This is a genomic window from Delftia sp. BGA-UO-ETr-SB1 (assembly GCF_059567865.1).
Window position 1 is genome coordinate 332,768 of sequence record NZ_JCAQOW010000006.1, and the last position, 54,755, is coordinate 387,522.

The 54,755-nt window shown below is 68.4% G+C and carries 53 protein-coding genes (2 of these 53 running past the window's edge); 25 read left to right on the plus strand and 28 right to left on the minus strand.

Annotated features, from left to right (window positions below; genetic code table 11):
- The 3 genes from AC57B5_RS20350 to AC57B5_RS20360 form a co-directional block, all read right to left on the minus strand.
- A protein-coding gene (locus tag AC57B5_RS20350; RefSeq protein WP_496400222.1) for an acyl-CoA dehydrogenase family protein crosses the window boundary here: on the minus strand, positions 1-474 show its beginning. The gene continues 573 nt to the left of window position 1, outside the view; the window shows 474 of its 1,047 coding nt (coding positions 1-474); its start codon is at positions 472-474; its stop codon lies off the left edge, out of view.
- A gap of 84 nt (positions 475-558) precedes the next feature.
- Positions 559-1,716: an acyl-CoA dehydrogenase family protein gene (locus AC57B5_RS20355; protein ID WP_209670445.1), complete on the minus strand. Its 1,158-nt coding sequence runs from the start codon at positions 1,714-1,716 to the stop codon at positions 559-561.
- Positions 1,717-1,804: 88 nt separating this feature from the next.
- Complete coding sequence (locus tag AC57B5_RS20360; RefSeq protein ID WP_496400223.1) at positions 1,805-3,868, minus strand: acetoacetate--CoA ligase; 2,064 nt, start codon at positions 3,866-3,868, stop codon at positions 1,805-1,807.
- A gap of 195 nt (positions 3,869-4,063) precedes the next feature.
- Between AC57B5_RS20360 and AC57B5_RS20365 the strand changes: the two genes are divergently transcribed.
- From AC57B5_RS20365 to AC57B5_RS20375, 3 genes are all read left to right on the plus strand, one after another.
- Positions 4,064-5,371, plus strand: coding sequence for a solute carrier family 23 protein (locus tag AC57B5_RS20365; RefSeq protein ID WP_496400224.1), 1,308 nt, complete (start codon positions 4,064-4,066; stop codon positions 5,369-5,371).
- 207 nt (positions 5,372-5,578) lie between these two features.
- Positions 5,579-7,093 (plus strand): succinyl-CoA:acetate CoA-transferase ScpC, encoded by a 1,515-nt coding sequence (gene scpC / locus AC57B5_RS20370; RefSeq protein WP_197944605.1) that lies wholly within the window; start codon positions 5,579-5,581, stop codon positions 7,091-7,093.
- Between the two features lie 130 nt (positions 7,094-7,223).
- Positions 7,224-7,697, plus strand: a complete 474-nt coding sequence (locus AC57B5_RS20375; RefSeq protein ID WP_012202024.1) for a hotdog fold thioesterase — start codon at positions 7,224-7,226, stop codon at positions 7,695-7,697.
- On the opposite strand, the gene AC57B5_RS20380 is transcribed toward AC57B5_RS20375, so the two are convergent.
- From AC57B5_RS20380 to AC57B5_RS20405, 6 genes are read right to left on the minus strand one after another with little or no spacing between them, the layout of a single operon-like run.
- Positions 7,698-8,411, minus strand: a complete 714-nt coding sequence (locus AC57B5_RS20380; protein WP_016447319.1) for an ABC transporter ATP-binding protein — start codon at positions 8,409-8,411, stop codon at positions 7,698-7,700. It lies immediately after the preceding gene.
- A complete protein-coding gene (locus tag AC57B5_RS20385) occupies positions 8,404-9,162 on the minus strand; it encodes an ABC transporter ATP-binding protein (protein WP_496400225.1) in 759 nt (252 codons plus the stop codon). Before AC57B5_RS20385 ends, AC57B5_RS20380 begins: the two co-directional genes overlap by 8 nt.
- Positions 9,155-10,222, minus strand: a complete 1,068-nt coding sequence (locus tag AC57B5_RS20390) for a branched-chain amino acid ABC transporter permease (protein ID WP_496400226.1) — start codon at positions 10,220-10,222, stop codon at positions 9,155-9,157. Before AC57B5_RS20390 ends, AC57B5_RS20385 begins: the two co-directional genes overlap by 8 nt.
- A 3-nt stretch (positions 10,223-10,225) precedes the next feature.
- Positions 10,226-11,098, minus strand: coding sequence for a branched-chain amino acid ABC transporter permease (locus AC57B5_RS20395; protein WP_496400227.1), 873 nt, complete (start codon positions 11,096-11,098; stop codon positions 10,226-10,228).
- A 50-nt stretch (positions 11,099-11,148) separates the two neighbouring features.
- The gene (locus AC57B5_RS20400; protein ID WP_496400228.1) at positions 11,149-12,312 is read right to left on the minus strand and encodes an ABC transporter substrate-binding protein; all 1,164 of its coding nucleotides are present in this window, start codon (positions 12,310-12,312) and stop codon (positions 11,149-11,151) included.
- 58 nt (positions 12,313-12,370) lie between these two features.
- Positions 12,371-13,927, minus strand: a complete 1,557-nt coding sequence (locus tag AC57B5_RS20405) for a benzoate-CoA ligase family protein (RefSeq protein WP_496400229.1) — start codon at positions 13,925-13,927, stop codon at positions 12,371-12,373.
- A 174-nt stretch (positions 13,928-14,101) separates the two neighbouring features.
- On the opposite strand from AC57B5_RS20405, the gene AC57B5_RS20410 reads away from it, so the two are divergent.
- The 4 genes from AC57B5_RS20410 (at position 14,102) to boxA (ending at position 19,717) form a co-directional block, all read left to right on the plus strand.
- Positions 14,102-15,016, plus strand: coding sequence for a helix-turn-helix transcriptional regulator (locus AC57B5_RS20410; protein WP_013799986.1), 915 nt, complete (start codon positions 14,102-14,104; stop codon positions 15,014-15,016).
- Between the two features lie 194 nt (positions 15,017-15,210).
- The gene (gene boxC / locus AC57B5_RS20415; RefSeq protein WP_496400230.1) at positions 15,211-16,881 is read left to right on the plus strand and encodes a 2,3-epoxybenzoyl-CoA dihydrolase; all 1,671 of its coding nucleotides are present in this window, start codon (positions 15,211-15,213) and stop codon (positions 16,879-16,881) included.
- Between the two features lie 38 nt (positions 16,882-16,919).
- Positions 16,920-18,347: a benzoyl-CoA 2,3-epoxidase subunit BoxB gene (gene boxB / locus AC57B5_RS20420; RefSeq protein WP_047217550.1), complete on the plus strand. Its 1,428-nt coding sequence runs from the start codon at positions 16,920-16,922 to the stop codon at positions 18,345-18,347.
- Between the two features lie 26 nt (positions 18,348-18,373).
- Entirely contained in the window at positions 18,374-19,717 is a 1,344-nt protein-coding gene (boxA, locus tag AC57B5_RS20425) for a benzoyl-CoA 2,3-epoxidase subunit BoxA (protein ID WP_496400231.1), read from the plus strand.
- Between the two features lie 169 nt (positions 19,718-19,886).
- Here the strand turns inward: boxA and AC57B5_RS20430 are convergent, their stop codons facing one another.
- Complete coding sequence (locus AC57B5_RS20430) at positions 19,887-20,654, minus strand: aspartate/glutamate racemase family protein (protein ID WP_123694850.1); 768 nt, start codon at positions 20,652-20,654, stop codon at positions 19,887-19,889.
- Positions 20,655-20,668: 14 nt separating this feature from the next.
- Positions 20,669-21,550: an amino acid ABC transporter substrate-binding protein gene (locus AC57B5_RS20435; RefSeq protein ID WP_012202010.1), complete on the minus strand. Its 882-nt coding sequence runs from the start codon at positions 21,548-21,550 to the stop codon at positions 20,669-20,671.
- Between the two features lie 222 nt (positions 21,551-21,772).
- Here AC57B5_RS20435 and AC57B5_RS20440 point away from each other — a divergent pair, with 222 nt between their 5' ends.
- Positions 21,773-23,008, plus strand: a complete 1,236-nt coding sequence (locus AC57B5_RS20440) for a D-amino acid dehydrogenase (RefSeq protein ID WP_496400868.1) — start codon at positions 21,773-21,775, stop codon at positions 23,006-23,008.
- Between the two features lie 19 nt (positions 23,009-23,027).
- Here AC57B5_RS20440 and AC57B5_RS20445 read toward each other — a convergent pair whose 3' ends face one another.
- The 4 genes from AC57B5_RS20445 to AC57B5_RS20460 all read right to left on the minus strand — a co-directional run bounded on the left by AC57B5_RS20445 (position 23,028) and on the right by AC57B5_RS20460 (position 26,340).
- Entirely contained in the window at positions 23,028-23,648 is a 621-nt protein-coding gene (locus tag AC57B5_RS20445) for a hypothetical protein (RefSeq protein ID WP_496400232.1), read from the minus strand.
- 49 nt (positions 23,649-23,697) lie between these two features.
- Positions 23,698-24,630, minus strand: coding sequence for a hypothetical protein (locus AC57B5_RS20450; RefSeq protein WP_496400233.1), 933 nt, complete (start codon positions 24,628-24,630; stop codon positions 23,698-23,700).
- 167 nt (positions 24,631-24,797) lie between these two features.
- Positions 24,798-25,703: a LysR substrate-binding domain-containing protein gene (locus AC57B5_RS20455; RefSeq protein WP_310637950.1), complete on the minus strand. Its 906-nt coding sequence runs from the start codon at positions 25,701-25,703 to the stop codon at positions 24,798-24,800.
- Between the two features lie 64 nt (positions 25,704-25,767).
- Positions 25,768-26,340 (minus strand): cob(I)yrinic acid a,c-diamide adenosyltransferase, encoded by a 573-nt coding sequence (locus AC57B5_RS20460; RefSeq protein ID WP_013799980.1) that lies wholly within the window; start codon positions 26,338-26,340, stop codon positions 25,768-25,770.
- Between the two features lie 181 nt (positions 26,341-26,521).
- Here AC57B5_RS20460 and AC57B5_RS20465 point away from each other — a divergent pair, with 181 nt between their 5' ends.
- Positions 26,522-26,881, plus strand: coding sequence for an EF-hand domain-containing protein (locus AC57B5_RS20465; RefSeq protein WP_096914465.1), 360 nt, complete (start codon positions 26,522-26,524; stop codon positions 26,879-26,881).
- Between the two features lie 82 nt (positions 26,882-26,963).
- On the plus strand, positions 26,964-28,388 hold the full coding sequence (locus tag AC57B5_RS20470; protein ID WP_013799978.1) for an FAD-binding oxidoreductase: 1,425 nt from the start codon (positions 26,964-26,966) through the stop codon (positions 28,386-28,388).
- On the opposite strand, the gene AC57B5_RS20475 is transcribed toward AC57B5_RS20470, so the two are convergent.
- The gene (locus AC57B5_RS20475; protein WP_353176650.1) at positions 28,378-29,283 is read right to left on the minus strand and encodes a LysR family transcriptional regulator; all 906 of its coding nucleotides are present in this window, start codon (positions 29,281-29,283) and stop codon (positions 28,378-28,380) included. The two genes, AC57B5_RS20470 and AC57B5_RS20475, sit on opposite strands and share 11 nt — an antisense overlap.
- A gap of 126 nt (positions 29,284-29,409) precedes the next feature.
- On the opposite strand from AC57B5_RS20475, the gene AC57B5_RS20480 reads away from it, so the two are divergent.
- The gene (locus tag AC57B5_RS20480; RefSeq protein WP_123694843.1) at positions 29,410-30,618 is read left to right on the plus strand and encodes a CaiB/BaiF CoA transferase family protein; all 1,209 of its coding nucleotides are present in this window, start codon (positions 29,410-29,412) and stop codon (positions 30,616-30,618) included.
- A gap of 71 nt (positions 30,619-30,689) precedes the next feature.
- Positions 30,690-31,691, plus strand: a complete 1,002-nt coding sequence (locus AC57B5_RS20485) for a Bug family tripartite tricarboxylate transporter substrate binding protein (protein WP_071953946.1) — start codon at positions 30,690-30,692, stop codon at positions 31,689-31,691.
- A 188-nt stretch (positions 31,692-31,879) separates the two neighbouring features.
- Here AC57B5_RS20485 and AC57B5_RS20490 read toward each other — a convergent pair whose 3' ends face one another.
- Together AC57B5_RS20490 and AC57B5_RS20495 are read right to left on the minus strand one after the other, a co-directional pair.
- Positions 31,880-33,169: a M20/M25/M40 family metallo-hydrolase gene (locus tag AC57B5_RS20490; protein ID WP_496400234.1), complete on the minus strand. Its 1,290-nt coding sequence runs from the start codon at positions 33,167-33,169 to the stop codon at positions 31,880-31,882.
- Between the two features lie 157 nt (positions 33,170-33,326).
- Positions 33,327-34,601: an MFS transporter gene (locus AC57B5_RS20495; RefSeq protein ID WP_496400235.1), complete on the minus strand. Its 1,275-nt coding sequence runs from the start codon at positions 34,599-34,601 to the stop codon at positions 33,327-33,329.
- A gap of 65 nt (positions 34,602-34,666) precedes the next feature.
- Between AC57B5_RS20495 and AC57B5_RS20500 the strand changes: the two genes are divergently transcribed.
- The 5 genes from AC57B5_RS20500 to sorU all read left to right on the plus strand — a co-directional run bounded on the left by AC57B5_RS20500 (position 34,667) and on the right by sorU (position 38,703).
- Positions 34,667-35,689 (plus strand): AraC family transcriptional regulator, encoded by a 1,023-nt coding sequence (locus AC57B5_RS20500; protein ID WP_202757654.1) that lies wholly within the window; start codon positions 34,667-34,669, stop codon positions 35,687-35,689.
- 98 nt (positions 35,690-35,787) lie between these two features.
- On the plus strand, positions 35,788-36,348 hold the full coding sequence (locus AC57B5_RS20505) for an RNA polymerase sigma factor (protein ID WP_496400236.1): 561 nt from the start codon (positions 35,788-35,790) through the stop codon (positions 36,346-36,348).
- An 11-nt stretch (positions 36,349-36,359) separates the two neighbouring features.
- A complete protein-coding gene (locus AC57B5_RS20510) occupies positions 36,360-36,947 on the plus strand; it encodes a hypothetical protein (RefSeq protein ID WP_012201996.1) in 588 nt (195 codons plus the stop codon).
- Positions 36,948-37,003: 56 nt separating this feature from the next.
- Positions 37,004-38,260, plus strand: coding sequence for a SorT family sulfite dehydrogenase catalytic subunit (sorT, locus tag AC57B5_RS20515; RefSeq protein ID WP_496400237.1), 1,257 nt, complete (start codon positions 37,004-37,006; stop codon positions 38,258-38,260).
- Between the two features lie 95 nt (positions 38,261-38,355).
- On the plus strand, positions 38,356-38,703 hold the full coding sequence (gene sorU / locus AC57B5_RS20520; RefSeq protein ID WP_198819833.1) for a SorU family sulfite dehydrogenase c-type cytochrome subunit: 348 nt from the start codon (positions 38,356-38,358) through the stop codon (positions 38,701-38,703).
- 13 nt (positions 38,704-38,716) lie between these two features.
- On the opposite strand, the gene AC57B5_RS20525 is transcribed toward sorU, so the two are convergent.
- The 8 genes from AC57B5_RS20525 to mnmG all read right to left on the minus strand — a co-directional run bounded on the left by AC57B5_RS20525 (position 38,717) and on the right by mnmG (position 46,601).
- A complete protein-coding gene (locus AC57B5_RS20525; protein ID WP_496400238.1) occupies positions 38,717-39,538 on the minus strand; it encodes a class I SAM-dependent methyltransferase in 822 nt (273 codons plus the stop codon).
- 173 nt (positions 39,539-39,711) lie between these two features.
- Entirely contained in the window at positions 39,712-40,746 is a 1,035-nt protein-coding gene (locus AC57B5_RS20530) for a peptidoglycan-binding domain-containing protein (RefSeq protein ID WP_013799966.1), read from the minus strand.
- A gap of 196 nt (positions 40,747-40,942) precedes the next feature.
- Positions 40,943-41,878, minus strand: a complete 936-nt coding sequence (locus tag AC57B5_RS20535) for a ParB/RepB/Spo0J family partition protein (protein WP_013799965.1) — start codon at positions 41,876-41,878, stop codon at positions 40,943-40,945.
- Between the two features lie 13 nt (positions 41,879-41,891).
- Positions 41,892-42,458, minus strand: a complete 567-nt coding sequence (locus tag AC57B5_RS20540) for an RBBP9/YdeN family alpha/beta hydrolase (protein ID WP_034397530.1) — start codon at positions 42,456-42,458, stop codon at positions 41,892-41,894.
- Between the two features lie 2 nt (positions 42,459-42,460).
- Positions 42,461-43,231 (minus strand): ParA family protein, encoded by a 771-nt coding sequence (locus AC57B5_RS20545; protein ID WP_012201989.1) that lies wholly within the window; start codon positions 43,229-43,231, stop codon positions 42,461-42,463.
- A gap of 13 nt (positions 43,232-43,244) precedes the next feature.
- Complete coding sequence (locus AC57B5_RS20550; protein WP_012201988.1) at positions 43,245-43,859, minus strand: LysE family transporter; 615 nt, start codon at positions 43,857-43,859, stop codon at positions 43,245-43,247.
- Positions 43,860-43,965: 106 nt separating this feature from the next.
- Positions 43,966-44,625 (minus strand): 16S rRNA (guanine(527)-N(7))-methyltransferase RsmG, encoded by a 660-nt coding sequence (gene rsmG, locus AC57B5_RS20555; RefSeq protein WP_496400239.1) that lies wholly within the window; start codon positions 44,623-44,625, stop codon positions 43,966-43,968.
- Positions 44,622-46,601, minus strand: a complete 1,980-nt coding sequence (mnmG, locus tag AC57B5_RS20560) for a tRNA uridine-5-carboxymethylaminomethyl(34) synthesis enzyme MnmG (protein WP_012201986.1) — start codon at positions 46,599-46,601, stop codon at positions 44,622-44,624. Before mnmG ends, rsmG begins: the two co-directional genes overlap by 4 nt.
- 300 nt (positions 46,602-46,901) lie before the next feature.
- Here mnmG and AC57B5_RS20565 point away from each other — a divergent pair, with 300 nt between their 5' ends.
- Both AC57B5_RS20565 and gstA read left to right on the plus strand, forming a co-directional pair.
- Positions 46,902-47,489 (plus strand): NADPH-dependent FMN reductase, encoded by a 588-nt coding sequence (locus AC57B5_RS20565; protein WP_016447287.1) that lies wholly within the window; start codon positions 46,902-46,904, stop codon positions 47,487-47,489.
- Positions 47,490-47,584: 95 nt separating this feature from the next.
- The gene (gene gstA / locus AC57B5_RS20570) at positions 47,585-48,193 is read left to right on the plus strand and encodes a glutathione transferase GstA (protein ID WP_013799958.1); all 609 of its coding nucleotides are present in this window, start codon (positions 47,585-47,587) and stop codon (positions 48,191-48,193) included.
- Between the two features lie 61 nt (positions 48,194-48,254).
- Here the strand turns inward: gstA and AC57B5_RS20575 are convergent, their stop codons facing one another.
- Entirely contained in the window at positions 48,255-49,028 is a 774-nt protein-coding gene (locus AC57B5_RS20575) for an IclR family transcriptional regulator (protein WP_065344964.1), read from the minus strand.
- A gap of 114 nt (positions 49,029-49,142) precedes the next feature.
- Here AC57B5_RS20575 and AC57B5_RS20580 point away from each other — a divergent pair, with 114 nt between their 5' ends.
- From AC57B5_RS20580 to AC57B5_RS20605, 6 genes are all read left to right on the plus strand, one after another.
- Positions 49,143-49,898: an SDR family NAD(P)-dependent oxidoreductase gene (locus AC57B5_RS20580; protein WP_047469596.1), complete on the plus strand. Its 756-nt coding sequence runs from the start codon at positions 49,143-49,145 to the stop codon at positions 49,896-49,898.
- Between the two features lie 13 nt (positions 49,899-49,911).
- Positions 49,912-50,298, plus strand: coding sequence for an NIPSNAP family protein (locus AC57B5_RS20585; protein WP_063327853.1), 387 nt, complete (start codon positions 49,912-49,914; stop codon positions 50,296-50,298).
- Between the two features lie 12 nt (positions 50,299-50,310).
- The gene (locus AC57B5_RS20590; RefSeq protein WP_012201980.1) at positions 50,311-50,862 is read left to right on the plus strand and encodes a VOC family protein; all 552 of its coding nucleotides are present in this window, start codon (positions 50,311-50,313) and stop codon (positions 50,860-50,862) included.
- A gap of 72 nt (positions 50,863-50,934) precedes the next feature.
- The gene (locus AC57B5_RS20595) at positions 50,935-51,909 is read left to right on the plus strand and encodes a tripartite tricarboxylate transporter substrate binding protein (RefSeq protein ID WP_448676010.1); all 975 of its coding nucleotides are present in this window, start codon (positions 50,935-50,937) and stop codon (positions 51,907-51,909) included.
- Positions 51,910-51,913: 4 nt separating this feature from the next.
- Positions 51,914-52,495, plus strand: a complete 582-nt coding sequence (locus tag AC57B5_RS20600; RefSeq protein WP_448676009.1) for an NADPH-dependent FMN reductase — start codon at positions 51,914-51,916, stop codon at positions 52,493-52,495.
- 81 nt (positions 52,496-52,576) lie between these two features.
- Positions 52,577-53,695 (plus strand): alkene reductase, encoded by a 1,119-nt coding sequence (locus tag AC57B5_RS20605; RefSeq protein ID WP_496400240.1) that lies wholly within the window; start codon positions 52,577-52,579, stop codon positions 53,693-53,695.
- A 105-nt stretch (positions 53,696-53,800) separates the two neighbouring features.
- On the opposite strand, the gene AC57B5_RS20610 is transcribed toward AC57B5_RS20605, so the two are convergent.
- Positions 53,801-54,755, minus strand: the 3' portion of a protein-coding gene (locus AC57B5_RS20610; protein ID WP_034397522.1) for a methyl-accepting chemotaxis protein. It continues 740 nt past the right edge of the window; 955 of the gene's 1,695 nt are visible here — the last part of the coding sequence; the start codon falls outside the window, past its right edge; the stop codon is at positions 53,801-53,803.

Sequence of the window (54,755 nt, forward strand, 5' to 3'; positions counted from 1 at the left end):
GTTCACGTCCAGGCAGAAGGCCGCCGGCTCGGACTGCGCCTGCGCCTGCGCCACGGGCAGCAGGCTCCAGCCCTGCGCATGCTGCACCAGCACGCTGTCCGCCACCGCGCCCAGGCGCACGGGTGCGCAGTGCAGGCTGCCATCCGGCTGGAGCAGGCCTTGCGCCAACGCGATGGCGCCTGGTGGACGCTCCGCCCCCGCGCCCGCCAGCAGCGCGCGCGCCAGCATGGTCTCGCCCAGCGGCACGGGCAGCGCATGGGCGCCGGCCTGCGACCACACATCGAACAGCTGCGCCAGCGCCAGCCCCGCGCCGCCCGCGTGCTCAGGCACCAGGGCATCGGCAAAGCCGGCCTGCTCCAGCGATTGCCACAGCGCCCGGGGCGAACTCCCGGCCTCGATGGCGCGCACCCGCGCGGGCGTGCACTCGCCCTGCAGCAGCTGGCGTGCGGCATCGGCAAACAAATCGTCTTCCATGTCTCTCTCCATTCATGACACATGACGCCAGGCCTTGGGCGTTCCGTTTGAAACTGGCGCGCCCCAACTCAAGGGGAACCTTATTCAACGCAGGCCGAGGCCACGCGCGATCATTCCGCGCAGGATGTCGCGCGTGCCGCCGCGCAGCGAGTACGAAGGCGCAACCTCCGTCACGTAGTTGAGGGTGCGCAGCAGCTCCAGCGGAACCTCGGACGCCTCGCGTGCGAACAGGTCGTCCGCGATGGCGGCGGGAATGGACTGCTCCAGCGTCGTGCCCAGCTCCTTGACCAGGGCCGCCTCGACGATGGGGCTTTCGCCGCGCACCAGCTTGTCCTGCACGGCCACCGACATGGCGCGCAGCGGGGCCAGCTCGGTGAACACGCGGCCGGCCAGGCGCAGCGCGCCTTCGCTGCGCTCGCCCGTTGCACGCAGCCAGGCCAGCCATTCGTCGAACAGCACGATGCTGGAGAACAGCCGCTCGGGCCCGCTGCGTTCGAAGGCCAGCTCGGCCGTGACCTGCTCCCAGCCCTGGCCTTCCTGGCCGATCAGGGCGTCGGGCGGCAGCTGCACGTTGTCGAAGAAGACTTCGCAGAAATGGCTGTCGCCCGAGAGGTCGGTGATGGGCCGCACGGTCACGCCCGGCAGCGACAGGTCCACGATGACCTGGGACAGCCCCTTGTGCCGGTCACCCGCCTCGCCCGAGGTGCGCACCAGGGCGATCATGTAGTGGCAGTGGTGGGCGTTGGTGGTCCAGATCTTCTGGCCGTTGAGCACGAAGCCCTTGCCGTTCGGCACGGCGCGCGTCTTCACGCTGGCCAGGTCCGAGCCCGCGCCGGGCTCGCTCATGCCGATGCAAAAGAAGGCCTCGCCCCGGCAGATGCGCGGCAGGTAGAACCGCTTTTGCGCCTCGGTGCCGTACTTGAGGATCAGCGGGCCGCTCTGGCGGTCGGCAATCCAGTGCGAGCCCACGGGCGCGCCGCAGGCCAGGTATTCCTCCACCAGCACATAGCGCGTGAAGGCGCTGCGCCCGCCGCCGCCGTACTCGCGCGGCAGGGTGACGCCTATCCAGCCCTTTTCGCCCAGTTGCCGGCTCAGTTCGGCGCTGTAGCCGCCCCAGGAGCGCGCACGCACATGGGACGGCAGGCCGCTTATGGCCTGGGCGAGGAAGGCGCGCACCTCGGCGCGCAGGGCTTCGTCCTCGGCGGGGATGCGGGTCAGGGCAAGGGAATCAAGCACGCTCATTGCAGGGCTCCATGGTTGGACCCCACTCTAGGCAGCCGGTCTGTCGCAGTCCAATATTAAAAACCGCGCCACTGATACCGTTTGAATATCAGGCAGCCTGTGCCTTGGCATGCTGCGCCGCAAAGCCCACGTACCAGTCCAGGCAGCCCGGGTTGGCCATGGCCTCCTTGTTGACCACCTTGTCCAGCGGCTGGCCCAGCATCAGCTTCTTGATGGGCAGCTCCTGCTTCTTGCCGCTGAGCGTGCGCGGGATCTCGGCCACCTGCACGATCTCGTCGGGCACGAAGCGCGGCGACAGGGCCTGGCGGATGGCGCCCTGCAGGCGCGCGCGCAGGGCGTCGTCCAGATCCACGCCCGGGCGCAGCACCACGAACAGCGGCATGTAGCTTTCGCGGCCCAGGTATTCGAGGTCCACGACCATGGAGTCCAGCACTTCGGGCAGGGCCTCGACGGCGCTGTAGATCTCGCTGGTGCCCATGCGCAGGCCGTGGCGGTTGATGGTGGCGTCGCTGCGGCCGTAGATGATGCAGCCGCCCTCCGGGAGGATGCGTATCCAGTCGCCGTGGCGCCAGACCGGGCCCATGGCGGCGGGGCCGTCGCCGCCGCCGGGCGCGCGGCCATGGCCGGCCGGGTACATGTCGAAGTAGCTGGACAGGTAGCGCTTGCCGTCCGCATCGCCCCACAGGTACAGCGGCATGGAGGGGATGGGCTGGGTGCAGACCAGCTCGCCCACCTCGTCGATGACGGGCTGGCCCTGCTCGTTCCACGCCTCGACGGCCGCGCCCAGCTGGCGGCACTGCATGATGCCCGGCTGCTGGGGCAGCTCGCGGTGGCCGCCGATGAAGGCGCCCGCAAAGTCGGTGCCCCCCGAGATGTTGTTCCACCAGATGTCAGGCCGCCCCATGCCTGCGAACTGCGCCGTGCCCCAGCTTTGCACCTCCGGCGACAGCGGCGAGCCCGTGGTGCCCAGGCTGCGGATGCGCGACAGGTCGCCGCACTGGGCCAGGTCCACGCCGGCCTTCATGCAGTTGGCGTAGAAGGCCGCGCCCGAGCCGAAGCTGGTCACGCCGGTCTCGGCCGCGAAGCGCCACAGCACGCCCCAGTCGGGCCTGTCCTTGCTGCCGCCGGGGCTGCCGTCGAAGATCACGCAGGTGGTGCCGCCCAGCAGGCCCGAGACCTGGGCATTCCACATCACCCAGCCCGTGGAGCTGTACCAGTGGTAGCGCTCACCCCAGCTGTTGGGGTGGTAGCTGCAGCCCACGTCGTTGTGCAGGGCCTTGAGCTGCAGGGCCACCAGCACCATGCCGCCATGGCCGTGGACGATGGGCTTGGGCAGGCCGGTGGTGCCACTGGAGTAGACGATCCACAGCGGGTGGTCGAAGGGCAGCCATTCGGGTTCGAAGGCCGCCGTGGCCGCGTCGTCGCGGGCCGTGACCTGCACGTAGTCGGCGGCATCGGCCAGCCTCGCCTGCAGATCCAGGTTGGGCACAAGGACCACATGCTCCACGCTGGGCAGGCCTGCGCGCAGCTCCGCCAGCACGGCCATGCGGTCGATATCGCGCCCGGCGTAGTGCACGCCATCGACGGCGATCAGCGCCTTGGGCGCGATCTGGCGAAAGCGGTCCAGCACCGCGTTGGTGCCCATGTCGGGCGCGCAAATGCTCCAGACGGCGCCCAGGCTGGCCGTGGCCAGCAGGGCGACCATGGCCTCGGGGATGTTGGGCAGGTAGGCAGCCACGCGGTCGCCGCGGCCCACGCCCTGGGCCTTCAGGTGCAGGGCCAGGGCGGCGACCTGGCGGCGCAGGTCGGGCCAGGACAGTTCGCGGTGGCGGCCCGTCTCGTTGCGGCTGACCACGGCGGGCATGCCGGCCGCATGGGCGGCACCCACATGGCGCAGCGCCTGGCGCGTGTAGTTGATCTGGGCGCCCGGAAACCACTGGGCGCCGGGCATGGTGTTGCGCTCCAGCACGGCCGTGTGCGGCGTGGGCGACTGCAGCGCGTTGTAGTCCCAGATGCTTTGCCAGAAGGCGTCCAGGTCGGTCACCGACCAACGCCACAGCGCGTCGTAGCTGTCGAACTGCAGGCCGTGGCGCTCGCGCAGCCAGTCCTGGTACAGGCGGATCTGGGGGATGAAGGCAGGGGTATGGCTCATGACCGGCCACGGTACGCGCGCGCTGGCCGCGAGCCCAGACGGGAAAGCCACTAGCCTGGCACCTGGGCGACAAAGTCTGCGGGCCGGATCGCATATCTCCGCACAAACACTGGGAAAAAATTTCCGCTCCACCCCACCTGCCAGAAAACAAATGCCTCTAATATCGCGCCAATTTTTTACAAGGAGCGATGCCACATGGGCCTTTTCCAATGGACGGAAAAATCCGCCAACCAGCTGCAACGGGGAGGCGTGATCGGCCCCGATGAGCGCCTGCCCTGGCCACAGACCGGGCTGATGGGCATACAGCACGTGATCGCCATGTTCGGCTCCACCGTGCTGGCGCCCATCCTCATGGGGTTCGACCCCAACGTGGCCGTGCTCATGAGCGGCATCGGCACGCTGATCTTCTTCCTGATCACGGGCGGCAAGGTGCCCAGCTACCTGGGTTCGTCCTTTGCCTTCATCGGCGTGGTGATCGCAGCCACGGCCTATGGCGGCAAGGGCGCCAACGGCAACATCGGCGTGGCGCTGGGCGGCATCATTGCCTGCGGCGCGGTCTATGCGCTGATCGGCCTGGTGGTGCAGATGGTGGGAACGCGCTGGATCGAGCGCTTCATGCCGCCCGTGGTCACGGGCGCCGTGGTGGCCGTGATCGGGCTGAACCTGGCGGCCATACCCGTCAAGAACATGGCGGCCAACAACTTCGAGTCGTGGATGCAGGCCCTGACCTTCGTCTGCGTGGGCCTGGTGGCCGTGTTCACGCGCGGCATGGTGCAGCGCCTGCTGATCCTGGTGGGCCTGATCGCGGCCAGCCTGCTGTACGGCCTGTTCACCAATGTGCTGGGCATGGGCAAGCCCGTGGACCTGTCGGGCGTGATCAACGCCGCCTGGTTCGGCCTGCCCCAGTTCCACGCGCCCGTGTTCAGCGGCCCGGCCATGGTGCTCATCGTGCCCGTGGTCATCATCCTGGTGGCCGAGAACCTGGGCCACATCAAGGCCGTGACCGCCATGACCGGCAAGAACCTGGACCAGTACATGGGCCGGGCCTTCATCGGCGACGGCGTGGCCACCATGGTCAGCGGCGCGGCCGGCGGTACCGGCGTGACCACCTATGCCGAGAACATCGGCGTGATGGCCGCCACGCGCATCTACTCGACGGCCGTGTTCTTCGTGGCCGCCGTCCTGGCCGTGCTGCTGGGCTTCTCGCCCAAGTTCGGCGCGCTGATCCAGTCGATCCCGCTGCCCGTGATGGGCGGCGTGTCCATCGTGGTGTTCGGCCTGATCGCCGTGGCCGGCGCCAAGATCTGGGTGGACAACCGCGTGGACTTCTCGCAGAACAAGAACCTGATCGTGGCGGCCATCACCCTGATCCTGGGCACGGGCGACTTCACGCTCAAGTTCGGCGACTTCGCGCTGGGCGGCATCGGGACCGCGACTTTCGGCGCCATCATCCTGTACGCGCTGCTGGATCACGCACGCGACGATCAGCCACTGATTCATTGAATGTGAGCACACGCAAACATTCTTTGAGCCTTTGACTGCGCGGCAGGGCCTTTACGGGGAAACCCGAGGGCCGCTGCCAGCGCTGCTACCATCGGTTTCCGGAGATATACCGCCCTTGCGTTCTTGCATGGGGCGGTTTTTTTTAGGCTTGCAAGCCAGCGCTGCGGCACCCTGCCGGCTGGCGCGAGCCGTCAGCCGGAGCCATAGATGTCCCTCGCAGACCGCGTACGTTTCCCAGAATTCCTTTCGCGCACCATGACGGCCGAGCAGGCCGCCGCCCTGATCCCCCACGGCGTCAACGTCGGCATGAGCGGATTCACGGGCGCGGGCTACCCCAAGGCCCTGCCCCAGGCCATCGCCCAGCACGCCAAGAGCGAACACGCGGCCGGCCGGCCCTACAAGATCAATGTCTGGACCGGCGCCTCCACGGCCGCCGAGATGGACGGCGCCCTGGCCGAGGCCGGCGCACTGGGCCAGCGCCTGCCCTTCAACACCGACCCGACCTGCCGCGCCAGGATCAATGCCGGCGAGATCGACTTCATCGACATGCACCTGTCCCACGTGGCCCAGCATGCGTGGTTCGGCTTCCTGGGCCCCATGAGCGTGGCCGTGGTCGAGGTGCTGGGCGTGACCGAGGACGGGCGCCTCATCCCCTCCACCGCCGTGGGCAACAACAAGACCTGGCTGGAGATCGCCGACAAGGTGATCCTGGAGGTCAACACCAAGCCGCCGGCCAAGATGGAAGGCATGCACGACATCTACTACGGCACGGCCATCCCGCCGCGCCGCGTGCCCATTGCCCTGACCCATGCCGATGACCGCATCGGCGAGCCCTATCTGCGCGTGGACCCGGCCAAGGTGGTCGCCGTGGTCGAGACCCACAAGGGCGACCGCGACAACGTCTTCGCACAGCCCGACGCCAACTCCAACCTGATCGCCGCGTCCATCATCGACTTCCTCGCGCACGAGATGAAGATGGGCCGCCTGCCCAAGGAGATGCTGCCCATCCAGTCGGGCGTGGGCAACGTGGCCAACGCCGTGCTGGCCGGCCTGCTGACGGGTCCGTTCGAGAACCTGCTGGGCTTCACCGAGGTGCTGCAGGACGGCATGCTGGACCTGCTGCGCGCAGGCAAGATGAGCAAGGCCTCGGCCACCTCGATCTCCCTGTCCGGCAGCGCCTACAGGGACTTCGAAGAGAACATCGACTTCTACCGCGAGCGCATCATCCTGCGCCCCCAGGAGATCAGCAACCACCCCGAGCTGGTGCGCCGGCTGGGCGTGATCGCCATGAACTCCATGATCGAGGCCGACATCTACGGCAACATCAACTCCACCCACGTCATGGGCACGGGGATGATGAACGGCATCGGCGGCTCGGGCGATTTCGCGCGCAACGGCTACCTGTCCTTCTTCGTCACGCCCTCGGTGGCCAAGGGCGGCAAGATCAGCTGCATCGTGCCCATGTGCTCGCACGTGGACCATACCGAGCACGACACGCAGATCATCGTCACCGAGCAGGGCCTGGCCGACCTGCGCGGCCTGTCGCCGCGCAAGCGCGCCCAGGTCATCATCGACCGCTGCGCCCATCCCGACTTCCGCCCCCAGCTGCAGGACTACTTCGACCGCGCCCAGAGCCAGGGCGCGCTGCACACGCCCCACATCCTGGGCGAAGCGCTGAGCTGGCACCAGCGCTTTGTCGAAACGGGCGACATGCGCGCCTGACCCGCGCAAGCGCGCCAGCGCGCAGTCTCCTGGGCTACAGGCAGCCATCGGCATGGCTGCCCGGACTGGCGTAGCATGCAAGGACGGCCCACGGGGCCGTCTTTTTCGTTGCACCCACAGGACTTCTCCCATGCCGATCTGGAAGCGCAGCTTCACCCTTGAAGACATCACCTCGCTGAGCGCCGACACGGCCGTCTCGCACCTGGGCATCGAGTTCACCGAGATCGGTGACGACTTCCTGCGCGGCCGCGTGCACGTGGACCAGCGCACCTGCCAGCCCTACGGCATCCTGCACGGCGGCGTGAACGTGGTGCTGGCCGAAACCCTGGGCTCGGTGGCGGCGGCCTGCTCCATCCCCGAAGGCTGGCGCAGCGTGGGCCTGAACGTCTCGGCCAACCATGTGCGCGCCGCGCGCCAGGGCTGGGTCACGGGCACGGCCCGCCCCGTGCACCTGGGCCAGACCACCCATGTCTGGGCCATCGAACTGCACGACGAAACCGGCCGCCTGACCTGCACCTGCAGCCTGACCATGGCGCTGCTGCCGCCCACGCATGCGCAGAACGTCAAGCTCGCGGCGCAGCCGCCGGTGGCGGCACAGCCCTGATCAAACCCCCAGCAACTCCGACAGGCGCTCCGGCTGCGCCAGCAGCTCCCGCGAGTCGGCCTGCAGCGCCAGCCGGCCCTTGGCCATGACCACGGCGCGGTCGGTGTGGGCCAGGACCTTTTTGTAGTCGCGGTCCACGATCAGGGTGGAGATGCCGGTGCTGCGGATGGCGGCGATCACGCGCCAGATTTCGGCGACGACCAGGGGGGCCAGGCCTTCGGTGGCTTCGTCGAGGATGAGCAGGCGCGGGTGCGTCATCAGCGCGCGGCCTATGGACAGCATCTGCTGCTCGCCGCCAGAGAGCTGGTCGCCGCCGTTGGCCAGGCGCTCCGCGAGCCGGGGGAAGGTGTCGAGCACGCGCTCCAGCGTCCAGTGGCGCTCTCCCTGCAGGCCGGGGCGGGCGCTCATGACCAGGTTCTCGCGCACGCTGAGGTTGGGGAAGATGCCGCGCCCCTCTGGCACATAGCCAATGCCCAGCCGCGCCATGCGCTCGGGCGGCGCGCCCGTGCAGTCGCGGCCATCGGCGCGCAGGCGGCCGCGGCGCGCGGGCACATAGCCCATGAGCGTGCGGATCAGCGTGGTCTTGCCCATGCCGTTGCGCCCCAGCAGGCCCACGGCCTGGCCCGCGCCCAGCGCCAGGCTCACGCCCTGCAGGATGTGGCTGTCGCCGTAGTAGGTATGCAGCTCGTCGATGGCGAACATGGGCTCAGTCATGGTCTTCTCCCAAGTAGGCTGTACGCACGACCGGATCGACACGGATCTGCGCGGGCGTGCCCGTGGCCACCACGCTGCCATTGACCATCACGGTGATGCGGTCGGCGATGCGGAACACGGCGTCCATGTCGTGCTCGACCAGCAGTACCGCATGGCCGCGCTTGAGCTCCTGCAGCAGGGCCAGCATGCGCTCGGTCTCCTCCGCGCCCATGCCGGCCAGCGGCTCGTCCAGCAGCAGCACGCGCGGGCCGGTGGCCAGGCACATGGCCACTTCCAGCTGGCGCTTGGCGCCGTGGCTCAGCGTGCCGGCCACGGCCAGCGCCTGCCCGTCCAGGCCCGCACGCTCCAGGGCCGCATGGGCCTGGCGCAGGCTGGCCGCGCAGCGCTGTGCGGACAGGCCCAGTTGCCAGGGCCTGAGCGCCATCTGCGCCTGGGCCGCGAGCCGGCAGTTCTCCAGCGCCGAGAACTCGGGAAAGATGGTGGTGCGCTGGTAGCTGCGGCCCACGCCGGCACGCGCGCGCCGGGGCTGGGGCATGCGCGTGACGTCCTGGCCCGCGAGCGCGATGCGCCCCGCGCTGGCCGCCAGCTCGCCCGAGAGCATGTTGACCAGGGTGGACTTGCCCGCGCCGTTGGTGCCGATCACGGCATGGACCTCGCCCTCGTGCAGGTCCAGGTCCACGCCGCCCACGGCCGTGAGCCCGCCGAAGCGGCGCGTGAGGCCGCGCACCGAAAGCAGTGCCGCATCAGCCATGTCCGGCCTCCTTGTGGTGGACCTCGTTGTGCACTCCAGCGCGTTGCCGTGCAAGGCCCGCCAGCCCGATCAGCCCCATCAGTCCTTTCGGCAGCAGGGCCACGAGCACGATGATGGCCAGGCCCAGGCTCAGCTGCCAGTGGTCGGCCATGGGGCCGACGATGGCATGCGTGGACAGCACCTCCTTGAGCGCGATGAAGGCCACCGTGCCCAGCACGGCGCCGCGCAGCGAGCCCAGGCCGCCGAGGATGACCATCAGCAGCACCTCGCCCGAGTGGTGCCAGGACAGCAGCTCGGGGTTGACCACGGCATCGCGCACCGCCAGCAGAAAGCCTGCCACGCCGGCCAGCATGCCGGCCAGCACGAAGGCCGCGAGCTTGTACCCGTAGGTGGTGAAGCCGGCCGCGCGCATGCGCTGTTCGTTGACGCGTATGCCCGCCAGCGCCGCGCCGAAGCGCGACTGGCGCAGCCCGGCCAGGAAGGCATAGACCAGCACCAGGGCCGCCAGCACCACGTAGTACTGCACGCGCGGGATTTCCATGTCGATGGCGCCCAGCGCGGGCCGAGCCATCAGGTAGATGCCATCGCTGCCGCCGCCGATGCCCGTGTCGTGGACCACGAAGTAGGCCATCTGTGCGAAGGCCAGCGTCACCATGATGAAGTAGATGCCGCGCGTGCGCAGGCTCAGCAGGCCCACCAGCAGCGCATAGCCGCCCGAGGCCAGCAGCGCCCAGCCCAGCATGGCCGGCAGGCTGCCGCCTTCGTTGCCTGCGGACAGCACGGCGGCATAGGCGCCCAGGCCCATGAAGGCCGCATGCCCCAGGCTCACCAGGCCCGTGCCGCCCACCAGCAGCTGCAGGCTGAGCGCGAAGATGGCCAGGATCATGGTCTTGACCACCAGGCCCGACAGATAGTCCGACCACCAGGGGCCGGCCAGCGCCAGCAGCGCCACGCAGGCCAGCGGCACGGCGCAGGCCTGCCATCGGCAGGCGCGCTGCGGCATCTCTGCGGGCTGCACGGCGGCCGCCAGCAGCGCCGGAGAAGGATTGGATACGGCCATTGTTCAGCTCCTTTGCCCCATCAGACCCTGGGGCCGCCACACCAGCACCACCGCCATCAGCAGGTAGACGCTCATGCCGCTGAGCTCCTGGAAGAACAGCTTGCCGAAGGTATCGACAAAGCCCACCAGCAGCGAGGCCAGCAGCGCGCCCGTGATCGAGCCGATGCCGCCGATCACCACCACCACGAAGCAGATGATGAGCACGTTGCCGCCCATGCCCGGATAGACCGAACTCATGGGCGCGGCGATCATGCCCGCCAGTGCCGCCAGCGCCACGCCGATGGCGAAGACGATGCGGTACAGGCGCTTCACATCGATGCCCAGGCCGCGCACCATGTCGCGGTTGCTGGCGCCCGCGCGCACCATCATTCCCAGGCGCGTGCGGTTGACCACCCAGTACAGCGCCAGCGCCACCAGCAGGCACACGCCCGAGGCGAACAGCCGGTACCACGGATAGCTCATGAGCCCGCCCAGCGAGAAGCTGCCCGACAGCCAGCCGGGCAGCGGCACGCCATGCACGTCGTTGCCCGCCAGCAGCGAGCGCAGCTCCTCGAACACCAGGATCAGCCCGAAGGTCATCAGCACCTGCTGCAGGTGCTCGCGCTCGTAGAGGTAGCTGAAGAAGGCCCACTCCAGCGCATAGCCCAGCACCACGGTCAGCGCCACGCCGGCCAGCAGCATGGTGATGAAGTGCTGGCCCAGCATCGGGGACAGCGCAAAGGCCATGTAGGCGCCGATCATGTAGAAGCTGCCATGGGCCAGGTTGATCACGCCCATGATCCCGAAGATCAGCGTCAGGCCCGAGGCCAGCAGGAACAGCAGCAGCCCGTACTGGACGGCGTTCAGGCACTGCACGAGAAAGGTGGCAAGGTCCATGGCGATGTCCGTATGCGTGCGTATTCGTCCGTATGAGTGCGCCCCGCGCCTCACATGCGGCAGCCGCGGCCCGTATCGCCCAGGGCCTTGATGGCCACGCCCATGCGCTGGTTCTCCTTGCCCACGACCTTGCGCAGGTACATGTCCTGCACGGGGTTGTGCGACTTGCTGATGGTGAAGTCGCCGCGCGGGCTGGGGATGGTGGCCTTCTCGATGGCCTGGCGGAACTCGGCCTTCTTCGCGATGTCGCCGCCCGCCGCCTTCAGGCCCACGCCCAGCATCTGGGCGGCGTCGTAGCCCTGCACGGCATACACATCGGGCATCAGCTTGTAGGCCTGGGCATAGGCGGAGCGAAAGCGCCGGTCGCGCTCCGTGCCCAGCTCGTCGGCGTAGTGCAGCGTGGTCAGCACCCCCTGGGCGGCCTCGCCCTGGGCCTCCAGCGTGCCGTCGGTCAGAAAGCCCGAGCCGTACAGCGGAATGGTCTTGTGCAGGCCGGCCGCGTGGTAGTCCTTGACGAACTTGACGGCGCCCGCGCCCGCGAAGAAGGCAAACACCGCATCGGGCCTGGCAGCCGCGATCTCGGTCAGCAGGGCCTGGAACTCCACGTTGGGAAAGGGCACGGTGAGCTGCTTGCTGACCTTGCCGCCCTCCTTCTCGAAGCCTTCCTTGAAGGCATTGGTCATCTCCTCGCCGGCCGCGTATTTCCAGGTGATGGTCATGGCGGTTTTCCTGCCCTCCTGCCTGGCGGCCACCACGCCCATGGGATAGGAGGACTGCCAGTTGGAGAAGGACGAGCGGAAGATGTTGGGCGCGCATATGGCGCCCGTGACCGCATCGGCGCCCGCATTGGGCACGATGAGCACGGTGCCGCTTTCCTTGGCCGCGCGCGCCATGGCCATGGCCACGCCCGAATGCACGGTGCCCACCAGCACATCGACCTTGTCGCGCTTGATCAGGCGGTTGACGTTGTCCGTGGCCTTGGCCGGATCGGACTCGTCATCGACCTTGAAGAACTCGATCTCGCGCCCGCCCAGCCTGCCGCCCTGCTCGTTCACGAACATGCGAAAGCCGTTCTCTATGGCCGAGCCCAGCGCCGCATAGGTGCCGCTGTAGGGCAGCATGAAGCCGACCTTGATCCTGTCCTGCGCATATGCGCCGCAGGACAGGGAGGCCGTCAGGGCGAGGACGGCCCAGTGTTTGCGATCGGTGTTCATGCGTGTCTCCTTGTGGTGGATGGGTCTTGCTTTTGTCAGGGGAATCGGAAGGGGCTGTTCAGCCGACGCTGGCTTCGCGTTCACGCAGGCGGAAACGCTGGATCTTTCCGGTGGCGGTCTTGGGAAGTTCGTCCACGAATTCGATGAAGCGCGGGTACTTGTAGGCGGCCAGGCGCTGCTTCACGAAGGCCTTGAGTTCAGCCTCGGTGGCGCTGCAGCCGTCCTTGAGCACGACGAAGGACTTGGTCTTGAGCAGGCCGTCGGCGTCGGTCTTGCCGATCACGGCGGCCTCCAGCACGGCCGGGTGCTGCATCAGCGTGGCCTCGACCTCGAAGGGCGAGACATAGATGCCGCTGACCTTGAGCATGTCGTCGCTGCGCCCGGCATAGGTGTAGTAGCCATCGGCGTCGCGCACGTACTTGTCGCCGCTCTTGAGCCAGCCGCCCTGGAAGGTCTCGCGCGTCTTGTCGCGGTTGCCCCAGTACATGAGGGCGGCGCTGGGGCCCTGGATGAACAGGTCGCCCACCTCGCCATCGGCCACGGGGCGGCCGTCCTCGCCGCGCAGCTCCACGCAATAGCCGTCCACGGGCTTGCCCGTGGTGCCGTAGCGGATGTCGTCGGGCCGGTTGGACAGGAAGATGTGCAGCATCTCGGTGGAGCCGATGCCGTCCACGATGTCGGCGCCGAAATGCGCCTTGAAGCGCTGGGCGATCTCGGCCGGCAGCGCCTCGCCGGCCGAGGAACACATGCGCAGGCTGACCTGCTCGCGCGCGGGCAGCAGCGGCGAGGCCAGCATGCCCGCAAAGCCCGTGGGCGCGCCGAAGAACACCGTGGGCCGGTGCTGCACCCAGCGCGCGAAGGTGGCCTCGGGTGTGGGCCGCTCGGCCATCAGCAGCACGGTGGCGCCCACGCTCAGCGGAAAGCTCAGGGCATTGCCCAGGCCGTAGGCGAAGTAGAGCTTGGCGGCGGAAAAGCAGATGTCGCCCTCGCCCAGGCCCAGCACCGGGCCGCCATAGAGTTCGGCCGTCCAGTACGGATTGGCATGCGTGTGGACCGCGCCCTTGGGCTTGCCCGTGGAGCCCGAGGAATACAGCCAGAAGCCCGGGTCATCGCCCAGCGTGGGCGCCGGTGCGGGCAGCGGCGGCTGCGCCGCCAGCCAGGGCTGCAGGGGCGCAAAGCCTGCGGCGCGCGCCGCCGCTTCGTCGCCGGCCACCCAGACATGGCGCACCTCGTTGGGCGCCCGGTCCAGCGCCTGGCGCAGCAGGGGCAGCAGCGCATCGCAGGTCAGCACGGCCTGGGCGCGGCTGTGGCCCAGCATGTAGGCGTAGTCGTCGGCCGTGAGCAAGGTGTTCACCGCCACCGGCACCACGCCCGCATACAACGCGCCCAGAAAGGCCACGGCCCATTCATGGCGGTCGTGCATGAGCAGCAGCACGCGCTCCTCGCGGTGGATGCCCGCCGCCAGCAGGCCGCTGGCCATGCGCTGCGCCTGCTGCTGCAGCTGGCCGTAGCTCAGCGTGCCGTGGTCGTCGATGTAGGCGATCTTGCCGGGCCGCCCCTCATTGAGCGCGAACAGGTGCGCGGCGAAATTGAAGGGCTGGGTGAAGTCGATCATCGGGGTCTCCTTCGACATCGGGCATCTGGCCCGACTTGTGATCTTCCGCACAACATGCAATATTGTGCGTGCATCAGAAAGATAGTTAGAACACCACCGAGCGTCAAGCACTATATTGCATGGCTGGTGTTAACCCCGACTGTTTATCATTCACGCCCTCTTCAAGGAAACTCTATGGACCAGTTCGAGACGGCAGCCCAGTCCGCCGGGGCGGCGGATTCCCTCTCAGAAGCCCCCAGGAACCAGGTGCTGCAGGCGCTGGGCGAGCGTGTGCGCAGCCTGCGCTCGCGCCGGGGCATGACGCGGCGCGCCCTGGCGGCGGCGGCCGATGTCTCGGAGCGCCACCTGGCCAACCTCGAATACGGCACGGGCAATGTGTCGGTGCTGGTCCTGCACCATATTGCACAGGCGCTGCAATGCTCCATGGCCGAGCTGCTGGGCGACGTGACCACCACCAGCGCCGAATGGCTGCTGATCCGCGAACTGCTGGAAGGCCGCGATGAAGAGGATCTGCGCCGCGTGCGCCTGGCCGCAGGCGAGCTGCTGGGCACGGCGCCCAGCGACCGCCAGCGCCATACGCGCATCGCCCTGATCGGACTGCGCGGCGCGGGCAAGTCCACGCTGGGCCGCATGCTGGCCGAGCAGCTGGGCGTGCCCTTTCTCGAACTCAACCAGGAAATCGAGCGCATTGCGGGCTGCAGCGTGCGCGCCATCCACGACCTGTACGGTGCCAACGCCTACCGCCGCTACGAGCGCCGCGCGCTGGAGGAAGCCGTGCAGATCTACAGCGACGTGGTCATCGCCACGCCGGGCGGCATCGTCTCCGACCCGGCCACCTTCAACGAGCTGCTGTCGCACTGCACCACGGTCTGGCTCAAGGCCCAGCCCGAGGAGCACATGGCCCGCGTCGTGGCCCAGGGCGACACCCGCCCCATGGCCGCCAATCCCGAGGCCATGGACGATCTGCGCAGCATCCTCGAAGGCCGCGCCGGCTTTTACGCCAAGGCCGACCACGTGGTGGATACCAGCGGCCAGACGCTGGAGCAGAGCTTCGATCAGTTGAAGGCACTGTTCCTGCCCGCACGCTGAGACGGCGGCAGCAACCCACGGCATCCAGGCCCCAGGCCTGGATTTTTTTCGCCTGTGCTGGCTGGTGTTTACCCTGGATATGGCCAAAACACGCACTATCGTGCTTGTTGCTGCGTGCATTTTCTGAATGAATCTGCATAATTATGCCTGCACCGTATCTGCGACTGCACTATTTTTCATCCAAGAGGCCGTCCATGCACCCGTCCAGCCCCACTGTCGATTACCGCACCGAGCCCGCCCAGTACCGCCACTGGTCGTTCACCGTCGAGGGCGCCATCGCCCGCATGCAGCTGAACATCGCCGAGGACGGCGGCATACGGCCCGGCTACAAGCTCAAGCTCAACAGCTACGACCTGGGCGTGGACATCGAGCTGCACGACGCGCTCAACCGCATCCGTTTCGAGCATCCGCAGGTGCGCACCGTCATCGTCACCAGCGGGCGCGACCGCATCTTCTGCTCGGGCGCCAACATCTTCATGCTGGGCGTGTCCAGCCATGCCTGGAAGGTGAACTTCTGCAAGTTCACGAACGAGACGCGCAACGGCATCGAGGACAGTTCGCGCCACTCGGGCCTGAAGTTCCTGGCCGCCGTCAATGGCGCCTGCGCAGGCGGCGGCTACGAGCTGGCCCTGGCCTGCGACGACATCGTGCTGATCGACGACCGCTCCTCCTCCGTCTCCCTGCCCGAGGTGCCGCTGCTGGGCGTGCTGCCCGGCACGGGTGGCCTCACGCGCGTGACCGACAAGCGCCATGTGCGCCATGACCTGGCCGACATCTTCTGCACCAGCGTCGAAGGCGTGCGCGGCCAGCGCGCCGTGGACTGGTGCCTGGTCGATGCCGTGGCCAAGCCCGCGCAGTTCGAGGCCGTGGTGGCCGAGCGCGCGCAGCGCCTGGCCGAGGGCAGCACGCGCCCCGCCAGTGCACAGGGCATCACGCTCACGCGCCTGGAGCGCGAGGCCACGGACGACGCGCTGCACTACCGCCATGTCAGCGTGCAGATCGACCGCGCGCGCCGCAGCGCCACGCTGACCGTGAAGGCGCCCACGCTTGGGCAAGGCCCGCAGCCCGCCACCCTCGAAGCCATCGAGCAGGCCGGCGACGCCTGGTGGCCGCTGGCCATGGGCCGCGAGCTGGACGACGCCATCCTGCACCTGCGCACCAACGAGCTGGACGTGGGCACCTGGCTGCTCAAGACCGAAGGCGATGCCGCCGCCGTGCTGGCCGCAGACGCAGCCCTGCTGGCCCACCAGGACCACTGGCTGGCGCGCGAGACGCTGGGCCTGCTGCGCCGCAGCTTTGCGCGGCTGGATGTGTCCTCGCGCACGCTGTTCGCGCTGATCGAGCCCGGCTCCTGCTTCGTGGGCATGCTGGCCGAGCTGGCCTTCGCGGCCGACCGCGCCTACATGCTGGTGCTGCCCGATGACACCGAGCGCGCCCCGCGCATCCAGCTGGACGAATTCAATTTCGGCCTGCTGCCCCTGGTCAACGACCAGTCGCGCCTGCAGCGCCGCTTCTACGAGGAAGCCGCGCCGCTGGAGGCCGCGCGCGCCGCCACGGGCCGCGCGCTGGACGGCGACCAGGCCCTGGCCCTGGGGCTGGTCACGGCCGCGCCCGACGACATCGACTGGGACGACGAGATCCGCATCGCCATGGAAGAGCGCGCCGCCATGTCGCCCGATGCGCTCACGGGCCTGGAGGCCAACCTGCGCTTTGCCAGCCGCGAGAACATGGTCACGCGCATCTTCGGGCGCCTGTCGGCCTGGCAGAACTGGATCTTCAACCGCCCCAATGCCGTGGGCGACAAGGGCGCTCTCAAGCTCTACGGCACGGGCCAGAAGGCCGGCTTCGACTTCAACCGCGTCTGACCGCAGGCACGCCCCGAAACATCCACGGAGACCCCACCATGAGCGCCATCAACTACAGCGAGAAGATCCCCAACAACGTCAACCTCGGCGAAGACCGCACCCTGCAGCGCGCGCTGGAGAGCTGGCAGCCCAACTTCCTGAACTGGTGGGGCGACGTGGGCCCCGAAGGCTCCACCGACTACGACGTCTACCTGCGCACCGCCATCAGCGTGGACCCGCAGGGCTGGGCCCAGTTCGGCCACGTGAAGATGCGCGACTACCGCTGGGGCATCTTCCTGAACCCGGCCGAGGCCGACCGCAAGGTGCACTTCGGCGACCACGCGGGCGAGAAGGCCTGGCAGGACGTGCCCGGCGAGCACCGCGCCAACCTGCGCCGCATCATCGTCACCCAGGGCGATACCGAGCCCGCCTCGGTGGAGCAGCAGCGCCACCTGGGCCTGACCGCGCCGTCCATGTACGACCTGCGCAACCTGTTCCAGGTCAACGTGGAGGAAGGCCGCCACCTGTGGGCCATGGTCTACCTGCTGCACAAGCATTTCGGCCGCGACGGCCGCGAGGAGGCCGAGGCCCTGCTGGAGCGCCAGTCCGGCGACGAGAACAACCCGCGCATCCTGGGCGCCTTCAACGAGAAGACGCCCGACTGGCTGTCCTTCTTCATGTTCACCTACTTCACCGACCGCGACGGCAAGTTCCAGCTGGCCGCGCTGGCCGAGAGCGCCTTCGACCCGCTGGCGCGCACCACCAAATTCATGCTGACCGAGGAGGCCCACCACATGTTCGTGGGCGAGTCCGGTGTCTCGCGCGTGCTGCAGCGCACCTGCCAGGTCATGAACGAGCTGCGCACCGACGACGTGGGCCGCCTGCGCGCGGCCGGCGTGATCGACCTGCCCACGCTGCAGCGCTACCTGAACTTCCACTACAGCGTGACCATCGACCTGTTCGGCGCCGACCAGTCCAGCAATGCCGCCACCTTCTACAGCAGCGGCCTCAAGGGCCGCTACGAGGAAGGCAAGCGCGCGGACGACCACCGCCTGCACGACCAGCACTACAAGGTGCTGGAGGTCGTGGACGGCAGGCTGCAGGAAAAGGAAGTACCCATGCTCAACGCGCTCAACGAGGTGCTGCGCGACGACTACATCAAGGACTCCAACGCGGGCGTGGGCCGCTGGAACAAGGTCATGGAAAAGGCCGGCATCGATTTCCGCCTCACCGTGCCGCACAAGGCCTTCAACCGCCAGATCGGCGCGCTGGCCGGCGTGCGCATGAGCCCCGACGGCCGCGTGGTCAGCGAGCAGGAATGGCGCATGCGCGAGGCCGAATGGCTGCCCACGGACGCCGACCGCGCCTTCGTCGCCTCGCTCATGGGCCGCTGCGTGGAGCCGGGCCAGTTCGCGGGCTGGATCGCGCCGCCGGTCATGGGCATCAACCGCCAGCCCGTGGATTTCGAATACGTGCGCTTCAACTGAAGCGCCGCGCCAGCAGGGAGTCGCCCATGACAGTCGCCTTGGTAGAACACGGCATCCTCACCCAGCACCTGATCGACCCGGAGATCTGCATACGCTGCAACACCTGCGAGGCCACCTGCCCCGTGGGTGCCATCACGCACGATGACCGCAACTACGTGGTCCTGGCCGAGCAGTGCAACGGCTGCATGGACTGCGTCTCGCCCTGCCCCACGGGCGCCATCGACAACTGGCGCAAGGTGCCGCTGGCGAGAGCCTATCCCGTGGCCGAGCAGCTGCTCTGGGACGAGCTGCCCGAGGAGCTGCCGCCTGAGGCGCTGGTCCAGGCACTGGTTCAGGCACGGACCCAGGCACAGGACGCAGCGGACGCGCCCGCCGCCGAGGACCTGAGCCAGGCCCAGGCCGTGATCGCGGCGGCCGCCACGCGCGGTGCAGATGCGTCCCGGCCCGATGACCAGGCCGATACCCAGGTGTTGCGCAGCGCCAGCTACGGCGCCACCGTGCCGCCCTGGTCGGCCGCCCATCCGTACACCAACCTGCATGGCCCCAGGAGCCCCGTCACGGCCACCGTGGTCGGCAACCTCAACTGCACGGAGGCGGGCTTCGACAGCGAGACCCACCACATCGTGCTGGACTTCGGCAGCCAGCCGTTCCCCGTGCTCGAAGGCCAGTCCATCGCCGTCATCGCACCCGGCACCGACGCCCAGGGCCGCCCGCATGTGGCGCGCCAGTACTCGGTGGCCAGTGCGCGCAATGGCGAGCGGCCCGGCTACAACAACCTGGCGCTGACCGTGAAACGCGTCACCCAGGACCACCAGGGCCGCCCCGTGCGCGGCGTGGCCAGCAACTACCTGTGCGACGCACGCATCGGCGACAGGGTCCAGGTCATAGGCCCGTTCGGCCAGTCGTTCCTGATGCCCAACCATCCCCGCTCGCACATCGTGATGATCTGCACGGGCACGGGCAGCGCCCCCATGCGCGCCATGACCGAATGGCGCAGGCGGCTGCGCAAGAGCGGCAGGTTCGAGGGCGGCAAGCTCATGCTGTTCTTCGGCGCACGCACGCCGCAGGAGCTGCCCTACTTCGGCCCGCTGCAAAGCCTGCCGCGCGACTTCATCGACAACAACCTGGCCTTCTCGCGCGTGGCCGGCCAGCCCCGGCGCTACGTGCAGGATCTGCTGCGCGAACGTGCGGCCGACCTGGCGGCCCTGCTGCGCGACGACAACGCGCACTTCTACGTCTGCGGGCTCAAGAGCATGGAGGAAGGCGTGGTGCTGGCACTGCGCGACGTGGCGCAGCAAGCCGGGCTGGACTGGGAACAGATCGGTACACGCCTCAAGCGCGAAGGCCGGCTGCACCTCGAGACTTATTGACCCCCCCTGAGTCGCTTCGCGCCTTCCCCCTGAAGGGGGGCATACGGGCACCCGGCGACACCCTCGGTGCGGGGCGGCGCGGCCGGCGTAGGCCCTTCCTCGGTGTCCCTGAGTTGAGCCGCGCCAGGTTCCTAGGCAGTTATTGAATGGCGCGCAACACCTTGAAAAACTAATGCGCTGGAGTTCGGACCTGTCCATAGGCATCGCCGGCCAGGGCCTGGGCCAGGATCCAGGCCGGGTCCACCAGCTCGGCGCCGCGCGCCAGCGGCGACTGCGGCAGGGCCAGCGGGATCTCGGTGCAGCCCATGATCACGGGCACATCGCCATGGCGCTGCAGCAGCGGCGCCAGCACCTCGCCGAAGCAGCGCGCGGCCAGGTCCATGTCGCCCTGCTTGACGCCGTCGTAGATGCCCTGCATGAGCCGCGCGCGGCCCTGCGCATCGGGCTGCAGCGCGGTGATGCCGCACTCGGCCAGTGCCGCGTCGTACAGGCCGCTGTCATAGGTGCCCTGCGTGGCCAGCACGATGGCCTGCTGCGCGCCGCCGGCCTGCAGGTGCAGGGCAGCCTGGCGCGCGATGTGCAGCACATGCAGCTGCGGAAACAGCGCCTGCAGCTGCCCATGCCAGGCATGGGCCGTGTTGCAGGCCAGGGCCACGCTGCGCACGCCCAGCGCCGCCATGCGGCCCACGCCCTGCAGCAGGTGCTGGGCCGGTCCCGTGGGTGACTGCGGGTCCGCGCGCAGCGCCGCGCTGCGGTCGGGCATGGGCAGCTGCACCAGCCAGTGCTCGGGATAGGCCTGGTCATGCACGGGCAGGCCCTGCTGCTGCAGGTGCGCCGTGCAGGCCTGGACGAACAGGCGCACGAAATCCGCGCCTGCGGCCGGACCCATGCCCCCGAGAATGCCCACCGCACGCGGGGGCTGAAGCTGCTGCTGCATGCTGCGATCCGAAATCAAAAAGCGGGTTTGTCGCTGAGGTCCTGCAGGTTTTTCTGCAATTGCTCGCTCATCGGCAGGCCCAGGGCCACGTTCCTCGGGGCAATGGGCTGCATGAACCACTTGTCATACAGCCTGGCGAACGCGCCCGACTTCATCATGTCGCCGATCACGCCATCGACCAGCTGCTTGAACTGGGGATCGTCCTTGCGCAGCATGCAGGCATAGGGCTCGACCTGCAGCGAGTCGGCCACCACCTCGAAGTCCCCGGGGTTCTTGGCCGTGGGGATCAGGCCGAAGAGCAGGATGTCGTCCATGCCGAAGGCCGCGGCGCGGTCGTTCTCCACCAGCAGGAAGCCGTCCGCATGGTCCTTGGCCATGACGATGTTCATGCCCCAGGCCTTGTCGGCATTGGCCTTGCGCAGCACCTGCAGGTTGGTGGTTCCCGTGGTGATGGCCACGGTCTTGTCCTTGAGGTCGGCGTAGTTTTTGATGCCCGAACTCTTCTTCACCAGCAGCCGCGTGCCCGTGTAGAAATGGTTGATGGCAAAGGCCACCTCCTTGCCGCGCACCGTGTTGTTGGTGGTCGAGCCGCATTCCAGGTCGATGGTGCCGTTGGCCAGCAGCGGCATGCGGTTCTGCGAGGTCACGGCCTGCCACTGCACCTTGAGATCGGGCCGGTTCACCGCCTTCTTCACGGCCTCGGCCACGGCCTGGGACATCTCCACCGTCATGCCGATGGGCTTGCCGTTGTCCAGGTAGCTGAAGGGCACGGACGACTCGCGGTAGGCCAGCGTGATGCGGCCGCTGTCGCGCACCTTGGCCAGCGTGTCGGCATGGGCCGCAGCCAGGCCTCCCAGGGCCAGGGCCGCGCACAGCGCGGTGGTGTGAAGTTGCATGCTTGTCTCCTCGTCTTTGGTGGATGTGCGGCCAGTGTAGGAAGGGCGGCGGCCTTTGCGGAATGACAATATCGGGCCGGTCCATGCCCGCCGGTTATGGGCTGGCCGCCTGCCCGCAGCAGCAGCCCCCGGCCATAACCTGCGTGCATGGCCCGTGTGCCAAATGCCATGGCGCAGCCTGCCGCGCGCGGCCTACAGTGCGGCTGCATGGAGAAACGATCAATGCATGTCTGCATCGTGGGCGCCGGCATCGTCGGCCTGGCAACGGCCTGGGCGCTGCAGCGGGCCGGCCACCGCATCACCGTGCTGGACCGCGCACCGGGCCCCGCCCAGGGCGCCAGCGGCGGCAATGGCGCGCAGCTGAGCTATTCCTACGTGCAGCCGCTGGCCGATCCCGGCATCTGGAAGATGCTGCCCCGCCTGCTGCTGGAAAAGGATTCGCCGCTGGCCTTCCGCCTGCGCGCCGACCCCGCGCAATGGGCCTGGGGACTGCGCTTTCTGGGCGCCTGCAATGCCCATGCCTCGGCCGAAGGCACGCGCGCCCTGCTGGCCCTGGCCGCCGAAAGCCGCCAGGCCTTCGAGTCGCTCCAGGCCGACGAAGCACTGGCCTGCGACCTGCACACGCCGGGCAAGCTGGTGCTCTACCCCACCCAGCAGGCGCTGGATGCCGCCGCGCAGCAGGTGGCACTGCAAGCGGGCCTGGGCGGCGCGCCGCAGCGCATCGTCAACGCCGCCGAAGTGGCGCGCATCGAACCCGCGCTCGCCCGCTACGCGCAACGCATTGCAGGCGCCGTGCACACGCCCAGCGAGGCCGCCGCCGACTGCCGCCTGCTGTGCGAGCAACTGGCCGCCCGGCTCACCGCACGCGGCGCCGAACTGCGCTACGGCGTGGAGCTGCAGGGCTTCGAGCGCGAAGGCGACGCCATCACCGGCCTGCGCACCGCCGCAGGCCCGCTGCCGCTGCGCGCCGACCACTACGTGCTGGCCAGCGGCTGGGAAAGCGCGGTCCACGCGCGCCAGCTGGGCCTGCGCATTCCCGTCTACCCGCTCAAGGGCTACAGCATCACCGCCGATGCCGCCGCGCAGCTGCCGCACGCCGCGCCCCGGGTCAGCGTCACCGACACCGCCCGCAAGGTCGTCTTCGCACGCATCGGCGAACGCCTGCGCGTGGCCGGCATGGTGGAGATCGTGGGCCGGGACACGCGCACCGACCCGCGCCGCATCGCCAGCCTGCGCCGCTCCACGCAGGAGGTCTTCGCCGACCTGCCGCTGGACGGCAACCTCCACCCCTGGACCGGCATGCGCCCCGCCACACCCACCGGCCTGCCCCTCACCGGCCGCCAGCGCGGCGGTCCGCGCAACCTGTGGCTGCAGACAGGGCACGGCGCGCTGGGGCTGACGCTGGCGTTCGGGTCGGCGCAGAGGCTGGTGGGGCAGATGGAGGCGGACGATCTGTAGAACCCGGTCCCGCAGCCACCTATGTCATGTCGCCGCTCAATCTCCGTACGAGTTGCCAGTCGTCCTTGGACCAGCCATGTCGGGCATCCACCGACATGGCTGCGGCGCCAATCAAGGCAAGCCAACCGCTCGCCTCCACACGTCGCAACGGCTCCCATGCCGGCCGCTGGGCTATTTGCTGCCAATCCGAACCATGGCAACCAGTGCACTTTGTCAGGGTGTCATCAGGCCGGAGTGGTTCGACCGTGACCGTCCCTGTCGGCACTTCGCCCCACTCCGCGATAAGCGTCTCCAGCGAAACCGTTGAAGGCACGCCGCCTCGACCCAAAAACCACTTGAGAAAGCGCTCCCAGAGCGAAACATCGGGCGGCGCATTCCGTGAATCGGTGTCGCGCGCTTTAAGCCAAGCGTCGTGAGACATTATGTTGGCGTAGACCACCAAAATGCATCTGCTGGATCCTGCCTGACAGATGGTCACCGTATCTCCACGCTTCCATTGTCCAATCGACAACGATGAGTTGACCGTCCCCAAGATAAATTTAGCAATATCGGCATCGTTCCAACCGCGCGGATCTTCTTGGGTGTCGGATACGCCACGCCAACTCGCGGCAATGAGCAGTGCGGCAAGCGCGATGATCACCAGTGAGCGCCACGTTTCGGAGAGGCGTGGTGAGATTGATGTTGTCTGACTAGCCACCACAGCATCTCCTCACTAGCTCCTGAGCCATATCAGTCGCACGCTGGCGCCCTTCCGGCGGCACCCGCTGGTCTATGCTCTGAAGCAAATTGGCTTGCAAGGACACATCGCCGCTGGCTTTGGCATTGGCATATAAGTAGGCCCATACCTCGGCCGGCCGCGGCTCTCCCCATGTGGGGTTGTATCGGATGGAGGCCATCATGATCAGCGCATCGACATAGCCTCGGTCGATCAGGGCATTGAGGTAGGCCAGGGTGGTGCGCCGGAATTCGTCGAGGCGCTCTGGGTCCTTCATCACATGCTCCAGATCACGGGTCCAGTAGGCCCCCCCGTAATTCATCATGCTCTGGGGATCGCCCTGGGCCGCTAGCAGGGCGGTCCATTCATCTGCCCTGGCATATGCGTCCTCGGGAAGCTCACCGCAGCCGGGCCGCGCCTTGGCCCCTTCCTCACGCAGCAGCGTCTGGGCCATCGCATGTCCTTCAGGATCGGAAGCCGGGGAAGCCCACTGCGCCATGCGCCCGTAGAGGGACACCATCCAGCAACGCTCCAATGCCTTGTGGAGTTTGGCGACTTCGCCGGCCTGGTCCAGCGTGACCTCGCTGCGGGCAAGCCGGTTGTACAGAATCTCCGCCGATGCATCCACGACAACGGCAGGAAACGCCTTGGCTCTAGGTGCCGTGGGGGGCGCCACCGGCACGGGCGCCGGTACGGAAGCGATCGCCGGTGGAGCGGGAGTTTCAGGTGCTGGCGCAGCAGGCCCGGAAGCTTGCGCAGGTGGCTTGGTTGCACTCACCTGTGCATGCCTGACCTCAGGCGCTGGTTCGGCAAAAAAGATGAGCGCCAGCCCGCCGGCAAAGGCAAGAGCAGCGCATGCCCAGGCAACGACCTGCCAGCGCGGACGCAAAGCTCCTGAATTTCTCATGACCCTCCTTCATGACGATGCAGTTGTCAGATCCCGGGTAATGATTGTGAATAATTCTCATTAACAAATCAATCGATCATGAGAATTCAGTTGAATTTGACAATCGATCGTGCCAATGACCACGGCGCATCAGCCGCAGTCCAGCAGGCATGCTTGTATGAACGGCCTCAACCAGCCAGCAACTCGCGCAAGGCCTTGCGCATTTCCTCGGTCATTGCCCGCGCCAGCACCGACCCCGGCCGCTGGGGCAGGCTGAGTGCATTGACGCCCACCGTGATGCGCGGCAGCAGGGGCACGACATAGACCTTGCGGCGGTCGGCGGCCAGGGCGGTGCAGCCGTCCATGATGGCGGCGCCCAGGCCGTACTCGGCCATGGACAGGGCCGCGTGGTAGGTCTGCACGGTGACCACGGGCGACAGGCCCACGCCGTGCTCGCGGCAGGCCTGGCCCAGGCGCATGCCCAGCGGGTCGCGCGCATCGAGAGCGACCACGGGCAGCTCGGCCAGGTCCTTGAGCTCCATGCCCTCTTCGCGCACGCGCGAAGGCGGCAGCAGGCCCTTGGGCAGCACGCAGAACATGTCCACCTCGGCCAGCAGTTCATGCTCCAGCGCGGGCTGGCCCACGGAGCTGATGACGAAGCCCACGTCGGCCTCCTGCAGCAGCAGGGCCGAGACCACCTGGGGCGTGTGCAGCGCCTGCACATGGACCTGCACCTGGGGGTGGCGGCGCCGAAATCCGGCCACGGCGCGCGGCAGTACCTCGCGGCTGAGCGCGAAGACGGTGAGCACGGTGAGCCGGTCCGCGGCCTGGCCATGGCGCAGGTTGTCGGCCAGGCGCTGGACCTCGTCGAGCTGCTCGAACAGCTTCTCGATGTGGGGGAACAGCGCCAGCGCCTCATTGGTGGGCGTGAGCCGGCCGCGTGCGCGCTGGAACAGCGCAAAGCCCAGCTGCAGCTCCGCGTGCTGCAGGGTGCGGCTGACAGCCGGCTGGGTGATGTTGATCAGCCGTGCGGCAGCGCTGACGCTGCCGGTCTGCATGACGGCATTGAAGACCTCGATGTGGCGCAGGCGCATGGGCCGTCCTAAACGCGGGATTGGCGCGGGATTGGCGCGGGATTAGCGCAGGTTCAGCGCGGGTTCACTCTTCGGCGGACTGCGCGCGGGCCATCCGCTCGCTCTTCCAGTAGACGTCGTCGCCGCCATCCATGCGGTTGAGCACGCGCGCCAGCACGAACAGCAGGTCCGACAGGCGGTTCAGGTATTGGCGCGGCGCGGGCCGCATGGCCTCGCCCTGCTCCAGCGCCACCACCATGCGCTCGGCGCGGCGTGCCACGGTGCGGCAGACATGGGCCTGGGCCGCGGCGCGGCTGCCGGCCGGCAGGATGAATTCCTGCAGCCGGGGCAGCTGCGCGTTGTAGTGGGCCAGCGCTTCATCGAGCTGCAGCAGCGCATCGTCCTTGAGCAGTTCATAGCCGGGAATGGACAGCTCGCCACCGAGGTTGAACAGCTGGTGCTGCACATCGACCAGCAGCTCGCGCACGTCGTCGGGCAGGGCCTCGCACAGCAGCAGGCCGATGTGGGAATTGAGCTCGTCCACATCGCCCATGGCGTGCGGGCGGCCGCTGTTCTTGGAGACGCGCGTGTTGTCGCCCAGGCCCGTGCTGCCGTCGTCTCCGGTGCGCGTGGCGATCTGTGTCAAACGGTTGCCCATGGGGGTTCTCCTTGGCGGTGCGGGGGTGGAAAGCCGGACCCGTAACGGCCCAACACCCAATTGTGCGTTACAGGCGGCACGCAAATGTTGTAGCAGGCAACAGCCGGCAAAAGTGCTGGCCCTGCTGCGCTGCAACAGGTGGAATGCAGTCATGTTCCACGTTCGACAAGGAGTTCGACACATGACCTCTCAACTGCGCAAAGTCTCTGGTTTTGAAATCCGCAGCGTGATGTTGTTCGCGGCCATTTCGCTGGGCAGCGTCACTGCCATGGCGCAGGCTCCGTCCACGGCACCGCAGCCGACGTTTGGCGGCGGCTCGGCAGCAGGCGTGCAATCTGCGCCAGCACCCGCAGCACCAGCGGGCGGCGCCAACGAGGTGCAAGCCGCATTCGACCGCGCCGACACCAACCGGGACGGCAAGCTGAGCAAGAAGGAGGCCGAGGCCCTGCCCGCCGTGAGCAGCAATTTCGCGCAGATCGATGCCGACAAGAACGGATCGCTGTCGCGCGATGAATTCAGCAAGGCTGTCCAGCCGCGCTGACACCCGGATGCCTGGCGGCTGACCCACACGGTTGGGCGGCAGGGCCGGTGGTATTCTTTCCAGTTCCCCCTGGAGAACACCGATGAACGCCCCTGTCGCCCCCGTCCGCCTGCAGCCTGACTTCGCTCAGCGCCCCATCCCCGAAGCCTTCCTCCAAGCCCTGGCCCAGCGTTTCGGCGCCCAGTGCTCCACGGCTTTGGCGGTGCGCGAACAGCACGGCCGCGACGAGGGCGCCATCCAGGCGCCCCCGCCTGCGGCCGTGGTCTTTGCCGAAAGCACGCAGGACGTGCAGGACGCGCTGAAGCTGGCCGACCAGCATGCCGTGCCGGTCATCCCCTACGGCGCAGGATCCTCCCTCGAAGGCCATCTGCTGGCCGTCGAGGGCGGCATCAGCCTGGACCTGAGCCGCATGAACCGCATTCTCTCGGTCAACACCGAGGACCTGACGGTCACCGTGCAGCCCGGCATCACGCGCAAGCAGCTCAACGATGCCATCAAGGACACGGGCTTCTTCTTCCCCATCGATCCCGGCGCCGATGCCTCCATCGGCGGCATGACCGCCACGCGCGCCAGCGGCACCAATGCCGTGCGCTACGGCACCATGCGCGAGAACGTGCTGGCGCTGGAACTGGTCACGGCCAGCGGCGAGTTGATGCGCACCGGCACGCGCGCCAAGAAAAGCAGCGCGGGCTACGACCTCACGCGCCTGATCGTGGGCAGCGAGGGCACGCTGGGCGTGGTCACCGAGATCACGGTGCGCCTGTACCCGCTGCCCGAGGCCGTGAGCGCGGCCATCTGCTCCTTCCCCAGCATCGAGGCCGCCGTTCGCACGGTGATCCAGACTATCCAGATGGGCGTGCCGATTGCCCGCGTGGAGCTGGTGGACGTGAACTCGGTGCGCATGGTCAATGCCTACAGCAAGCTCACGCTGCGCGAGGAACCCATGCTGCTGATGGAGTTCCACGGCTCGCCCACGGGCGTGAAGGAGCAGGCCGAGATGGTGCAGGACATTGCGGGCGAGTTCGGCGGCAACGCCTTCGAATGGGCCGAGCGTCCCGAGGACCGCACGCGGTTGTTCACGGCCCGCCACAACGCCTATTTCGCGGCCGTCTCCAGCCGCCCCGGCTGCCGCTGCATCACCACCGATGCCTGCGTGCCCATCAGCCGCCTGGCCGATGCGCTGCTGGACTCGGTGCGCGAGGCCGATGACAGCGGCATTCCCTACTTCCTCGTCGGCCACGTGGGCGACGGCAACTTCCACTTCGGCTACCTGATCGACCCGGACAACGAGGACGAGCGCTCGCGCGCCGAGCAGCTCAACCACCAGTTGGTGTCGCGCTCCATTGCGCTGGGCGGCACCTGCACGGGCGAGCACGGCGTGGGCATCCACAAGATGGATTTCCTGCGCGAGGAAGCCGGCGACGGCGCGGTGCAGATGATGCGCTCCATCAAGCAGGCGCTGGACCCGAAGAACATCCTGAACCCCGGCAAGATCTTCAGCCTCTGAGTCCCTCCGCCGCGGCCTTCTCGCGCAGGAAGTCGATCAGCGTGGTGATGGCCCGCGTCTGGTAGTGGGACGGCATGTACAGCAGGTATTGGCGCGTGGCCAGAAAGTCCAGGCTGCCCGGCGGCAGCGGCAGGCGCTCAAGCGCGCCGCTGGCCAGCTCGGCCGTCACCATGTAGCGCGGCACCACGGCCACGCCCAGGCCCTGCAGCACGGCATCGCGCAGGAAATGGAAGTTGGGCGACATCAGGCGCGGGCGTATGCGCAGCTCGGTGGGCCGGGCGCCGTTCATGCCCGCCGTGCGCAGCTTCTGGCCCGTGAGCGCCGAGGTGATCAGCGGCACGCGCTTGAGCGCCAGCAGCGAGTCGGGATGGCCATGCTGCGCCAGGAACTGCGGCGTGGCGCAGGCCTCGTAGAGCACATCGCCGAGCTTGCAGGCCACCAGGCTTTCGGGCGGCTCGGTCATCACGCGCACGGCGAAGTCCACCGCGCCCTGCATCAGGTCCTCGATGTCGTTGTCGAAGATCACCTCCAGCGTGATGCCCGGGTGCATGCGCATGAACTCCGTCAGCCAGCCCGACATCTGCAGCTGGCCATAGCCGCTGGGCACGCTCAGCCGCACGGTGCCCTGCAGGCTCTGGCCCAGGCTGTCCACCGACTCGTCCGCCGCCATGGCTTCCTGGCGTATCGCGCGTCCATGGGCATACAGGCGCAGGCCCAGCTCGGTGGGCTCGACCTGGCGCGTGGTGCGGCGCAGCAGCTGCTGGCCGATCTGGCGCTCGAACTGGTTGAGCCGGTGGCTGACGTTGGCGCGGCTCATGCCCAGGCGCACGGCGGCGCGGCTCAGGTTGCCGGCTTCGATGATGTCCACCAGCAGGGACAGTCCGCCCAGATCCATTGTCAAACCTCAGTACACACAATGTCCATTTTTTAGCACGATTGTCAAAGTCCATAAACGAATGAAGAATGCGGGCCTGCCCGGGCTCTGGCCCGTTGCGGTTTTCGTGGTTCGACAAGGTTTCGCATGAGTGCTCTCCCCTCTTCCCTGCCGCTGGACGGCGTGCGCGTCCTGGATCTTTCGCGCGTGCTGGCCGGCCCCATGTGCGCCATGGCGCTGGCCGACCTGGGCGCCGATGTCGTCAAGGTCGAGCACCCGGGCCGCGGCGACGACACGCGCGACTGGGGCGTGCGCGTGGGCCAGCGCAACACCTCCTACTTCAACAGCGCCAACCGCAACAAGCGCTCGGTCACGCTGGACCTGCAGGCCGAAGAGGGCCTGCGCATCGCACGCGAGCTGGCGGCCGACAGCGACGTGGTCATCCAGAACTTCAAGGTCGGCGGCGCCGAGAAGCTGGGGCTGGGCTACGAGCAGCTGTCGCAGCTGAACCCGCGCCTGGTGTACTGCTCCATCTCGGGCTACTCGCGCAGCGGCCCCGAGGCCACGCGGCCCGGCTACGACCTGGTGGTGCAGGGCGAGTCCGGCATCATGGCCATGAACGGCGAGCAGGGCCAGGGTCCGCTGAAGTTCGGCGTGGCCGCCGTGGACATGTTCACGGGCATGTACTCGGCCCAGGCCATCCTGGCCGCGCTCTACGAGCGCGAGCGCAGCGGGCGCGGCCGCCATGTGCAGATGGCCCTGTACGACTGCGGCCTGATGATCACCAGCTACTACGGCATGGAGGCCTTGCTCAAGGCCGGCGACCCGCCCAAGTTCGGCAACGCCCATCCGTCCATCGTGCCCTACGGCGTGTTCGAGGCGGCCGACGGCCCGCTGGTCATCACCGTGGGCAACAACGGCCAGTTCCAGCGCTTTTGCACCGACGTCATCGCCAAGCCCGAGTGGGCCGCCGACGAACGCTTTGCCACCAATACCGCACGCTCGGCAAACCGCGAGCTGCTGATGCCGCTGGTGCAGGCCGAGCTGCTGCGCTTCACGCGCGCCCAGTTGCTCGAATGCCTGACGGCCGCACAGATTCCCTGCGGCGAGGTGCTGGGCCTGTTCGAGGCCCTGAACTCGCAGCGCACGGCCGACGCCGGCCTGCTGCACCGCTTCGAGGACAGCGAGGCCGGCAGCCAGTCCGTGCTGGCCCCGCCCTATGCGCTGGACGGCCAGCGCCTGCCCGTGCGCCGCCCGCCGCCGCACCAGGGCGAACACACCGACGAGGTGCTGCAGCAGCGCCTGGGCCTGGACGAACAGGCCCGCGCTGAACTGCGCGCCAAAAACATCATCTGAGAGCGCGCAGACGTTCCCACCCAGACCGCTCCACGGCTCTCATTTCCACCCCTTCCCGCTTGAGGAGACATATGACTTCCACCCCCTTCCAGGCCTCGCGCCGCCAGATCCTTTCCGCCGCCTGCGCCACCGCCATCGCCACGCTGGCTCCCACCGCCCGGGCCCAGAGCCAGTGGCCCGACAAGCTGATCAAGCTGACCGTGGCCTTCCCGCCCGGCGGCCCCACCGACACGGCCGCGCGCATCGTCGCCCAGCGCCTGACCGAGCGCCTGGGCCAGACCATCGTCATCGACAACCGCCCTGGCGCCTCGGGCTCGGTGGGCACGGCGGCCTTCATCAAGTCGCAGCCCGACGGCTACTCGCTGTCCATGTTCGGCATGCCCGCGCTGCTGGCGCCCATGCTGTTCAACAACAACCTGTACGACGTGCGCAAGGACTTCCTGCCCGTGGCCACGGTCTATGACCTGCCCATGGCCATCGTCATCAACCCGCGCGAGCTGCCGGACGTGACCAACCTGCAGCAACTGATCGAGCACGCCAAGAAGGCCAAGCCGGCGCTGAACTACACCAGCTCGGGCACGGGCAGCTTCGGCCACCTGTCCATGGAGCAGCTCAAGGACCTGGGCGGCTTCGACATGCAGCACGTGCCCTACCGCGGCAGCGCGCCGGCCGTGACCGACCTGATCGGCGGCCAGATCGCCGTGATGTTCGCCGACGTGGTCGCGGCCCTGCCCCACATCCAGGCGGGCAAGCTGCGCGCCATTGCCGTCAGCTCGCAAAAGGCCAAGCAGCTGCTGCCCAATGTGAAGTCGGTGGCCGAGCAGGGCTTCCCCGGCTTCGACGCCGACACCTGGGGCGGCCTGATCGCCCCGCTGAACACGCCGCCCGCCGTGGTCCAGCGCCTGAACCAGGAGCTCAAGCTCATCCTGGCCGAGCCCGAGCTGCAAAAGAAGATGCTGGCCGCAGGCGCCATCGCCACCTACCAGGACGGCGCGGCCATGAAGGCGCGCCTGAATGCCGACTTCACGCGCTGGAGCAAGATCGCGAAAGACAAGAACATCAGCTCCCAGTAAGAGACAAAGAGCGCTCCACGATGCGCCTTCAGGGCATGCCGCAAGGCATGCCCTTTTTTGCTTTTTGACCCCGCCATCTGCAGAGTGCGCCAGGTTTCGCCGCCGGGCCGCCCCAAGGCGAAACGCGGCCCCCTCGGGGGGCGCCCGGCCAGGGGCAGCGGACCATGCGAAGCAGGGGAGCGTGGGGGCTACTTCGACAGATCCATGATCATGCGCGTGGCCAGGTACAGGCGGGGCACGATGGTGTTCAGCTGCACATACTCCGCATCATTGGAGTGCGCGCCGTAGCCGCTCAGGCCAAAGCCCTCGATGACCGCTCCCTTGGCCTTGAGCGCCGCAAACGCCGCGTCGGTGCCGCCGCCCGTGGCCTTTTCCATCACGCTCATCTTCAGGCCCAGCTCATCGCTGTAGATGGTCTGCGCCTGTTTGGCCAGGCTGCGCGAGGCCTCGTTGGCCTCCAGCGGCGGGCGGCGCACTTCGAACTTGAGCTGCACCTTGCTGGCGTCCAGCAGCTTGTGGCCCACCTTGGCCTGCATGGCCTGCTCCAGCGCCGTGAAGTCGGCCACGCGCAGCGCGCGGGCGTCGGCCTGGGCCGTGGCCTCGGCGGGAATGACGTTGCGGTTGGTGCCGGCCTTGGCCACGGTCCAGTTGAGCTTGAGGCCGGTCTCGGGCTTGGACAGGTCCTTCATCTGCAGCAGCTGGTGCGACAGCTCGTACAGCGCGTTCACGCCGTCCTCGGGCTTGGCGCCCGCGTGCGAGGCCTTGCCCTCGACCTTGAGGTAGGCCGCGCCGATGCCGCTGGTGGCCAGGCGCACGCCCCCGTCGGTGCCGCCGCCTTCGAACGAGAAGACCGCATCTTGCTCGGCGCCCATGCGCGTGATGGTGCTGCGCGCGCCGGGCGAGCTGATTTCCTCGTCGCTGTTCATCAGCACGGTCAGCGTGCCGTAGTTGTCGAAGCCCAGCTGGCGCAGCATGGCCACGGTGTGCAGGATCAGGGCCACGCCCTGCTTGTCGTCGGCAATGCCCAGGCCGTAGGCGCGCTCGCCGTCGATGCGAAACGGCTGGTCCTTGAGCATGCCGCGCAGGTAGACCGTGTCCATGTGGGCGATCAGCATGATGCGGCTGGTGCCCTTGCCCTTGAACTCGGCATGCACCATGGGGCCGATCTTCTCGGGCGTGTCACCCAGCCGGTAGACGTCGGTGGGCTGCAGGATCTCGACCTTGCCGCCCTGCTCGCGCAGCTTGCCGGCCACGTAGTTGGCGATCTGCTCCACGCCCTCCATGTCCTTGCTGCCCGACTCGATGTGCACCAGGTCGCGCAGCGTGTCCAGCAAGGGCTGCTGGTGCTTTTGCGCCAGCGCCTGGATATCGGCCTTGGGCGCAGCCAGGGCACTGCCGGACAGGCCGGCCACGGCAAGGGCCAGCGCCAGCGGGGCGCTGCGGAACATGAGGGAAAGCGGTGCGAAGGCGGAACGCATGGACAGGTCTCCTGTGTTGAAAAAGTTGTGCCTGCACGATAGCAGGCGCCGCGCAGGGCGCACGCAATTGCCGTGCCTGTTTTGTCCATCTCCCCGCCCAAAGCAAAGGCCCCGCAAGCCTTGGCCTGCGGGGCCTTGTGGGGAGCGAGACCCGGGATCAGCCCGCGCTCAGCGCCATGCCACCCTTCTTGCTCACGCCATCGCCCACGACCACGGCCGACACCACGCTCAGCACCAGGGCAATGGCCGATCCGTAGAACACGCCGTGGCTCATGCCGTGGTCCAGCATGTAGCCGAACACCGGCGCGGCCAGGCAAAAGCCCAGGTCCAGGCCCGAATACACCGTGCCGTAGACGCGACCGGTGGCGCCGGGGGGCGCGGCGCGCTTGATCAGCATGTCGCGCGAGGGGCCGGCCAGGCCCGTTCCCAGGCCCGCGATGGAGGCCACGGCCACGGCCGCCATGGCCGGCAGCCAGCCCGTGCCGACCAGGAACAGCGCAACGCCCGAGCCCAGCATGCAGATGGAGATCACCTTCTCCAGCCGCTGCACGCGGCCCACGAGGAAGCCGCCGGCCAGCATGCCTGCCGCGCCGCACAGCATGTAGCCCGTGACGATCAGCGCCGTCACGCTCAGCGGCAGTCCGTACATGGACTGCATGGCGGGGCTGGCAAAGCTCTGGATGGCGCTGAGCGCGCAGGTGCTCCAGAAGAAGAACGAGAAGCACAGCCAGACCGAGGGCAGCTTCAGGAAGGCCATGGGATGCTCCTGCGGCGCGGCGGCCGCAGCGGCGCGCGCCGCGGGGGCCTGGGCATCGGCCGCACGGTCGTCCAGCGCCTCGCGGTTGAGCACCATGATGGTGAGGATGACGGCGGCCAGGGCCGCGCCGCACAGGCAGGCCAGGCGCCACGAGCCCGTGGCCGTGGTGATGCCCGCCATGAACAGCGGCGCCAGCGCCCAGCCGATATTGCCCGACAGGCCGTGCACCGAGAACGCATGGCCGATGCGCTTGGCCGACACGCGCTTGTTGAGGATGGTGAAGTCCACCGGGTGGAAGGGCGCATTGCCCAGGCCCGCGAAGAAGGCTGCCAGCAGCAGCATTCCATAGCCCTGTGCCAGGCTGGCGACCACGCCCGCCACGGTGAAGCTGCCCAGCGCCGCAAACAGAATGGGGCGCGCGCCGAAGCGGTCCACGGCAAAGCCGGCCATGGCCTGTCCCACGCCGGAGACCACGAAGAACAGCGACACCATCACGCTGAGTTCGGCATAGCTGTAGCCGAACTCGGCGATCAGCCACGGGAACAGCGGCGGCAGCAGCAGGTGGAAGAAATGCGAGGAACCATGCGCCAGGCCGATCAGGCCGATGGTGCGCACATCGCTGCGCAGCGGGTCCGGAGCCACGGCGTCCGGCATGGAAGAAGAAGAGGCGGTCATGGGCCGCATCTTAGGCAGCAGCGTTTCGTCTTGTATGCGATAGTCTGCCAACTTCTGTCGCAAACATGCCAAAGCCTGTCTCCACGCCCGGCACCCCTGCCCACACCCTTGCCGACCCTTCTGCCGACACCCTGCCCAGCGCCTGCCCCGCAGCCGCACTGCGGTCGGTGCGCAGGGCCCGGCCAATGGAGCCGGTCGAGGCCCTGCATCCGCACCTGTTCGTGCCCACGCCCCAGCGCCCCGTGCGCGCCAAGCAGCACCGCCTGTCGGCACGCACGCGCGTCATACCGCACAGCCACAGCTGGGCACAGATCGCCATCTCGCTGGACGGCGTGCTGCACCTGTCGGCCCCCCAGGGCACACTGATCGCACCGCCGTCCAAGGCCGTGTGGATTCCGCCCGGCCTGGTCCACGCCGTGGCCATGGTCGAGGAAGCCGATCTCGTCTCCATCTACGTGCTGCAGGACGATCCGGCCCAGGGCCCCGTACTGCCGGACCTCCCGCCCTGCGGCGTGGCCTGCAACCCGCAGGACTGGGCACGCTGCCGCGTGCTGGAGGTTTCGCCGCTGATGCGCGAGCTGATCACGGCCCTGCCCAAGCAAAGCGATGACCAGCCCGCTCCCGACGCCGCCACCCTGCAGCGCGAGCACCATCTGAGCGCCCTGCTGCTGGAAGAGCTTCGCCGGGCCAGCGAAGTCCACCTTGGCGTGAACATGCCCCAGGACAAACGGCTGCGCATGCTCTGCGAGGCCGTGGTGGCCGACCCCACCCAGCACGAGAGCCTGGCCGACTGGGCGGCCGACACCGGCGCCAGCCCGCGCACCGTGGCCCGGCTGTTCCAGCAGCAGCTGGGCTGCAGCTTCACCACCTGGCGCCAGCAAGTCGTGCTGGCCCACGGCCTGAGCCTGGCCGCGCGCGGCCTGCCCATACAGCAGATCGCGGCCGAGCTGGGCTACAGCCCCAGCGCCTTCAGCGCCATGGTGCACCGCACGGTGGGCATGCCTCCGGCACGGTTCTTCGGGCAGCAGGCCGGCTCCGCTGCCCACAGGGTCGGAACAGGCGCTGTATCGCGGCCGACCAGGGAATGACAGGGAACCATCGCCTCTTCGCGATAGCTGATCCGATATAGGGTTTGCCGATAGGCAGGCCATGGAATGCGGCGGCGCCCTGCGTGCTCTTATGCCGCATGATCTCCACCGCCGAGTCGCGCTACAACCAGTGGGTGCGCGAGCACTACCGATTCCTGCTGCGCAGCGCCTGGGCACTGACCGGCTCGCGCGCGCTGGCCGAGGATGTGGTGCAGGACTGCTTCACCAGCGCCTGGCGCTTTCGCCACCAGCTGCGCGAGGCCGCAATGGCACGGGCCTGGCTGTTCCAGATCATGCGCCGCCATGCCTTCCGGCACCTTGCGCCATCGGCCCATCTGGTCAGCGATGACGAGGCGCTGGACCAGCATCCCGCACCCACTCCCTCGCCTTCGGCGCTGGACGACCGGCTCGACGTGGTCAAGGCGCTGGCGCGCATCGCGCCCATCCACCGCGAAGTGCTGGTGCTCTATTACTTCGACGACATGCCCACGGCCCAGATGGCCGAGGCCCTGGACATTGCGCCGGGCACGGTGCTGTCGCGCCTGTCACGCGCCCGCGATGCGCTGAAGGCGGCGCTGGAGCAGTCCGCCCCGGCGCCTGCTCCAGAGACTGCCAGCGTGATCCCGCTGCGCCCCACCCCGCTGCGCGCCACCCGATAACAAGGCTTGAAATGACTGCACCGGACACGACCGACGAATCGGCATTCGACCTGCGCGCACGCGCCGAACTGGCCCTGGCCTTCGACCCCGGGCCGCACGGCGAGCCCCCCGCCCATCTGCTGCGCCACACGCCCTGGCATGCGCGCAGCGGCGTGCGCCGGCTGATCGCCGCGTTGCTGGTGGGCAGCTCGGCCGCCACCGCCGTGTTCGCCATGCGCCCGCCCGAGCTGGTGCGCGCCGCCATCGAGCACGAGTACTACGAGCGCACGCTGCGCGGCAGCTTCATGCCCGAGGCCGAGGTCGCGCGCCGCATGGACCTGCCGGCCGGCGAGAAGCTGCCCGGCTACACCCAGCTGATGCGGCCCTGCGACATCGACGGCACGCGCGCCTACCACCTGACCACCTTCTTCGAGAAGGGCGGCATCGTCACCGTCCTGGCCTTCGACCAGCCCCAGCGCCTGGCCGACGGCCAGGGCTGGTGGGCCAACATGCACTGGCAGGTCGTCCGCTCGCGCGAAGGCCGGCCGCTGGTGCTGGTGGCCCAGAAGAAACAGGCCCTGGCCGTGGCCAGCAAGGCCCTGGGCACCCCTGCCCCATGAGATGCCCCATGAGACGCCATGACACGCCCCCTGACAACCACCACGAGGAGACAACCATGAACCACTTGCCGACATCGCCCACTTCCCCCGCGCGCCGCAGCCTGCTGGCCGGCAGCGCCAGCGCGCTGGCCGCAGCTGGCCTGGCCGGCCTGCACCAGGGCGCGTTGGCCCAAGCCCAAGCCCAGGCACCCGCAGCTGCGGCGGCACCGACAGCCCCGGCGGCCAAGCCCCTGCCCGGCTACGCGGGCTGGAAGAAGGCCGATGCCCTCATCGTCCACAGCTCCACCACCATAGAGACGCGGCGCGGCGCCTTCGGCACCAGCGTGATCACGCCCAGCGACCAGCTCTATGTGCGCAACAACCTGCCCACGCCGCCCGAATCCATCGTGGCCGACCGCGATGCCTGGCAGCTGCAGGTGGAGGGCGTGCGCCAGCCCCGCAGCCTCAGCGTGCGCGAGCTCAAGTCCCTGGGCCTGGAGACCGTGGCCATGGTGCTGCAGTGCTCGGGCAATGGCCGGGCCTTCTTTCCCAGCAAGCCCAGCGGCACGGCCTGGACCGTGGGTGCGGCCGGCTGCGTGGTCTGGAGCGGCGTGCCCGTGCGCGAGGTGGTCAAGGCCCTGGGCGGTGTGTCAGACGGCGGTCTCTACATGACCGGCACGGGCGGCGAGGTGCTGCCTGCGGGGCTGGACCCCAAGAGCGTCATCGTCGAACGCTCGGTGCCGCTGTCGGCCATGGACGACGCCCTGCTGGCCTGGGAGATGAACGGCGAGCCCATCCCGCTGGCCCATGGTGGGCCGCTGCGCCTGATCGTGCCCGGCTACACGGGCGTGAACAACATCAAGTACATCAAGCAACTGGCCTTCACGCCGCGCGAGAGCGAGGCCCACATCATGTCCCACGGCTACCGCATCTCGCCACCCGGCAGCAAGGGCGACCCGAGCCAGCCCTCGGTGCAGGAGATGAGCGTCAAGTCCTGGATCAACTCGCCCCTGCCCGAGGACGGCGGGCAGGCCGCCGGCCTGGTGCAGATCCACGGCGTGGCCTTTGGCGGCATGGACGCCGTCAAGGGCGTGGAGGTGTCCACGGACGGCGGCAAGAGCTGGCAGGCCGCGCGCCTGGTCGGCCCCGACCTGGGCAAGTACGCCTGGCGCCAGTTCGTGCTGCAGGCGCGCCTGCCCAAGGGCACGCATGTGCTGGCCAGCCGCGCCACCGACGCGCGCGGCCGGGTCCAGCCCGAGACGCGCGGCGAAAACCAGAGTGGCTACAACAACACCAGCTGGGCCGACCACGCCGTGACCGTCACCGTGGCCTGAACACGGCCCGCGCGCTCATCCCGCCCCCCTTCTCTTCACTCCCGTCACCTCCCGCACACGGCGCCAGACCGTGGCGGGCCCGTACCCCCATTGCCATGTTCACGATGAAACACCTGATCCACACCGCCCTGCTGGGCAGCACTTTGCTCGGCAGCGCCCTGCTGTGCGCCCCCGCCTTTGCCGATGAAGCGGCCCAGATGGCCCTGGGCAAGAAGCTGTTCGCCACGGCCACGCCCGCCTGCGCGCTGTGCCACACGCTCAAGGACGCGGGCGCCGAGGGCGCCATCGGCCCCGTGCTCGACGAGCTCAAGCCCGACGCCGCGCGCGTGGCGCGCGCACTGCGCGACGGCATAGGCGCCATGCCCTCGTTCAAGGCCACGCTCAGCGAGGCTGAGATCGCCGCGCTGTCGCTCTATGTGAGCAAGGCCAGCGCGAAGAAGTAGGCGGCACGGCCCCTCACCGGCGCTCCTGCAGTTCCCGCAGGGCCTTTTCGTAGGGCGTCTCCTCGGGCTCGGGAACATGCACCACGGCCTCGCCGGCACCGCCCAGCGGCATGCGGTAGACCCAGAGGCTGTGCCGGCCCGGGCCCTGGCGCTGCCAGGAGGGCTCCACGCCGGGCAGCGCAAAGTCCAGGCTGACCAGCCAGGCGCCCTCAGGCAGCTCCGTGGCGGCCTTGACGGCCGCACGGCCCATGCTTTCGGGGCGCTGGAACAGGTAGACCATCTGGTAGCCGCTCCAGTCGGCCAGCCAGATATCGGCACGGCGCACGCGGGCCCAGGGGCAGCGCAGCGCGCACAGCCAGCGCAGCGGCCAGCTCCACTCCATGCCATGGAGCCGCGCCTGCGGGTACTGCCCGCGCAGCGCGCGCAGGCCGTCGCCCAGGCCGCAGCCGGCATCGAGCACGGCCGCGCCATCGGGCAGCGGCGCGGCATCGGCCAGGCCTTGCAGCGCATCGGTCGGCGTGGGAAACAGCGGCGCATCGCGCCAGGCGTTGAGCGGGTAGACCAGGGTCAGCAGACCCAGCGCCGCCAGCCACAGCCAGGGGCTGATGGCGGCTAGGCCGCCCGGCCCCCACAGCATCAGGCAGGACAACGGAAAGCCCGCCGCCACGGCCAGGCGCCGCCACCAAGGCGTGGCCAGCAGGCTGGCGAGCACGCCCAAAAAACAGGCCGCCAGCCAGGCGGCCAGCGGCCCTAGGGTCGATTGCAGCGCGGCGTAGACAAGCCAGGCGCCCGCCCAGGCAAGAAGGGCCGGGGCCGGCCAGGGAAGGCGCCGCATGTCAGAGCCTCATTGCGCGACGCGCCTCCCACAGCCCATGAAACGAGCGCGACCTATGCGCCCGAAACGCCCCAAACAAGGGACAGCGAGCAAGGGCCGCCCCGCAGCGAGGCTGTCGTCCCCCTCCCGCAGGAGAGGGGGAAGGCGCGAAGCGACTCAGGGGGTGCTGCATCTCATTGCTGTTGCAGTGCTTGCGAGGTGGCACGGTCGAGGCGGCCGGTCTGCGGCAGGCTCTGGTCGCGCTGGAACTCGCGCAGGGCGTTCTGGGTGTTCTTGCCCATGGAGCCGTCAGGCGTGCCTGCGGTGTAGCCCAGGGCATTGAGCTTTTGCTGCGCGGCGCGCAGCGACATGCCGGCGGCATTGGCGCCCGGAGCCGATGTCTGCGACGGTGCGGCACCGCCGTCCACGCCCAGGCGTCCACCGCCGCCCAGGCCCTGGCCCTTGACGGTCTGCGCCTTGTAGTTGCGCAGCGAGCGCACCATCTGGTTGTAGGCGTCCATGAAGGCGGCGGCGATCACCTTGCCTTCGGCCGTGCGCGTGTAGCCGCCCAGCGAGGCGCCGGCGGAGCCGCCGAACAGCGCGCCCATGCCGCCCCAGTCGGTCTTGGAGGACGAGCCTTCGGAAGCCGACACCTGCACGCCCGAGCGGTTGTCCACCAGGGCCAGCATGACCGAGGCCTCGCGCGTCTTGGTGGCCGCAGCCAGCGCGCCGAAGATGCCGCCTGCGCGGCCGCCGATGGCACCGCCCATGCCGCCGGCATCGCTCTGGTTGAAGATCACTTCGGGGGACAGGCCGTAGTCGGAGGCCACCATCTGGCCCTTGCCTAGGTTGCTGCCGCCGCGCATTTCGCCCGAGTCCATCAGCGCGCGCTCACGCGCCATGGCACCCATGCCGGCCGCGCCGCGTTCCACGACGATGAAGCAGTTGGACTGCTGGATCATCAGGCGCAGCAGCTGCGAGGTGGGCGGCAGGCGGTACTGCTGGGTGAGGATGGTGTACCAGCCCGCGGTCTGGTTCTCGACCAGGGAGATGGTGCCCAGCGAGGAGTCGCAGCGCTCCAGCTCGGTGTTGGCGTTCTCGGCGCTGGCACCGCCTGCGGCGCCCGTGGCCACGGTCTTGGCTTCGGGCGAACCCATGCGCATGTCGGTGGTCACGCAGCCGGTCAGCGCTACGGCAGCGATGGCAGTCAGGGCAAGATACTTCTTCACGTTGTAATCCTCTTGGTCTGGTCTAGGTGAATCAGCGCCAGGGCAATGGGCGTCCACGCACTGGCAGCGTCGCCAGTCAGCGATTACACACAATTACCCCGCATAACAGCGCGCAAATATACCGGGATTCACCCTTGCGAAAAAGCGCTGCTTTGCTGGAGAACGACAGATCACATACGGTTACAAGCTGTTGTCATCACTCGGGTGCATCGCCGCGCAAACGTTCGATCAGCCCGTTGAGCGCATCGAGCGATCCGAACTGGATCGCCACTTCGCCCATTTCCTGCAGCTTGCCGCCACGGCGCACGGACTTCTTGATGCGCACTTCGACATCGGCCATGAGCAGGTCGGACAGCTCTTCTTCCACGCGCTTGATGTCGCGCGACTTGCCGTCCTTCTTGGACTTCTGGCGCACCAGGCTGAAGTCGGCGCCGATCTTCTTGACCAGGGCCTCGGCCTCGCGCACCGACAGCTTCTTGGCCGCGATCTGGTTGCCGGCCGTGATCTGGGCCGCGCGGTCCAGCGACAGCAGGGCACGCGCATGGCCCATGTCGATGTCGCCGGCCATGAGCATGGTCTGCACCGGGTCGGCCAGATTCAGCAGGCGCAGGATGTTGGTGGCTGCGCTGCGCGAGCGTCCCACGGCCTGGGCCGCCTGCTCGTGCGTGAGGCCGAACTCCTTGACCAGGCGCGACAGGCCCTGGGCCTCTTCCAGCGGGTTGAGGTCCTCGCGCTGGATGTTCTCGATCAGCGCCATCGCGGCGGCGGCCTCGTCGGGCACCTCGCGCACCAGCACCGGCACCTCGGCCAGGCCGGCGATGCGGGCCGCACGGAAGCGCCGCTCGCCCGCGATGATTTCGTACTTGCCGGCGTGGTCGCCCTTGGCCAGGCGGCGCACCAGGATGGGCTGCATGATGCCCTGGGCCTTGATGCTTTCGGCCAGCTCGTAGAGCGCGCCCTCGTCCATGTGAGTGCGCGGCTGGTACTGGCCGGGCACCATGACGTCGAGCTGCAGGATGCTGGGCAGGCCGGTCTCGGCCACCGGGCCGCCGCCCTCTTCCTTGTCGTGGACCTTGGGTCCGAGCAGGGCTTCCAGCCCGCGTCCCAGTCCCTTGGGTTTCTTGGTCACCATGGTGTTGTCCTTGTCAAAGCGATGCCAGCAGCGCGTGTCCGCTGTCCCAGTCGCCCAGCCCGCTGGCCGTGTTGAGATGGCCCGAAGGCCCTGCGTCGACGAAGCGTGCGCCCCAGGCATCGGCCATGGCTTGCACGCGCTGGGCGCTGCAGTAAATGTCGTTGTCGCTGCCGACCACGATGGAGGCAAACGGCAGGCGCTGCATCATCACGGGCGACCAGCCCGGCAATTGCTCGCGCAGCTGGGGCTGCTCGGTATCGCCGGGGGCCACCAGCAGCGCGCCGCGCACCTTGCGGGCGGCCAGCGGCGAATGCGCCGCCCACCAGGCCACAAGGATGCAGCCCAGGCTGTGCGCCACCAGCACCACGGGGCGCGGCGCGTCGAGCACCGTCTCCTGCAGCCTGGCGCTCCAGTCGCCGCGCAGCGGGCGGTCCCAGTCGTTTTGCTCCAGGCGGCGGTAGCCGTGGCGCTGCTCCCAGCGGCTTTGCCAGTGGTCGGCATCGGAGTTCTGCCAGCCGGGCAGCAGCCAGATGTCCTCGGCAGCAACGCCCTGCCCCGGCGTTTCATGTGGCACCTGCATGGCTACATCTTCTTGATGCGGCGCACCATCTCGTGCGCGAAATCGATGAAGGCCTTGCTGCCCTTGGCGCCCGGATCGAAGACCACGCCGGGCACGCCATAGCTGGGCGCCTCGGCCAGGCGCACGTTGCGCGGGATGACGGTGTCGAACACCTTGTCGCCGAAGTGCTCCTTGAGCTGGTCGCTGACCTGCTGCTGCAGCGTGGTGCGCGGATCGAACATCACGCGCAGCAGGCCGATGATCTGCAGGTCGGGGTTCATGTTGGCGTGCACCTGCTTGATCGTGTTGACCAGGTCGGTCAGGCCTTCGAGCGCGAAGTACTCGCACTGCATGGGCACGACCACGCCATGGGCGGCACACAGGCCGTTCAAGGTGAGCATGGACAGGCTGGGCGGGCAGTCCACCAGCACGAAGTCGTAGTCGGCATCGACCGCCTTGAGGGCGCCCTTCAGGCGATCGTTGCGGCGCTCCAGGGTGACCAGCTCGATCTCGGCGCCGCTGAGTTCGCGGTTGGCGCCCAGCACGTCGTAGCCTACGGCCTCGGAACGCACGGCGGCTTCCTTGACGCTGGCGTTCTCCAGCAGCACGTCGTAGACCGACAGCTCCAGCGCACGCTTGTCCACGCCCGAGCCCATGGTGGCATTGCCCTGCGGGTCCAGGTCGATCATCAGCACGCGCTGGCCGACCTTGGCCAGGCCCGCTGCAAGGTTGACGGCGGTGGTGGTCTTGCCGACCCCGCCCTTTTGATTGGCGACACAGAAGATTTTGGCCATGGTATTTACACGCTTATTTGGCGATGGCCAGCTTGAGGCCAAAACCGATCAGGAACACGCCCGCAGTCTTTTCGAGAACCCGGGAAACCGCAGGATTGGCGCGCATGCGCTCGGCCAGATGCGCGGTCAGCAGCACCACGATCAGGCAATAGAGAAAGGTCAGCGCGGCCACCGTGGCCGCCATCACCGCGAACGTGAGCAGGCCCTGGTGGCTTGCGGGATCCACGAACAGCGGGAAGAAGGCCATGTAGAACACGATGGACTTGGGGTTCATCAGGGTGATCAGGCCGGCCTGGCGAAAGTAGTGGCGCGGCTCGATGTGCAGCACGGGCTTGTCGCCGGGCTTGGCGGTGAGCATCCTGAAACCCAGCCAGCCCAGGTAGGCGGCGCCCAGCCATTGCACGGCATGGAAGGCCGTGGGATAGGAGGCCAGCAGCGCGGCCACGCCCGCCACGGCCATCCAGATCAGCACCTGGTCGGCCGCCAGCACGCCTGCGCAGGCCGCCATTCCGGCACGTATGCCGCCCTTGCCGGTGGAGGTGATCAGCGCCAGATTGCCCGGCCCCGGAATCAGCAAAAACAGAAGAATGGCAACAACGAATGCGCTGAAATCGGAGATGCCGAACATGCTGACCCCTGAGCGATGAAAGCTGGGAGTTTATGCGAGGGCCATGGCCAGCGCATGTGGAACATGGCCCCGCCGCAACGCAGCAGTGTGCCATTCGGTAAAAAAATCAGGCGCAAACGCGCAGCCAGAGGATGCAGCGCTCGGCATCCAGGCCCGGCACCTTCAATGGTTCCACGTGAAACACCTGCACGTCGGCGGGCAGCGCGGCGATTTCATCGTCGGGGTGCTTGCCCTTCATGGCCAGCCAGGTGCCGCCCTCCTCCAGCGCCTGACGCGACCAGCTGGTGAAGTCCACCAGCGAGGCAAAGGCACGGCAGCTGATCAGCGGATAGCGCGTGGTCAGCTGCTCCACGCGGCTGTGGATGCCGCGCAGGTTGGGCAGGCGCAGCGTGGCCGCCGCCTGCTGGATGAAGGCGGCCTTCTTGCCCACCGTGTCCACGCAGTGCACGTCGATCTGCGGGCAGCAGATGGCAAAGACCACGCCAGGCAGGCCGCCGCCCGAGCCCACGTCCAGCATGGCGGTGCGCCCTGCGCGCGCAGGCATCTGTGCCAGATGGCGCTGCAGCGCCGGCACGGCAGCCAGGCTGTCGAGCAGGTGATGGGTCAGCATCTCCTGCGGATCACGCACGGCCGTGAGGTTGTAGACCTTGTTCCACTTGCCCAGCAGGGCCTGGAATTCCATCAGCGTATCGATCTGGGCGGGGGTGAGGTCCAGCCCCAGCGCCTGCAGGCCGGCTTCGAGCGGAGCGCGCAGTTCCTGGCTCATGCGGATGCCTCCTCGCCCTTCGCGTCAGTCACATCCGGTGCAAAGCCCCGAAAGCCGCCCTTCTTCAGATGCACCATCAGCAGCGAGATCGCCGCCGGCGTCACGCCCGACATGCGCGATGCCTGGCCCAAGGTCTCGGGCCTGTGCTTTTGCAGCGACTGGCGCACCTCGAAGGACAGGGCCGGCACCTGCATGTAGTCCAGCTCGGCCGGCAGGCGCAGGTTCTCGAAGTGGGCGGCGCGCTGCACCTCGTCCTTCTGGCGGTCGATGTAGCCTGCGTACTTGGCCGCGATTTCCACCTGCTCGACCACGGAGGCGCTGAGATCGCCCAGCACGTCGGGCTGCACATCGGCCGAGGCATAGCGGCCCTCGTTCAGGCTCATCAGCTTGCCGTAGCCCACATCGGGCCGACGCAGCAGGTCGAACAGGTTGTACTCGCGCTCGATGGACTTGCCCAGCACCCGCTCCGACTCCTCGGGCGTGACGATGCGCGGATTGACCCAGGTGGACTTCAGGCGCTCTGTTTCACGTGAAACAGCATCGCGCTTGCGGCTGAAGGCATCCCAGCGCGCATCGTCCACCAGGCCCATGGCGCGGCCCGCTTCGGTCAGGCGCATGTCGGCGTTGTCCTCGCGCAGCTGCAGACGGAACTCGGCGCGGCTGGTGAACATGCGGTAGGGCTCGGTCACGCCCTTGGTGATCAGGTCATCGACCAGCACGCCCAGGTAGGCCTCGTCGCGGCGCGGCAGCCAGGCTTCCTGGCCACGGCACTGCAGCGCGGCGTTGAGGCCGGCGAACAGGCCCTGGGCCGCCGCTTCCTCGTAGCCGGTCGTGCCGTTGATCTGGCCCGCGAAGAACAGGCCCTGGATCTGGCGCGTCTCGAAGCTGCTCTTGAGCGAGCGCGGATCGAAGTAGTCGTACTCGATGGCGTAGCCGGGGCGCAGGATGTGTGCGTTCTCCAGCCCCTTCATGCTGCGCACCAGTTCGTACTGGATGTCGAAGGGCAGGCTGGTGGAGATGCCGTTGGGATAGAACTCGTTGGTGGTCAGGCCTTCGGGCTCCAGGAAGATCTGGTGGCTTTCCTTGTCGGCAAAGCGGTTGATCTTGTCCTCGACGCTGGGGCAGTAGCGCGGGCCCACGCCCTCGATCTTGCCCGTGAACATGGGGCTGCGGTCAAAGCCGCTGCGGATGATGTCGTGCGTGCGCTCGTTGGTGTGGGTGATCCAGCAAGGCATCTGGCGCGGGTGCATGGCCGCATTGCCGATGAAGCTGAACACCGGCAGCACGCCTTCGTTGACACCACCGGGCATGCCGTCGCCGGGCTGCTCCTCGCACTGCGAGAAATCGATGCTGCGGCCATCCAGGCGCGGTGGCGTGCCGGTCTTCAGGCGGCCCTGGGGCAGCTGCAGCTCCTTGAGCCGCGACGACAGGCTGACGGCTGGCGGGTCGCCCGCGCGGCCTGCCGCGTAGTTGTTCAGGCCCACGTGGATCTTGCCGTCCAGGAAGGTGCCCGCCGTGAGCACCACGGTGCGGCTGCGAAAGCGCACCCCCACCTGGGTGACGGCACCCACCACGCGGTCGCCCTCGACCATGAGGTCATCCACCGCCTGCTGGAACAGCCACAGGTTGGGCTGGTTCTCCAGCATGTCGCGGATGGCGGCCTTGTAGAGAATGCGGTCGGCCTGGGCGCGCGTGGCACGCACGGCCGGGCCCTTGGAGCTGTTGAGGATGCGGAACTGTATGCCGCCGATATCGGTGGCCAGCGCCATGGCGCCGCCCAGCGCATCCACTTCCTTGACCAGATGGCCCTTGCCGATCCCGCCAATGCTGGGATTGCAGCTCATCTGGCCCAGGGTCTCGATGTTGTGGCTCAGCAGCAGCGTCCTGCAGCCCATGCGCGCAGCGGCCAGCGCGGCCTCGGTGCCGGCGTGGCCGCCACCGACCACGATCACATCAAATTCCTGTGGGTACAACATGCTTATCACTCCGGGGGCCTGCCCGGCCCAAGCCCCCGACACGGAGCACTCACGCTCCGGCGCTCATGGCAGGTGGCCCTCGTTCATGTAGCGAGGGGAACCCAGCGGGGAACCCGCGATTTTCCCACCTTTGCCGCACCAGTGCCTTGCAAGGGGTCGGCCGGCCCCGCCACCGGGCCGGCACTGCGCCGGTGTTCCACGTGAAACAGTGCGGCGAACACGTGTGCACCGCAGGATGCTGCGCGCCGCCGCCCGCAGGGCGGCCCGCTTGCAAGAAACATGTGCAGGGCCTGTGATGCAATGGCGGCCATGCAGATCCTCATCTTCGCGGGCAGTACCCGCCAACAATCGCACAACCGGCGCCTGGCCGCCGCCGCCGCCGACATGGCGCGCGAACTGGGCGCCCAGCCCACGCTGCTGGAGCTGTCGGATTTCGACATCCCCATGTACAACGCCGACCTGGAGGCCAGCGGCACGCCGCCCGACGTGCTGCGCTTCAAGGCCGCGCTGCACAGCCACCCGGCCTGGCTGATCTGCTCGCCCGAGTACAACGGCAGCTACCCTGCCCTGCTCAAGAACGCCATTGACTGGGCTTCCAGCCCCGTGGCCGGTGATCCGGTCTGGTCCGATGGCACCCTGCCCTTTCGCGGCAAGGTCGTGGGCATGGCCAGCGCCTCGCCCGGCGGCCTGGGCGGCCTGCGCGCCCAGTCGCACCTGGCGCCGCTGCTGCTGAACCTGCAGTGCTGGCTGGCCCCCGTGAGCCATGCCGTGGGCCAGGCAGGCCAGGCATTCGACGACGCCGGCCGCCTGCAGCGCCCCCAGGACCAGCAAGGCATGAAGGCCGTGCTGGAACAGGTGCTCTGGGCTGCACAGCGCCTGTCGGCCTGAACCCTGCCGCCAGCGCGGTCCCATCATGCGCAGCCCCTGCACATGGGGTTAGCATGGGCGCTTGTCTTTCTTACCCTGATCGGAAGCCATCCACCATGAAGCTCTACTACAGCCCTGGCGCCTGCTCTCTGTCTCCCCACATCGTCCTGCACGAGGCAGGCCTGGCCTACGAGCCGGTCCTGGCCAGCACCAAGACGCACAAGCTGCAGGACGGCACGGACTACTACGGCATCAACCCGCTGGGCTATGTTCCCTTCCTCGTGCTCGACGACGGCGACACGCTGCATGAAGGCCCGGCCATCGTCCAGTACCTGGCCGATCTGGTCCCCGAGAAGAAGCTGGCGCCTGCCAACGGCACCATGGCCCGCTACCACCTTCAGGAGTGGCTGAACTTCATCGGCACCGAGCTGCACAAGGGCTTCGGCCCCCTGTTCAACCCCGCCACGCCCGACGACTACAAGCCCGTGGTGCGCCAGCGCGTGCTGGACCGCCTCAAGTGGGTGGACGGCGAGCTCAATGGCCGCGACTACCTGATGGGCGAGCAGTTCACCGTGGCCGACGCCTACCTGTTCACCGTGACGGGCTGGGCCCAGTTCGTGGGCGTGGACATCTCCGAGCTGACCAACCTCCTGGCCTACCGCGAGCGCGTGCTGGCCCGCCCTGCCGTGCAGGCCGCGATGAAGGCCGAAGGCCTGCTCAAGTAAGCAGCGCCCGAGCCCGGTCTCGGCGGCACAAGGGGCCGGCTGGTGTGAACCAGCCGGCCCCTTATCTTTTGCGCGTGCGGATGCGCTGCTCTATCTGGGCCGCCGCAGCGCGCACCTGCTGGGCGATGCGCCGCACGCGCGCCGCCGTCATGCGCTGGGTCAGCGCGGCCACGCTGACCGCCCCCATGGCCTGGCCCATGCTGTCGCAAAAATGCGCGCCCACGGCCGTCACGCCCAGGCTCACGCGGTTCTGTATCACGGCCACGCCTGCACGGGCCGTTTCCTCGCAGGCCAGGCGCAGCCCCGCATCGGTGAGCTTGCCAAAGGCCGGCAGGGCGGGCGCCACGCGCTCGATGATGGCCTCACGCTCCTCGGGCGCAATGGCGGCCAGCACGGCCAGCCCCCCGGCGCCCACGCCCAGCGGGCGCCGGCTGCCGACCTGCAGCACCAGCGTGCGTATGGGGAAGTCGCCTTCGAGCCGGTGCAGGCACACGGCCTCGAATCCGCTGCGCACCACCAGGTAGGCCGTGTCCTCGGTTTCACGTGACAGCGCCGCCATGGCCGGCTCGCACAGGTCGCGTATGTCGTGCAGCATCGACCCCGCCAGGCCCAGCTCGAAGGCCAGCGGCCCCAGCCGGTAGCGGTGGGTCTGGGCGTCGTGCACCACCAGGCGCTCGGCAATCAGCTGCTTGAGGATGCGGTGGGCCGAAGGGTGGGGCACGCCGGATTTTTCGGCCAGTTCGCTGAGCGGGCAACCGCGCGCGCCCCCGGTCGCCAGCAGCTTGAGAAAGGCCACGCCCCGCTTGAGGGAGCCAGCATCGGACGATGAGGTCATGTTCGTTTATCGGACAACTGAGTGGCGCCGCCGGGCGATTTGAAAACAATCGGAATGGCCGATCAACCACGGCCCGGCCAGGGCACGGCAAGGCCGGGCGCCACGGATTTCCGAATGATGCAACTCTCCCATCCGCCATTGCAAGACAGAATCGCCGTCGTCACCGGCGCCAGCAGCGGCATAGGCGCCGCCACGGCGCGGGCCCTGGCCCGCGAGGGCGCCACCGTCGTGATCGGCTACCACCAGGGCCGCGACCGCGCCCAGGCGCTGCGCGAGGAACTGCCGGGCAGCCACCACACGCTGCAGCTGTCGCTGCAAGACGAGGCAAGCCACGCCACCGCCGCCCAGTGGCTGCAGCAGCACCTGGGCCGGGTGGACCTGCTGGTCAACTGCGCGGGCTTCACCGAGCGCATCGCGCACGCGCAGATCGATGCGCTGGAGCCCGCGCTGTTCAACCGCATCCTGTGCGCCAACGTGGGCGGCACCTATGCCGTGACGCGGGCCCTGCTGCCGCTGCTGCGCGCCTCGCAGGATGCCGCCGTGGTCAACGTGTCCTCGGTCTCCGCCTTCACGGGCCTGGGCAGCAACATGGCCTATTGCGCCGCCAAGGCCGCGCTGGACACGCTGACGGTGTCCATGGCGCGCGCCTTCGGCCCGGTGCGCTTTCTCTGCGTCTCGCCCGCCGCCGTGGACACGGGCTTCGTCGGGGGCCGCAGCCGCCAGGAGCTGGAGAAAAAGGCCGCGCACACGCCGCTGGGCCGCGTGGTCGAGCCCGGCGATGTGGCGCAGGCCATCCTCGCCTGCGCCACGCATCTGCGCACGGCCACGGGCACGCGCATCGTGATCGACGGCGGCCACAGCCTCGGTTGAAAAAAGGCACGGCATGCTCGTCGAACAACGCACCTACACCGCCCACCCCGGCAAGTGGCGGGACTACCTGGCGCTCTACCAGGCCGAGGGCCTGGAGCTGCAGCAGCGCATTCTGGGCCGCATGGTCGGCTACTACACCAGCGACTCGGGGCCACTCAACCAGATCGTCCACCTGTGGGCCTATACGGACCTGAACGAGCGCGCCGAGCGCCGCGCCCGCCTGCTGGCCGAGCCACGCTGGCAGGCCTATGTGGCGCGCATGCTGCCGCTGCTGCAAAGCCAGGAATCGAAGTTCCTGGTCCCGGCCCCCTTCTTCCAGCCCCAGTGGAGCGGCTGCCAGGAGCCGCTCCACGGCGCCACAGGCCCCGCGTCCACTTCCGGCCCCCTTTCCACCGACTGACAGGAGACATCCATGCTGTGCAAAAAGCTTCACCACGCCGCCTACCGCTGCAAGGACGCGGCCGAGACCGTGCGCTTCTATACCGAGGTGCTGGGCCTGCGCTTCACCCACGCCATGGGCGAGGACCATGTGCCCTCCACGGGCCAGTACAGCCCGCACATCCACATCTTTTTCGAGATGGAGGACGGCAGCTCCATCGCCTTCTTCGAGTGCCCCAGGGACCCGGGCCAGATGAAGGACATGGAGTCGCCGGGCTGGATACAGCACTTCGCCTTCGAGGTCGCCGACGTGGACACCGTGCTGCGCGCCCGGCAGGACCTGCTGGACCGGGGCATTGACGTGGTGGGCCCCACCAACCACGACGACTTCATCACCTCCATCTACTTCTTCGACCCTTCGGGCCACCGCCTGGAGCTGACCGCACGCACGGCCGACGCGGCGCGCCACCAGGTCTTCGAGCAGGAGGCCATGCAGGTGCTGGCCCTGTGGAACGAGACCCACGACTGGTCGCAGCGCGAAAAGCTCTACGGCGCCCAGACCGGCTACGCACGCGCGGACCGCTAGCCGCAACACCAGCCAGGCCAGCCAGGCCACTGGACACGTCCGCAGCGCGCAATACAAAAAAGGAGACATGACATGACTGCCATCACCCGACGCACGGCCCTGCTTGCAGGCGCCGCCTCACTCGCCCTGCCCACGGCCCGGGCCCAGGGCGGTTTTCCCAACCGGCCCATTCAATTGATCCACGGCTTTGGCGCGGGCGGCAACGCCGACGTGGTGGCCCGGCTCGTGGCCCAGAAGCTGCAGGAATCGCTCAGGCAGCCCGTGGTGGTGGAGATCAAGAGCGGCGCGGGCGGCTCCATTGCCAGCAACTTCGTGGCCAAGGCGGTGCCGGACGGCTACAGCCTGGTCATGCTCACGGGCGCGCACACCGTGTCGGCCGCGCTGCGCAAATCGCTGCCCTACGACGCGGTCAAGGACTTCGCCTTTGTCTCCACCGTCTCGTCCTTTCCCTTCGTGGTGGCCGTGCGCGCCGAGCATCCCGCCAGGACCCTGGCCGATCTGCTGGCCATGGCCCGCAAGGAGCCGGGACGCATCACCTTCACCTCGGTGGGCGTGGGCTCCACCCAGCACATGGCCGGTGAGCTGCTGGGCTCCACGGCCAAGGTACAGCTGCTGCACGTGCCCTACCGGGGCGGCGGCGCACCCGTGCAGGCCGTGATAGCGGGCGATGTGGACGTGCTCAGCGACACGCTGACCGTGGCCATGCCGCACATCAAGTCGGGCCGGCTGCGCGCCCTGGCCGTCACCAGCGCCCAGGCCTGGCCCACCCTGCCCGAGGTGCCGCCGGCCTCGGCCGTGCTGCCCGGCTTCGAGGTGCGCTCCTGGCTGGGCCTGGCCGCGCCCGCAGGCACGCCCGCCGACGTGGTGCAAAGGCTGGCCGCCGAAGCCCACAAGGCCCTGAAGGAGCCCGACCTGCTCCAGGCCCTGGCCAGCGCCGGCAGCGCGGCCACGCCCTGCAGCCCCGAGGAGATGCGTGCCATGGTGGGCGCCGAGATCGCGCGCTGGCGCGGCGTCATCCAGCAGGTCGGCATTCCGCTGCAGGCCTGACGCCATGGACATCATCGGCCTGTGCGGCAGCCTGCGCCGCCATTCCCTGAACCGCATGCTGCTGGAGCTGGCGGGCGAATGCCTGGCGCCCTCGGCCACGATGCAGGTCTGCGACTGGCGCGCGCTGCCGCCGCTGGATGCCGACCTGCTGGCCACGGGCATGCCCGAATCCGTGCACCAGTTGCGCGAGCGCATCCGCCGTGCCGACGCCGTGGTGCTGGCCACGCCCGAGTACAACTTCTCCATTCCAGGCATGTTCAAGAATGCGCTGGACTGGATCTCGCGTGGCGACGACCAACCCTTTCGGCACAAGCCCGTGGCCCTTGTCTCGGCCTCGCCGGGCCCGCTGGGCGGGGCGCGCGTGCAGTACGAACTGCGCAAGGTATTGCAGTGCATGGAAGCCGACGTGCTGGCCCGGCCCGAGGTGTTCGTGGGCCAGGCGGCGCAGAAATTCGACAGCCAGGGCCTGTGCACCGATGCCGCCACGCGCAGCTTCGTGACGGCGCAGATGCAGGCGCTGGGGCGACTCGTGGCGCAGCACCGTCGCCTGCACGACAGCGCGCAAATCCCTGGCCTGCACGATTGATTCCATGGGCGTAATCTGTGCCGTACGCCGCGCCGCCCGCACGGGTGGCGCTTTTGCTTCACGCACAGAAAGCCCCGTTGCATGACCTCTCTGTTCGATCCCATACAGGCCGGCGAGCTGCGCCTGCCCAACCGCATCGCCATGGCGCCGCTGACGCGCAACCGCGCACCCCAGGCCCTGCCCAACGACATCATGGTCACCTACTACGCCCAGCGCGCCAGCGCCGGCCTGCTGATCAGCGAAGGCACGGCCATCAGCCACCAGGGCCAGGGCTATGCCCATGTGCCGGGCCTGTACGGCAGCGAGCAGCTCGACGGCTGGAAGCGCGTGACCGACGCCGTGCACAAGGCCGGCGGGCGCATCGTCACCCAGCTGTGGCATGTGGGCCGGGTCTCGCACACCTCGCTGCAGCCCGAAGGCCAGGCGCCCGTGGGGCCGTCCCCGGTGGCGGCCAAATCCAAGACCTATGTGATCGACGAGGACTCGGGCAAGGGCCAGTTCGTGCCCACCTCCGCGCCGCGCGCGCTCGCCCAGCAGGAGCTTCCCGCCATCGTCCACAGCTTCGCCGTGGCCGCGCGCAATGCCGTGGAGACGGCCGGTTTCGACGGCGTGGAGCTGCACGGCGCCAACGGCTATCTGCTGGACCAGTTCCTCAAGACCGGAGCCAACCAGCGCGATGACGACTACGGCGGCAGCATCGAGAACCGCGCCCGCCTGCTGCTCGAATGCACGCGCGCCGCTGCCGATGCCGTGGGCGGCGGCCGCGTGGGCATCCGTCTGTCGCCCGTGACGCCGGCCAACGACATCGCCGATGCCGACCCCCAGCCGCTGTTCGAATACGTGGTGCGCCAGCTGGCGCCGCTGGGCCTGGCCTACATCCACATCATCGAAGGCTCCACCGGCGGCCCGCGTGAATTGCCCGACCGGCCCTTCGACTACACGGCCCTCAAATCCGCCTACCGCGAGGCCGGCGGCCAGGGCGCCTGGATGGTCAACAACGGCTATGACCGCGACATGGCGCTGCGCGCCGTGGAAAGCGGCCACGCCGATATCGTGGCCTTCGGCAAGGCCTTCATCTCCAACCCCGACCTGGTCCACCGCCTGCGCGACGACCTGCCGCTGAATCCCTGGAACTCCAGCCTGTTCTACGGCGGCGGCGCCGAGGGCTATACCGACTACCCGTTCGCGCGCCAGGCCTGATTTGCGGCGCTGCAAAGCAAAAAGCCCGCAGGCATGGCCTGCGGGCTTTTTTCGTTCGCGCGATTCACGGGGTCACGTGAAACAGGGCCGCTGGCCCCTGCCTTCTCAGGCGTGTTCCAGCAACTGGGTCTCGCGGGCCGAAGCCAGCGGGGCGCGGCCGGCAGCCGGGGCCAGGCCGGGCTTGCCCTGGCCGGGACGGCCATAGGAAGCATGCGAGCCCATGGACGCCACGGCCGCACCGGCAATGCGGAACTGGCCCACCACCTGCGCCAGGCGCGCGGCCTGCTCGCGCAGCGACTCGGCGGCGGCAGCCGATTCCTCGACCAGGGCTGCGTTCTGCTGCGTCATGCGGTCGATATCGCCCACGGCCTGGTTGACCTGGCCGATGCCCCCCGACTGCTCGCTGGAAGCCGCCGTGATCTCGCCAATGATGTCGCCCACGCGCTGCACGCTGTCCACGATTTCCTTCATGGTCTTGCCCGCGTCCTCGACCTGGCGCACGCCCACGTCCACGGCCTGCACGCTGGTCTGGATCAGCGCCTTGATCTCGCTGGCCGCCTGGGCCGAGCGCTGGGCCAGCGAGCGCACCTCGGCCGCCACCACGGCAAAGCCGCGGCCCTGCTCGCCGGCACGTGCCGCTTCCACGGCGGCGTTCAGCGCCAGGATGTTGGTCTGGAAGGCGATGGAGTCGATCAGGCCGATGATGTCGCCGATCTTGCGGCTGGAGGTCGTGATCTCCTGCATGCTGACCACGGCCTGGGCCACCACGTCGCCACCGCGCGTGGCCGTGGTCGAGGCAGAGGCCGCCAGCTGGTTGGCCAGCTGCGAGGAAGATGCCGTCTGCTGCACCGTGGCCGTGAGCTGGGACAGCGAGGCCACGGTCTCCTGCACATTGCTGGCCGTCTGCTCGGTGCGCGAGGACAGGTCCTGGTTGCCCGTGGCGATCTCCTGGCTGGCCGTGGCGATGTTGCCGCTGGCGTCGCGCACCTGGGTCACCATGGAGCCCAGGCTCTGCTGCATCTGGTCCAGCGCGCGCTGCAGGTCGGCCACCTCGTCCTTG

What these genes read in the sequence shown, in the direction of transcription:
- AC57B5_RS20500 (WP_202757654.1), top strand. Translation starts at nt 34,667, where the DNA reads ATGCCAAAGCCTGTCTCCACGCCCGGCACCCCTGCCCACACCCTTGCC.
- boxB (WP_047217550.1), top strand. Translation starts at nt 16,920, where the DNA reads ATGAGCGCCATCAACTACAGCGAGAAGATCCCCAACAACGTCAACCTC.
- AC57B5_RS20600 (WP_448676009.1), top strand. Translation starts at nt 51,914, where the DNA reads ATGGACATCATCGGCCTGTGCGGCAGCCTGCGCCGCCATTCCCTGAAC.
- AC57B5_RS20435 (WP_012202010.1), bottom strand. Translation starts at nt 21,550, where the DNA reads ATGCAACTTCACACCACCGCGCTGTGCGCGGCCCTGGCCCTGGGAGGC.
- AC57B5_RS20455 (WP_310637950.1), bottom strand. Translation starts at nt 25,703, where the DNA reads ATGCGCCTGCGCCACATCGAGGTCTTCAATGCCGTCATGCAGACCGGC.
- AC57B5_RS20545 (WP_012201989.1), bottom strand. Translation starts at nt 43,231, where the DNA reads ATGGCCAAAATCTTCTGTGTCGCCAATCAAAAGGGCGGGGTCGGCAAG.
- gstA (WP_013799958.1), top strand. Translation starts at nt 47,585, where the DNA reads ATGAAGCTCTACTACAGCCCTGGCGCCTGCTCTCTGTCTCCCCACATC.
- mnmG (WP_012201986.1), bottom strand. Translation starts at nt 46,601, where the DNA reads ATGTTGTACCCACAGGAATTTGATGTGATCGTGGTCGGTGGCGGCCAC.
- AC57B5_RS20360 (WP_496400223.1), bottom strand. Translation starts at nt 3,868, where the DNA reads ATGAGCCATACCCCTGCCTTCATCCCCCAGATCCGCCTGTACCAGGAC.
- AC57B5_RS20550 (WP_012201988.1), bottom strand. Translation starts at nt 43,859, where the DNA reads ATGTTCGGCATCTCCGATTTCAGCGCATTCGTTGTTGCCATTCTTCTG.
- AC57B5_RS20400 (WP_496400228.1), bottom strand. Translation starts at nt 12,312, where the DNA reads ATGAACACCGATCGCAAACACTGGGCCGTCCTCGCCCTGACGGCCTCC.
- AC57B5_RS20470 (WP_013799978.1), top strand. Translation starts at nt 26,964, where the DNA reads ATGAACGCCCCTGTCGCCCCCGTCCGCCTGCAGCCTGACTTCGCTCAG.
- AC57B5_RS20605 (WP_496400240.1), top strand. Translation starts at nt 52,577, where the DNA reads ATGACCTCTCTGTTCGATCCCATACAGGCCGGCGAGCTGCGCCTGCCC.
- AC57B5_RS20355 (WP_209670445.1), bottom strand. Translation starts at nt 1,716, where the DNA reads ATGAGCGTGCTTGATTCCCTTGCCCTGACCCGCATCCCCGCCGAGGAC.
- AC57B5_RS20575 (WP_065344964.1), bottom strand. Translation starts at nt 49,028, where the DNA reads ATGACCTCATCGTCCGATGCTGGCTCCCTCAAGCGGGGCGTGGCCTTT.
- AC57B5_RS20365 (WP_496400224.1), top strand. Translation starts at nt 4,064, where the DNA reads ATGGGCCTTTTCCAATGGACGGAAAAATCCGCCAACCAGCTGCAACGG.
- AC57B5_RS20595 (WP_448676010.1), top strand. Translation starts at nt 50,935, where the DNA reads ATGACTGCCATCACCCGACGCACGGCCCTGCTTGCAGGCGCCGCCTCA.
- AC57B5_RS20585 (WP_063327853.1), top strand. Translation starts at nt 49,912, where the DNA reads ATGCTCGTCGAACAACGCACCTACACCGCCCACCCCGGCAAGTGGCGG.
- AC57B5_RS20580 (WP_047469596.1), top strand. Translation starts at nt 49,143, where the DNA reads ATGATGCAACTCTCCCATCCGCCATTGCAAGACAGAATCGCCGTCGTC.
- AC57B5_RS20410 (WP_013799986.1), top strand. Translation starts at nt 14,102, where the DNA reads ATGGACCAGTTCGAGACGGCAGCCCAGTCCGCCGGGGCGGCGGATTCC.
- AC57B5_RS20460 (WP_013799980.1), bottom strand. Translation starts at nt 26,340, where the DNA reads ATGGGCAACCGTTTGACACAGATCGCCACGCGCACCGGAGACGACGGC.
- sorU (WP_198819833.1), top strand. Translation starts at nt 38,356, where the DNA reads ATGTTCACGATGAAACACCTGATCCACACCGCCCTGCTGGGCAGCACT.
- AC57B5_RS20485 (WP_071953946.1), top strand. Translation starts at nt 30,690, where the DNA reads ATGACTTCCACCCCCTTCCAGGCCTCGCGCCGCCAGATCCTTTCCGCC.
- AC57B5_RS20380 (WP_016447319.1), bottom strand. Translation starts at nt 8,411, where the DNA reads ATGACTGAGCCCATGTTCGCCATCGACGAGCTGCATACCTACTACGGC.
- AC57B5_RS20430 (WP_123694850.1), bottom strand. Translation starts at nt 20,654, where the DNA reads ATGCAGCAGCAGCTTCAGCCCCCGCGTGCGGTGGGCATTCTCGGGGGC.
- AC57B5_RS20375 (WP_012202024.1), top strand. Translation starts at nt 7,224, where the DNA reads ATGCCGATCTGGAAGCGCAGCTTCACCCTTGAAGACATCACCTCGCTG.
- AC57B5_RS20505 (WP_496400236.1), top strand. Translation starts at nt 35,788, where the DNA reads ATGATCTCCACCGCCGAGTCGCGCTACAACCAGTGGGTGCGCGAGCAC.
- AC57B5_RS20385 (WP_496400225.1), bottom strand. Translation starts at nt 9,162, where the DNA reads ATGGCTGATGCGGCACTGCTTTCGGTGCGCGGCCTCACGCGCCGCTTC.
- sorT (WP_496400237.1), top strand. Translation starts at nt 37,004, where the DNA reads ATGAACCACTTGCCGACATCGCCCACTTCCCCCGCGCGCCGCAGCCTG.
- AC57B5_RS20395 (WP_496400227.1), bottom strand. Translation starts at nt 11,098, where the DNA reads ATGGACCTTGCCACCTTTCTCGTGCAGTGCCTGAACGCCGTCCAGTAC.
- AC57B5_RS20440 (WP_496400868.1), top strand. Translation starts at nt 21,773, where the DNA reads ATGCATGTCTGCATCGTGGGCGCCGGCATCGTCGGCCTGGCAACGGCC.
- AC57B5_RS20540 (WP_034397530.1), bottom strand. Translation starts at nt 42,458, where the DNA reads ATGCAGGTGCCACATGAAACGCCGGGGCAGGGCGTTGCTGCCGAGGAC.
- AC57B5_RS20465 (WP_096914465.1), top strand. Translation starts at nt 26,522, where the DNA reads ATGACCTCTCAACTGCGCAAAGTCTCTGGTTTTGAAATCCGCAGCGTG.
- AC57B5_RS20490 (WP_496400234.1), bottom strand. Translation starts at nt 33,169, where the DNA reads ATGCGTTCCGCCTTCGCACCGCTTTCCCTCATGTTCCGCAGCGCCCCG.
- AC57B5_RS20405 (WP_496400229.1), bottom strand. Translation starts at nt 13,927, where the DNA reads ATGATCGACTTCACCCAGCCCTTCAATTTCGCCGCGCACCTGTTCGCG.
- AC57B5_RS20535 (WP_013799965.1), bottom strand. Translation starts at nt 41,878, where the DNA reads ATGGTGACCAAGAAACCCAAGGGACTGGGACGCGGGCTGGAAGCCCTG.
- AC57B5_RS20565 (WP_016447287.1), top strand. Translation starts at nt 46,902, where the DNA reads ATGGCGGCCATGCAGATCCTCATCTTCGCGGGCAGTACCCGCCAACAA.
- AC57B5_RS20590 (WP_012201980.1), top strand. Translation starts at nt 50,311, where the DNA reads ATGCTGTGCAAAAAGCTTCACCACGCCGCCTACCGCTGCAAGGACGCG.
- AC57B5_RS20480 (WP_123694843.1), top strand. Translation starts at nt 29,410, where the DNA reads ATGAGTGCTCTCCCCTCTTCCCTGCCGCTGGACGGCGTGCGCGTCCTG.
- rsmG (WP_496400239.1), bottom strand. Translation starts at nt 44,625, where the DNA reads ATGAGCCAGGAACTGCGCGCTCCGCTCGAAGCCGGCCTGCAGGCGCTG.
- boxC (WP_496400230.1), top strand. Translation starts at nt 15,211, where the DNA reads ATGCACCCGTCCAGCCCCACTGTCGATTACCGCACCGAGCCCGCCCAG.
- AC57B5_RS20510 (WP_012201996.1), top strand. Translation starts at nt 36,360, where the DNA reads ATGACTGCACCGGACACGACCGACGAATCGGCATTCGACCTGCGCGCA.
- AC57B5_RS20525 (WP_496400238.1), bottom strand. Translation starts at nt 39,538, where the DNA reads ATGCGGCGCCTTCCCTGGCCGGCCCCGGCCCTTCTTGCCTGGGCGGGC.
- scpC (WP_197944605.1), top strand. Translation starts at nt 5,579, where the DNA reads ATGTCCCTCGCAGACCGCGTACGTTTCCCAGAATTCCTTTCGCGCACC.
- AC57B5_RS20475 (WP_353176650.1), bottom strand. Translation starts at nt 29,283, where the DNA reads ATGGATCTGGGCGGACTGTCCCTGCTGGTGGACATCATCGAAGCCGGC.
- AC57B5_RS20450 (WP_496400233.1), bottom strand. Translation starts at nt 24,630, where the DNA reads ATGAGAAATTCAGGAGCTTTGCGTCCGCGCTGGCAGGTCGTTGCCTGG.
- boxA (WP_496400231.1), top strand. Translation starts at nt 18,374, where the DNA reads ATGACAGTCGCCTTGGTAGAACACGGCATCCTCACCCAGCACCTGATC.
- AC57B5_RS20390 (WP_496400226.1), bottom strand. Translation starts at nt 10,222, where the DNA reads ATGGCCGTATCCAATCCTTCTCCGGCGCTGCTGGCGGCCGCCGTGCAG.
- AC57B5_RS20495 (WP_496400235.1), bottom strand. Translation starts at nt 34,601, where the DNA reads ATGACCGCCTCTTCTTCTTCCATGCCGGACGCCGTGGCTCCGGACCCG.